The organism is Cruoricaptor ignavus, assembly GCF_900141665.1.
Classification (GTDB): Bacteria; Bacteroidota; Bacteroidia; order Flavobacteriales; family Weeksellaceae; genus Cruoricaptor; species Cruoricaptor ignavus.
Map to the genome: position 1 here is coordinate 1 of NZ_FQYI01000009.1, position 57,671 is coordinate 57,671.

At 44.3% G+C, this 57,671-nt stretch carries 51 protein-coding genes, 1 tRNA gene and 1 riboswitch (1 of these 53 running past the window's edge); of the genes, 22 read left to right on the plus strand and 30 right to left on the minus strand.

Going from position 1 to position 57,671, the window contains the following annotated elements; genetic code table 11:
• A partial coding sequence (locus BUB43_RS08980; RefSeq protein WP_143154085.1) for an IS982 family transposase occupies positions 1 to 522 on the plus strand: 522 nt, incomplete at its 5' end.
• Between the two features lie 263 nt (positions 523 to 785).
• Here BUB43_RS08980 and BUB43_RS08985 read toward each other — a convergent pair.
• From BUB43_RS08985 to holA, 4 genes are all read right to left on the minus strand, one after another.
• A tRNA-Ser gene (locus tag BUB43_RS08985) sits at positions 786 to 870 on the minus strand.
• Between the two features lie 103 nt (positions 871 to 973).
• On the minus strand, positions 974 to 1,339 hold the full coding sequence (gene crcB / locus BUB43_RS08990; protein WP_073180361.1) for a fluoride efflux transporter CrcB: 366 nt from the start codon (positions 1,337 to 1,339) through the stop codon (positions 974 to 976).
• A 127-nt stretch (positions 1,340 to 1,466) separates the two neighbouring features.
• Positions 1,467 to 2,411, minus strand: a complete 945-nt coding sequence (gene trxB, locus BUB43_RS08995) for a thioredoxin-disulfide reductase (protein WP_073180363.1) — start codon at positions 2,409 to 2,411, stop codon at positions 1,467 to 1,469.
• Positions 2,412 to 2,455: 44 nt separating this feature from the next.
• Positions 2,456 to 3,490 carry a DNA polymerase III subunit delta gene (holA, locus tag BUB43_RS09000; protein ID WP_073180365.1) on the minus strand — a complete coding sequence of 345 codons (1,035 nt, stop codon included), beginning with the start codon at positions 3,488 to 3,490 and terminating at the stop codon, positions 2,456 to 2,458.
• 3 nt (positions 3,491 to 3,493) lie between these two features.
• On the opposite strand from holA, the gene BUB43_RS09005 reads away from it, so the two are divergent.
• Both BUB43_RS09005 and BUB43_RS09010 read left to right on the plus strand, forming a co-directional pair.
• Positions 3,494 to 3,931 carry a type I restriction enzyme HsdR N-terminal domain-containing protein gene (locus BUB43_RS09005; RefSeq protein WP_073180367.1) on the plus strand — a complete coding sequence of 146 codons (438 nt, stop codon included), beginning with the start codon at positions 3,494 to 3,496 and terminating at the stop codon, positions 3,929 to 3,931.
• A gap of 103 nt (positions 3,932 to 4,034) precedes the next feature.
• Positions 4,035 to 4,703, plus strand: coding sequence for a porin family protein (locus BUB43_RS09010; protein WP_073180369.1), 669 nt, complete (start codon positions 4,035 to 4,037; stop codon positions 4,701 to 4,703).
• A gap of 56 nt (positions 4,704 to 4,759) precedes the next feature.
• On the opposite strand, the gene queG is transcribed toward BUB43_RS09010, so the two are convergent.
• The gene (queG, locus tag BUB43_RS09015; protein WP_073180371.1) at positions 4,760 to 5,686 is read right to left on the minus strand and encodes a tRNA epoxyqueuosine(34) reductase QueG; all 927 of its coding nucleotides are present in this window, start codon (positions 5,684 to 5,686) and stop codon (positions 4,760 to 4,762) included.
• Positions 5,687 to 5,740: 54 nt separating this feature from the next.
• Here queG and BUB43_RS09020 point away from each other — a divergent pair, with 54 nt between their 5' ends.
• Both BUB43_RS09020 and BUB43_RS09025 read left to right on the plus strand, forming a co-directional pair.
• Entirely contained in the window at positions 5,741 to 6,028 is a 288-nt protein-coding gene (locus tag BUB43_RS09020) for a rhodanese-like domain-containing protein (RefSeq protein ID WP_073180373.1), read from the plus strand.
• A 78-nt stretch (positions 6,029 to 6,106) separates the two neighbouring features.
• The gene (locus BUB43_RS09025; RefSeq protein WP_073180374.1) at positions 6,107 to 6,814 is read left to right on the plus strand and encodes an ABC transporter ATP-binding protein; all 708 of its coding nucleotides are present in this window, start codon (positions 6,107 to 6,109) and stop codon (positions 6,812 to 6,814) included.
• 64 nt (positions 6,815 to 6,878) lie between these two features.
• Here the strand turns inward: BUB43_RS09025 and BUB43_RS09030 are convergent, their stop codons facing one another.
• The 5 genes from BUB43_RS09030 to dnaE all read right to left on the minus strand — a co-directional run bounded on the left by BUB43_RS09030 (position 6,879) and on the right by dnaE (position 17,839).
• Positions 6,879 to 10,037, minus strand: a complete 3,159-nt coding sequence (locus BUB43_RS09030) for an efflux RND transporter permease subunit (RefSeq protein WP_073180376.1) — start codon at positions 10,035 to 10,037, stop codon at positions 6,879 to 6,881.
• Positions 10,038 to 10,054: 17 nt separating this feature from the next.
• Positions 10,055 to 11,110 (minus strand): efflux RND transporter periplasmic adaptor subunit, encoded by a 1,056-nt coding sequence (locus BUB43_RS09035; RefSeq protein WP_073180378.1) that lies wholly within the window; start codon positions 11,108 to 11,110, stop codon positions 10,055 to 10,057.
• Positions 11,111 to 11,114: 4 nt separating this feature from the next.
• Positions 11,115 to 12,446, minus strand: coding sequence for a TolC family protein (locus BUB43_RS09040; protein ID WP_073180380.1), 1,332 nt, complete (start codon positions 12,444 to 12,446; stop codon positions 11,115 to 11,117).
• Entirely contained in the window at positions 12,443 to 13,042 is a 600-nt protein-coding gene (locus BUB43_RS09045) for a TetR/AcrR family transcriptional regulator (protein WP_073180382.1), read from the minus strand. The genes BUB43_RS09040 and BUB43_RS09045 overlap by 4 nt, the downstream gene beginning before the upstream one ends.
• Before the next feature lie 162 nt (positions 13,043 to 13,204).
• Positions 13,205 to 17,839, minus strand: a complete 4,635-nt coding sequence (dnaE, locus tag BUB43_RS09050; protein WP_073180384.1) for a DNA polymerase III subunit alpha — start codon at positions 17,837 to 17,839, stop codon at positions 13,205 to 13,207.
• 206 nt (positions 17,840 to 18,045) lie between these two features.
• On the opposite strand from dnaE, the gene BUB43_RS09055 reads away from it, so the two are divergent.
• Together BUB43_RS09055 and ligA are read left to right on the plus strand one after the other, a co-directional pair.
• Positions 18,046 to 20,148, plus strand: coding sequence for a catalase (locus BUB43_RS09055; protein ID WP_073180386.1), 2,103 nt, complete (start codon positions 18,046 to 18,048; stop codon positions 20,146 to 20,148).
• Between the two features lie 153 nt (positions 20,149 to 20,301).
• Positions 20,302 to 22,302: an NAD-dependent DNA ligase LigA gene (gene ligA, locus BUB43_RS09060; RefSeq protein ID WP_073180388.1), complete on the plus strand. Its 2,001-nt coding sequence runs from the start codon at positions 20,302 to 20,304 to the stop codon at positions 22,300 to 22,302.
• Positions 22,303 to 22,340: 38 nt separating this feature from the next.
• On the opposite strand, the gene BUB43_RS09065 is transcribed toward ligA, so the two are convergent.
• Complete coding sequence (locus BUB43_RS09065) at positions 22,341 to 22,817, minus strand: hypothetical protein (RefSeq protein WP_073180390.1); 477 nt, start codon at positions 22,815 to 22,817, stop codon at positions 22,341 to 22,343.
• A gap of 13 nt (positions 22,818 to 22,830) precedes the next feature.
• Entirely contained in the window at positions 22,831 to 23,235 is a 405-nt protein-coding gene (locus BUB43_RS09070; RefSeq protein ID WP_073180392.1) for a hypothetical protein, read from the minus strand.
• A 72-nt stretch (positions 23,236 to 23,307) separates the two neighbouring features.
• Between BUB43_RS09070 and BUB43_RS09075 the strand changes: the two genes are divergently transcribed.
• Positions 23,308 to 25,431 carry a S46 family peptidase gene (locus BUB43_RS09075; protein WP_073180394.1) on the plus strand — a complete coding sequence of 708 codons (2,124 nt, stop codon included), beginning with the start codon at positions 23,308 to 23,310 and terminating at the stop codon, positions 25,429 to 25,431.
• Between the two features lie 59 nt (positions 25,432 to 25,490).
• Here the strand turns inward: BUB43_RS09075 and lipA are convergent, their stop codons facing one another.
• Positions 25,491 to 26,357, minus strand: coding sequence for a lipoyl synthase (gene lipA, locus BUB43_RS09080; RefSeq protein WP_073180396.1), 867 nt, complete (start codon positions 26,355 to 26,357; stop codon positions 25,491 to 25,493).
• A 162-nt stretch (positions 26,358 to 26,519) separates the two neighbouring features.
• Between lipA and BUB43_RS09085 the strand changes: the two genes are divergently transcribed.
• Positions 26,520 to 27,779: a CinA family nicotinamide mononucleotide deamidase-related protein gene (locus BUB43_RS09085; RefSeq protein WP_073180398.1), complete on the plus strand. Its 1,260-nt coding sequence runs from the start codon at positions 26,520 to 26,522 to the stop codon at positions 27,777 to 27,779.
• A gap of 268 nt (positions 27,780 to 28,047) precedes the next feature.
• Positions 28,048 to 30,129: a M13 family metallopeptidase gene (locus BUB43_RS09090; protein WP_073180400.1), complete on the plus strand. Its 2,082-nt coding sequence runs from the start codon at positions 28,048 to 28,050 to the stop codon at positions 30,127 to 30,129.
• Between the two features lie 41 nt (positions 30,130 to 30,170).
• On the opposite strand, the gene BUB43_RS09095 is transcribed toward BUB43_RS09090, so the two are convergent.
• The 5 genes from BUB43_RS09095 to cas9 all read right to left on the minus strand — a co-directional run bounded on the left by BUB43_RS09095 (position 30,171) and on the right by cas9 (position 36,981).
• Positions 30,171 to 30,728 (minus strand): RNA polymerase sigma factor, encoded by a 558-nt coding sequence (locus tag BUB43_RS09095; protein ID WP_073180402.1) that lies wholly within the window; start codon positions 30,726 to 30,728, stop codon positions 30,171 to 30,173.
• Complete coding sequence (locus tag BUB43_RS09100; RefSeq protein ID WP_073180403.1) at positions 30,728 to 31,672, minus strand: NAD(P)H-dependent flavin oxidoreductase; 945 nt, start codon at positions 31,670 to 31,672, stop codon at positions 30,728 to 30,730. The genes BUB43_RS09095 and BUB43_RS09100 overlap by 1 nt, the downstream gene beginning before the upstream one ends.
• A gap of 259 nt (positions 31,673 to 31,931) precedes the next feature.
• Positions 31,932 to 32,270 carry a CRISPR-associated endonuclease Cas2 gene (cas2, locus tag BUB43_RS09105; RefSeq protein ID WP_073180405.1) on the minus strand — a complete coding sequence of 113 codons (339 nt, stop codon included), beginning with the start codon at positions 32,268 to 32,270 and terminating at the stop codon, positions 31,932 to 31,934.
• The gene (gene cas1, locus BUB43_RS09110; protein ID WP_073180480.1) at positions 32,267 to 33,175 is read right to left on the minus strand and encodes a type II CRISPR-associated endonuclease Cas1; all 909 of its coding nucleotides are present in this window, start codon (positions 33,173 to 33,175) and stop codon (positions 32,267 to 32,269) included. The genes cas2 and cas1 overlap by 4 nt, the downstream gene beginning before the upstream one ends.
• A gap of 5 nt (positions 33,176 to 33,180) precedes the next feature.
• The gene (gene cas9 / locus BUB43_RS09115; protein ID WP_073180407.1) at positions 33,181 to 36,981 is read right to left on the minus strand and encodes a type II CRISPR RNA-guided endonuclease Cas9; all 3,801 of its coding nucleotides are present in this window, start codon (positions 36,979 to 36,981) and stop codon (positions 33,181 to 33,183) included.
• 190 nt (positions 36,982 to 37,171) lie between these two features.
• On the opposite strand from cas9, the gene hpt reads away from it, so the two are divergent.
• The 6 genes from hpt (at position 37,172) to BUB43_RS09145 (ending at position 40,651) form a co-directional block, all read left to right on the plus strand.
• Positions 37,172 to 37,726 carry a hypoxanthine phosphoribosyltransferase gene (gene hpt / locus BUB43_RS09120; protein WP_073180409.1) on the plus strand — a complete coding sequence of 185 codons (555 nt, stop codon included), beginning with the start codon at positions 37,172 to 37,174 and terminating at the stop codon, positions 37,724 to 37,726.
• Positions 37,727 to 37,751: 25 nt separating this feature from the next.
• Positions 37,752 to 38,333, plus strand: a complete 582-nt coding sequence (locus BUB43_RS09125) for an adenylate kinase (RefSeq protein ID WP_073180411.1) — start codon at positions 37,752 to 37,754, stop codon at positions 38,331 to 38,333.
• A 33-nt stretch (positions 38,334 to 38,366) separates the two neighbouring features.
• A complete protein-coding gene (locus BUB43_RS09130; RefSeq protein ID WP_073180413.1) occupies positions 38,367 to 38,588 on the plus strand; it encodes a hypothetical protein in 222 nt (73 codons plus the stop codon).
• Positions 38,588 to 38,971, plus strand: coding sequence for a type II toxin-antitoxin system death-on-curing family toxin (locus BUB43_RS09135; protein WP_073180415.1), 384 nt, complete (start codon positions 38,588 to 38,590; stop codon positions 38,969 to 38,971). The genes BUB43_RS09130 and BUB43_RS09135 overlap by 1 nt, the downstream gene beginning before the upstream one ends.
• 63 nt (positions 38,972 to 39,034) lie before the next feature.
• Entirely contained in the window at positions 39,035 to 40,024 is a 990-nt protein-coding gene (gene obgE, locus BUB43_RS09140) for a GTPase ObgE (protein ID WP_073180417.1), read from the plus strand.
• A gap of 78 nt (positions 40,025 to 40,102) precedes the next feature.
• The gene (locus BUB43_RS09145) at positions 40,103 to 40,651 is read left to right on the plus strand and encodes an L-threonylcarbamoyladenylate synthase (protein WP_073180419.1); all 549 of its coding nucleotides are present in this window, start codon (positions 40,103 to 40,105) and stop codon (positions 40,649 to 40,651) included.
• Between the two features lie 71 nt (positions 40,652 to 40,722).
• Here the strand turns inward: BUB43_RS09145 and BUB43_RS09150 are convergent, their stop codons facing one another.
• Positions 40,723 to 42,564 carry a hypothetical protein gene (locus BUB43_RS09150; protein WP_073180421.1) on the minus strand — a complete coding sequence of 614 codons (1,842 nt, stop codon included), beginning with the start codon at positions 42,562 to 42,564 and terminating at the stop codon, positions 40,723 to 40,725.
• 105 nt (positions 42,565 to 42,669) lie between these two features.
• Between BUB43_RS09150 and BUB43_RS09155 the strand changes: the two genes are divergently transcribed.
• Positions 42,670 to 44,094 (plus strand): CCA tRNA nucleotidyltransferase, encoded by a 1,425-nt coding sequence (locus BUB43_RS09155; protein WP_073180422.1) that lies wholly within the window; start codon positions 42,670 to 42,672, stop codon positions 44,092 to 44,094.
• A gap of 1 nt (position 44,095) precedes the next feature.
• Here BUB43_RS09155 and BUB43_RS09160 read toward each other — a convergent pair whose 3' ends face one another.
• From BUB43_RS09160 to BUB43_RS09175, 4 genes are all read right to left on the minus strand, one after another.
• Entirely contained in the window at positions 44,096 to 44,380 is a 285-nt protein-coding gene (locus BUB43_RS09160) for an addiction module antidote protein (RefSeq protein WP_073180424.1), read from the minus strand.
• Between the two features lies 1 nt (position 44,381).
• Entirely contained in the window at positions 44,382 to 44,681 is a 300-nt protein-coding gene (locus tag BUB43_RS09165; protein WP_073180426.1) for a type II toxin-antitoxin system RelE/ParE family toxin, read from the minus strand.
• Between the two features lie 86 nt (positions 44,682 to 44,767).
• Complete coding sequence (locus BUB43_RS09170) at positions 44,768 to 45,817, minus strand: YncE family protein (protein WP_073180428.1); 1,050 nt, start codon at positions 45,815 to 45,817, stop codon at positions 44,768 to 44,770.
• 13 nt (positions 45,818 to 45,830) lie between these two features.
• Positions 45,831 to 47,657 carry a TonB-dependent receptor plug domain-containing protein gene (locus BUB43_RS09175; RefSeq protein WP_083541261.1) on the minus strand — a complete coding sequence of 609 codons (1,827 nt, stop codon included), beginning with the start codon at positions 47,655 to 47,657 and terminating at the stop codon, positions 45,831 to 45,833.
• Positions 47,658 to 47,686: 29 nt separating this feature from the next.
• Positions 47,687 to 47,891: riboswitch (cobalamin riboswitch) on the minus strand.
• Positions 47,892 to 47,970: 79 nt separating this feature from the next.
• On the opposite strand from BUB43_RS09175, the gene BUB43_RS09180 reads away from it, so the two are divergent.
• Positions 47,971 to 49,230, plus strand: coding sequence for a hypothetical protein (locus tag BUB43_RS09180; RefSeq protein WP_143154087.1), 1,260 nt, complete (start codon positions 47,971 to 47,973; stop codon positions 49,228 to 49,230).
• A gap of 192 nt (positions 49,231 to 49,422) precedes the next feature.
• Positions 49,423 to 49,713, plus strand: coding sequence for a DUF2752 domain-containing protein (locus BUB43_RS09185; RefSeq protein WP_073180432.1), 291 nt, complete (start codon positions 49,423 to 49,425; stop codon positions 49,711 to 49,713).
• On the opposite strand, the gene hemL is transcribed toward BUB43_RS09185, so the two are convergent.
• From hemL to BUB43_RS09215, 6 genes are all read right to left on the minus strand, one after another.
• Positions 49,710 to 50,990 carry a glutamate-1-semialdehyde 2,1-aminomutase gene (gene hemL / locus BUB43_RS09190; protein ID WP_073180434.1) on the minus strand — a complete coding sequence of 427 codons (1,281 nt, stop codon included), beginning with the start codon at positions 50,988 to 50,990 and terminating at the stop codon, positions 49,710 to 49,712. The two genes, BUB43_RS09185 and hemL, sit on opposite strands and share 4 nt — an antisense overlap.
• Positions 50,991 to 51,004: 14 nt before the next feature.
• Complete coding sequence (locus BUB43_RS09195) at positions 51,005 to 52,054, minus strand: glucosaminidase domain-containing protein (protein WP_073180436.1); 1,050 nt, start codon at positions 52,052 to 52,054, stop codon at positions 51,005 to 51,007.
• Positions 52,051 to 52,977 carry a 1-aminocyclopropane-1-carboxylate deaminase/D-cysteine desulfhydrase gene (locus BUB43_RS09200; RefSeq protein WP_073180438.1) on the minus strand — a complete coding sequence of 309 codons (927 nt, stop codon included), beginning with the start codon at positions 52,975 to 52,977 and terminating at the stop codon, positions 52,051 to 52,053. Before BUB43_RS09200 ends, BUB43_RS09195 begins: the two co-directional genes overlap by 4 nt.
• A 2-nt stretch (positions 52,978 to 52,979) precedes the next feature.
• Positions 52,980 to 54,446, minus strand: coding sequence for an RNA polymerase factor sigma-54 (gene rpoN / locus BUB43_RS09205; protein ID WP_073180439.1), 1,467 nt, complete (start codon positions 54,444 to 54,446; stop codon positions 52,980 to 52,982).
• 42 nt (positions 54,447 to 54,488) lie between these two features.
• A complete protein-coding gene (asnS, locus tag BUB43_RS09210) occupies positions 54,489 to 55,937 on the minus strand; it encodes an asparagine--tRNA ligase (RefSeq protein WP_073180441.1) in 1,449 nt (482 codons plus the stop codon).
• A gap of 67 nt (positions 55,938 to 56,004) precedes the next feature.
• Positions 56,005 to 56,334, minus strand: coding sequence for a hypothetical protein (locus tag BUB43_RS09215; RefSeq protein ID WP_073180443.1), 330 nt, complete (start codon positions 56,332 to 56,334; stop codon positions 56,005 to 56,007).
• 36 nt (positions 56,335 to 56,370) lie between these two features.
• On the opposite strand from BUB43_RS09215, the gene BUB43_RS11280 reads away from it, so the two are divergent.
• Positions 56,371 to 56,541, plus strand: a complete 171-nt coding sequence (locus tag BUB43_RS11280) for a C1orf53 family protein (RefSeq protein ID WP_159430240.1) — start codon at positions 56,371 to 56,373, stop codon at positions 56,539 to 56,541.
• Positions 56,542 to 56,550: 9 nt separating this feature from the next.
• Positions 56,551 to 57,078, plus strand: a complete 528-nt coding sequence (locus tag BUB43_RS09220; protein ID WP_073180445.1) for a DUF4136 domain-containing protein — start codon at positions 56,551 to 56,553, stop codon at positions 57,076 to 57,078.
• 64 nt (positions 57,079 to 57,142) lie between these two features.
• On the opposite strand, the gene BUB43_RS09225 is transcribed toward BUB43_RS09220, so the two are convergent.
• Positions 57,143 to 57,379: a hypothetical protein gene (locus BUB43_RS09225; protein WP_073180447.1), complete on the minus strand. Its 237-nt coding sequence runs from the start codon at positions 57,377 to 57,379 to the stop codon at positions 57,143 to 57,145.
• Between the two features lie 133 nt (positions 57,380 to 57,512).
• Between BUB43_RS09225 and dnaG the strand changes: the two genes are divergently transcribed.
• Positions 57,513 to 57,671 carry the start of a DNA primase gene (gene dnaG / locus BUB43_RS09230; RefSeq protein WP_073180449.1) on the plus strand. 1,764 nt of this gene lie beyond the right edge of the window, so only the first 159 of its 1,923 coding nucleotides appear in the window; it begins with the start codon at positions 57,513 to 57,515; its stop codon lies off the right edge, out of view.

The following is a 57,671-nucleotide window of genomic DNA, read 5'->3' on the forward strand; positions in this document are numbered from 1 at the left end:
AGCAGGATTTGCAAGGATGTAGATTATGCTTATCCCAACAAAGGATTTTGTGCTTCGCAGAACCTGCATTTCTATGGGTATAAACTACATGCTGTATGTTCAATTTCTGGGGTTTTTCAGAGTTTTGATATTTCTCCCGCATCCGTTCACGACATCCACTACTTGCAAGATATAAAACTCCAAATGTCTGACTGTGTGTTACTTGGGGACAAAGGCTATTTGTCTCAAACCATCCAGTTAGACTTATTCAATGAGGTAAATATAGAATTAGAAACTCCTAAAAGGAGAAATCAAAAAGACTACAAGCCACAGTTTTATCAATTCAAAAAATATCGGAAAAGAATCGAAACGTTATTTTCCCAACTTTGTGACCAATTTATGATTAGAAGGAACTATGCCAAAACTTTTCAAGGTTTTAAAACCAGAATTTTGGCTAAAATTGCAACACTAACAACTATTCAATATCTGAATAAATTTCTTTTCGGCAGAAATATAAACAAGCTAAAAATAAATCTCGCGTGATAATGCACTACGGGTTAATTTACAATGTGGATACTATTTACTGTTTATATACGGAAAAAAATATTTCACCACACAAGTTTAAAAAATGGCATCCAAACTTAAAATTAATGATGTAATTCTGACTTTGATGAGCTATTTATGAATTAATCCCAAAAGTTCACTTAAAATCAATTGAATTAAGTCCAAAAAAATTACACCTACTTTAAAAGTGGGTGTATTTTTGGGTGTAACTACTGTAAACCATTAATTATCAGTGTTAAATGCGGAGAGAGAGGGATTCGAACCCCCGGAGGTGTTACCCTCAACGGTTTTCAAGACCGCCGCAATCGACCACTCTGCCATCTCTCCAAAACCTTCCGGTTTTTGGTGGTGCAAATATAAGGTGCTTTTGTATTTTGAGCAAATTATTTTAGCAAAATTCTTTTAAAGCCTTTGTTTTCAGGATAAAAAATTAGCTTTTCATTAAATGGGAACCCACAAAAACAGCTGCGAGCCCCACGAATACACTCAAAAGTACATAGGCAACAAGCACAAAGCTGTTGCCGCTTTGCCATAATGAATAATTTTCTGCAGAAAAAGTAGAAAATGTGGTAAAGCCGCCACAAAAACCTGCAATCATAAAGAACTTCAGCTGGCTGTCAGTTTTAAAAAAATACGCAGAGAATAATCCGATGAGGAAACAACCAATTATATTCACTACAAAAGTGCCCACCGGAAAACTGCTGATATTCCACAGTTTCTGGGTATGTTTTGAAATGAGGAAGCGCAGGACGCTCCCCAGTCCGCCACCAAGAAATATGTAGAGAATTTGTTTCAATTTTAGCTCAAGTTCTTCCGAGATAAACCCTTCGGCAGGCCCAAGATGACACTCTCTGATGTTTAGAGGTTAAAGTTTTAAATTGTAAATTAAAAATTTACCATTCACCATAATTAGTCCTTCACTCCTACTGCAATTCTGCCAGATATTTTTCCGCATCCATGGCTGCCATACAACCTGTTCCGGCAGCAGTAATGGCTTGCCTGTATACATGATCCTGAACATCTCCTGCCGCAAAAACGCCCGGAATATTAGTAACCGTAGTGCCAGGATTTGTAAGGATGTAGCCGTTTTCATCCAGATTTACCTGCCCTGCAAAAACTTCCGTATTCGGTTTGTGGCCTATCGCAATAAAAATTCCGTCCACATTTTGCGTGGAAATTTCCTTCGTTAAGTTATTGATAATCACCGCCCTTTCCACCAAATTATTCTCACCTTCAATGCCTATCAGCTCGTGGTTAAATTTCACTTCGATGTTCGGCGTGCTCATCACTTTATTCGCCATAAATTTGGACGCGCGAAACTCATCCCTGCGCACAAGCATCGTAACTTTCGACGCAAGGTTTGCCAGGTAGGTGGCCTCTTCGGCCGCCGTATCACCGGCACCCACCACTATCACCTCACGGCCTTTGTAGAAAAATCCATCGCAGGTTGCACACGCCGAAACACCGCCGCCAGAATATTTTTTCTCGTCTTCCAGCCCAAGATATTTCGCCGTAGCGCCGGTTGCAATTATCACCGTTTTTGCCAAAATTTCCTTCGTGCCGGCATACAGTTTATGCACGCCGCCATCTTTTGAAAATTCCACTTTGGTGATGAGCTCGTAATGAATTTTCGTGTCAAATCTTTCCGCCTGTTTCTGCAAATCCAGCATCATCTGTGGCCCGGTAATTCCATCGGGATATCCTGGGAAGTTCTCCACATCGCTTGTTGTGGTCAGTTGGCCGCCAGGCTCTAAACCTGTGTACAGTTCCGGCTTCAAATCGGCTCTTGCAGCGTAGATTGCCGCCGTAAAACCTGCAGGCCCGGAACCTACAATTACGCAGTTTAAAACATTATCGCTAATTTCCATATTCTCAAAAATTTCGTTTAATTATTATCGATTATTTAATTCGGTCAAACAGCAACCTTCACCTTGTCCACATTCAAGATTTTGTAAACCATTTCCACCAGAAGTTCTTCGTGCGGCGTTTGCTGTACGCCCAAGCCTTTGCTTTTCAAGTCATATTCCCGCAAAATGGAAATCACCCGCGTTGCCAATTTGAACGGATAAAAATTGGCGGCTTGCGCAAAATCTTTTACGAAATAAGGATTTACGCCCATTTCTGCAGCCACGGTTTTAGAATCCACGCCCTTCATCGTTTGGTAAATGATGATGTTGGAAAAAAAGTTGTACAGATTGCCCAGCATCATCGGAAACGGACTGCTTTTCGGGTTCTTCGCAATGTAGTGCGCAATTTTCATCGCCCTTGCTGAATCCCTTTGCCCAAGCGCTTTCTGCAGTTCAAACACATTGAATTCCTTACTTATCCCGATGTGTTTTTCCACCATTTTAGCATCCAGAATTTCGCCATCCTTCATCAGCATTTTCACCTTAGAAAGTTCGTTGGAAATTCTTGATAAATCGCTGCCCAGATATTCGGCGAGCATTAGCGAAATATTCGGCGCCATCTTGATTTGCAGCCGTGCCGCTTCCTCGCTAATCCATTGCGGTACTTGATAATCCTTTACTGCAGGGCTTTCGAACAAAAATCCTGCCGATTTTAAAACTTTGGCAGTCCTCGTATTTCCGGCCAATTTTTTGTGTTTGTGAGCGAAAGCGAGAACGCTGGTGGGCACAGGGTTTTGCGCAAAATTCTCGAGAATCTTTTTTTCCTCATCGCTGAATTTCAAATCCTGAGCTTCCTTTACGATAATCATATTCGTATCGCCAAACATCGGGAATTGCTGTGCCTGTGCCACAATTTCCGCAATGTTCGTGTCTTTTCCGTACACAACCGTCAGCCCGAAATCGCGCTCTTCTTCCGGCAAAATTTGCTCCAAAGCATCGGTAACTTGGTCGATGAAAAAAGGCTCTTCGCCGTGCAGAAAATACAGCGGCAGAAGTTCTTTATTTTTAATATTTTTGAGCAGTATTTCTAAATCCTTCATTGTTTGGAAATCCCAAGGCTAAATTTTCCGGATCCTTATGATTTTAAAATCCGTAAGTACAAAGATAAATTTTTTATTTATGATGTGTGCCGAAAGATCTGGCTGCTGCTTACGCCTGAGGAATGGGTGCGCCAGCATTGGATTCAGTACTTCATTACCGGCAGGGGCTATGCAACATCGGCGTTTTTAATAGAAAAAAAACTGACAATCAATACCTTGACGAAAAGAAGCGATATCATCCTCACAGAAAAGGCCAAACCTGTAATTCTAATCGAGTGCAAAGCTCCGCACATAAGGCTATCTGAGAAGACCTTTGACCAAACGGCACGCTACAACTCTGAAATCGGCTGCCGGATGATTGTCCTCAGCAATGGCCAATCCCACATTTTTGCAGAAAAAAAGGAAAATGGCTATCAATTTTTACCGAATCCATTTTTTTGATATAATAAATTTATGCATCAGCGCTAAAAAAATTGCTGAAGAAAAAGCACCATATTGTAAATGATTTTTTTATATTTGCTGCAAATTAAAAACTCATAGATTTATGAAAAAATTATTCATCTTCTCAGCTCTAGCTGCGAGTGCAACTGCATTTTCACAATATGTTGAAAAGCGTTCCCAATTTGGTATCACAGCCGGAGTACACGGCTCGCACATCCACGGCATCCACCAGGATTCCGAAGCGCGTGTAGCCCCATCTGTAGGTGTTTTTTTCGAGGCGCCTATCAGCCAGAGATCTACTTCGGAGCTCAGCCGTAGCGGCGGTTTGTTCTTTGCTCCTCAAGTGGAATATTCTATGCAGGGTGAATACAATAAATATCCTGGCGGCAAGCAAAAATTCTTCGCAGATTTCATAAATCTGCCTATTCTTTTGAAATATTATTTCGGTGCAAAAGCGAACAGCGGCTTAAATTCCAGCTGGTTTCTAACCGTAGGGCCTAAAGTAGGCTTCATCGTGAACCAGAAAGTCTCAGGAGACAGCATTAATGACCCAACAACCGGCATCAATTATATCGATCTCCATTTTAATGACAACGATGAGTTTAATAAGTTTGATTTCGGCGTAGTGGGCGGCTTAGGCTACGCGTTCGATAACCACTGGCAGCTGATGCTCCGCTACGATCATGGCTTTACAAAAATGTATGACAACACCCCGCACGATAAAACCACTTATAACTATAAACTTGGTTTGAGTGTTAATTATGGTTTCTAATCCCATAAAACTTTTTTCAAACAGGCTGCCGATTGGCAGCCTGTTTTGTTTAAAACTTAAGGAAGATTTTTAATGTTTTTCATTAGTCCGGAAAATTTAGCCCTCTTCACGGGAGACTTTCTGAAAATCTCGGCATAAACTTCCTCGGTAAGCTCCTTCCAATCCTCCTTCCGCATTGCTGTAAGTTTTTCATTCAGGTAGAATTTCGGCTGACTGTGCGGTTGGGAAAACCGGTTCCAGGGGCAAACATCTTGGCAAATATCGCAGCCGAACATCCAGTCTTCCATCTTATCCTGAAAAAAATCCGGGATCTGATCTTTAAGTTCGATGGTCGCATAGGAGATACACTTACTGCCGTCCACCACTTTTTCCGAAACAATGGCGCCCGTAGGGCAGGCATCAATGCAGCGACGGCAATTGCCGCAATGGTCAGTTGTCGGCGGGTCCGGTTCCAGTTCCAGATCGCAGATGATTTCCGCGAGAAAGTAAAACGAGCCGTGCTTTTTAGTGATGAGATTCGAATTTTTTCCTACCCAGCCAATGCCACCCCGCTTCGCCCAGGCACGCTCCAAAACCGGCGCAGAATCCGTAAAAATTCTGAAATGGAAATCCCCGATCTCCTCCAGCAAATGCTCACACATCTCCCGAAGGATGGCTTTTATTACCTCGTGATAATCCTCGCCATAGGCATACTTTGCAATTTTGTAATTCCCTTCCTCCGGCAAAATTTCTTCCGGAAAATAATTGTAAGATAATGAGATCACGGACCTGGCACCTTCCACCAGCAGCCTTGGATCCAGCCGCTTATCAAAATAATTCTCCATATATCGCATCTCCCCGTGCATGCCCTCGCGCAGCCACCTCTCCAGGCGCGGTGCCTCATCTTCCAGAAATTCTGCCCGGGAAATACCGCAACTCTGGAAGCCGAAACGCCGAGCAGTAGATTTGATTATTTGAGAAAAATATTGTGTTTTTGCGTGCATTGGCTTTGCAAAACTAATATTTTGATTATATTTGGAAGTGTAAATAATACAATTATGGATCTGAAAGAACTTTTGAGTGGTGACAATTATCACCTGATAGATGTGCGCGAGCCGATGGAGCTCGATGTGGACGGCTCCGTGGAGGGCGCAACAAACATTCCGCTAGACGAGATTGAGGTGCGCAAACAGGAAATCGAGAATCTGGCGGGCCCGAAGATTTTCTTCTGCAAAAGCGGGCAGCGCAGCCAGAAGGCGGCAGATTACTTCAAAGAGCAAGGCCTGACGGAAGTGTACAACGGGGGCGGGTATGAAGATGTGAAAGCCGCGCTGGAGGCGAGATAATCTTAAAAAATATTACAGAAATCATCGGAGTCTCCGGTGATTTTTTTGTTTAAATTTGCCCACCGAAAGCTGATTATTTTGTCTTTAAAAATATTAAACCTTACCAAAAAATACGGCAGCCAGACTGCGCTGAATGCCATCAGTCTGGAAATTGGCGCTAACGAGATCGTAGGATTGCTGGGACCGAACGGTGCAGGAAAATCCACCCTGATGAAATCTATCACCGGAGCGCTGACTCCGGATGACGGCGAGATATTTTTTAACGGGAAAAATATTGCAGAATTTCCCCTGGAAACCAAGGCGAAAATGGGATTTCTCCCCGAGAATAATCCGCTGTACAATGATATGTTCGTAAGGGAGTACCTGGATTTCGTGGCAGATGTGCGGAAGGTTTCAAGAAAAAGAATAAATGAGGTAATAGCGCTTACCGGGATCACGCCGGAAAAATCGAAAAAAACGGGACAGCTTTCCAAGGGCTATAGGCAGCGGGTGGGCTTGGCGGCGAGCATACTGCACGAGCCGGAACTCCTGATCCTGGACGAGCCTACCAACGGGCTGGATCCCAACCAGATCCTGGAGATACGGGAGGTGATCCGCAATGTGGGCAGCGAGAAATCCGTGATACTCTCCACACACATTATGCAGGAGGTGGAGGCGCTGTGCACACGCGTAATCCTCATAAACAAAGGGAGCATTGTGCAGGATTGTGCCGTGCAGGATTTCAAGGGAAGATTCCGCTCGCTGGAGGAAGCCTTTGCGGAATATACGATGGGAGGATATTCATAAGTCTCTCCTTAAAAATAAACGCGGCTCAGAAGTACTGCGCCGCGTTTTTATTTGAGCTAAAAAATTATATTTCGTACTCTTCCTTTATTTTGATGGGCTCATAGTCTTCCACCATTGCTTCTTCATAGTTTATCTTGTCGTGCTTACTGAAGCGGTTTTCCAGCTTCACAATGATGTAGTACACCACCGGCACTATGACGAGGGTAAGGAAGAGAGAGGAGAGCAACCCGCCAATAATTACAATCGCGAGGCCTTTGTTGGTCTCCGCCGCACCACCGGTAGCCGTTGCAATGGGTATCATCCCGAACACCATGGCGATGGTAGTCATAAGGATCGGCCGTAGCCGGGCGTGGTTCGCCTGTACGAGTGCAGTTTCGATATCTTCGCCGGCTTCCATACGGTGGTTTACGAAATCTACAAGAAGGATCGCGTTTTTCGCCACGAGACCGATGAGCATAATGATACCGAGGATGGTGAAAATATTAAGTGACTCGTTGGTGAGCGCCAGCGCCCAGAGTGCCCCGATGAAAGAGAGCGGGATGGAGAAGAGTACGATGAAGGGTTTTACGAAATCATCATACAGCACCACCATAATCATATAAACGAGCATAATAGCCGCCAGTAGCGCGTAGCCGAGCGTCCCGAAGCCTTCGCTCTGATTTTCCCTATTGCCTCCCCACCGCCATTCCACGCCGGATGGCTTCTGCACCGCGGATAGCTTTTCTTCCCATTCGGAGGCCAGCGTACCGGTAGTTTTACCCACGACTTGTGACTGTACGGTAACGGATGGCGCGCGGTCGTAGCGCTCCAGGAGCGTAGGTCCGGAGCCATAGGAAACATCGGCAAACTGGGAAAGGAAAACCTTCTGCCCCATGGGGTTAATGAAGGAGAGGTTCCGGATATCGTCTATGGTGGAGCGGTTGCCCTCATCCATAATGATATTTATGTCGTACTCAGTACTGCCGGTGCGGAATTTATTATCCGTATTTCCTGCGAAGGCGGTGCGCATAGTTTGCCCTACGGTAGCTATATTCAGCCCCAGCATAGACATTTTGTCTCTGTCAATGCTTACTTCAACCTCCGGGTTTCCTTCCTCCACAGTGGTTTTCACCTCGGTAGATCCATCGATGGATTGCAGGATTTTCATAGCTGTTTCGGCATATTCCATCGCATCCTTGGTTGTGGGACCGGTAATTGTCATCTGCAGGGGAGCTTCTTCCGCTCCCATAAAACCAATGGGTATCACGCTGATTTTCGGACCGATGAGTATCTTCTCCAGCTCTCGTTTCAGTTTTGCGCCGTATACTTTTGTAGGCTCGTTATTCCGTTCCGTTTTATCCGTGAGGAAAACGCTTATCTCCGATTTGTATGCGGTGGATTGAGATGCCCCGAAGCCCGTGCTGGACTGCCCCACCATCGTGATCTGCCGCACTACCTCCGGCCTTTTCGCCAGGTATTGCTCTGCGCGGCGGGTCATAAAGTTGGTCTCTTCGATGGAGGCATCTTTGGGCATTTCCAGCTGCAGGAGGAACTGGCTTCTGTCGTTACCCGGAAAGAAATCTGAACCGATGTACCCTAAGGCAGGAAGGGCTAAGGAGCTGATGAATAGTACTGTAACAACGGCAAAGGTGGCAATTTTATGGTGAAGGCTCCACTTCAGGATGTTTTCCATTTTTAAGGTAAACCACTTCAGCCCGTCCTCGAATTTGTAAATTATCTTACCAAAAATATTGTTTCTGCTGATGTGCTCCAGCTTACCGAATCTGGAGAAAAGCCACGGCACTACTGAGAAAGACACGATGAGGGAAAGCAGTGTCGCGATAACCACGGTGACGCAGAATTGCTTTATAATGTTCGAAACCATACCCGTGGAGAGCGCAATGGGGAGGAACACCACTACAATCACCATCGTGATGGCAACTACGGTAAAGCCAATTTCCGAGGCGCCGTCATAAGCGGCACGCACTTTATTTTTCCCCATCTCCATATGGCGGTGGATGTTTTCAATCACGACTATCGCGTCATCCACCAGGATCCCCACCACCAGGGAGAGGCCGAGCAAGCTCATCAGGTTTAATGAATAGCCGAAAAGCAGCATCCCGATAAATGTGGCGATGAGAGACGCCGGGATTGCCACCATCACTATCAGCGCATTGCGGAGGCTGTGCAGGAAGAAAAGCATCACGAAAGCTACAAGCGCGATGGCTATCATAAGGTCTTTCAACACATGGTCTGCAGCCTCCAGCGTAAATTCCGAAGTGTCGTTGGCTACCGTAAGCTGCACATTTTGAGCTTTGTACTGATTCTGGATCTGTACAATTTTTTCTTTCACCAGCCGGCTTACCTCTACGGCGTTGGCATCCGTCTGCTTCTGCACCTGCAGCAGCAGCGTATTCTGCTGGTCTATTCTCGCCAGTTTTTCCGTTTTCTTCTGGGTATCTTCCACCTCCCCTATGTCGGAAAGACGGATCACCTGCCCATTTACAGAGGAGATGACGAGGTGCCTCAGTTCATCCACGGTGGCAAGCTTTCCGGAAAGCCTAATGATAGTGGAGGTTTGGCGGGACTGTAGGTTCCCCGTCGGGAAATCCAGATTGGATGCGGCGATCATCTGCTGTACCTGCGGCACGGTGAGGCCGTATCCTTCCAGCTTCTCACGATTGAGGTTCACCCGTATTTCCCGCTCCTGCCCACCGATAATATTCACCTGCGCCACGCCCGATATCCGCGAAAGCTCCGGCTGGATGCGCTGATCCACAAGGTCATAGAGCTCTGCCTCGGTAAGGTTAGCAGTAATTCCCATCGTGATGATTGGAAGATCGGAGAGGGAAAATTTGCTGAGCGAAGGCTCTTCCGCATCCTCTGGGAGATCTGAACGAATGGCGTTTATCTTCCTCTGAGCGTCATTCAGCGCATAATCCACATCCACATCATCCGTGAACTGAATCATCACCACCGAAAGGCTCTCATACGATTTACTCTGAATTTTTTTAATGCCCTCCAACGAGGCTATCGCATCTTCCACCTTCCGCGTCACGGTGTTTTCCACCTCGGATGGTGCAGCGCCGGGGTAAATTGTAGCAATGGTAACTACCTTTACCTCAAATTTCGGAATGAGCTCGTAATTCAGCCTGGTATAGCTGAAAAGGCCGCCGATAAGCATCAGCGCGAGCACTACGATGACTATGCTTGGTCTTTTTATCGATATTTCTGCTAATTTCATTTTTCCTGTTTTCTAGATTACTTCAGCACTTGCACTTTTGTTTTGTCCTGAAGGTTTATCTGGCCGCTGGTCACCACTACATCGCCGGCAGAGAGGCCGCCGGCAACCTCTACCCTATCGCCTAGGTTGGCTCCTATCTGTATTTTTTTCAGGTACGCCACATTATCTTTTACAATGAACACCTGCCCGTCGCTCACGCTGCCTACGAAGGCACTCCTCGGTACGGTGAGCGCATCCGATGCGCCGGAGCGGTTGAAGTACGCGGTACCGTACATGCCGGCTTTTAGCGTGTTTCCGGAGTTGTTTACCGCGATTTCCACGGGGAACTGAAGCGCCCCGGAGGCAGTAGGCGCAATGAAGCTGATGCGGCCTTCCATCTCGGAATCCAGAACATCTGGTTTTATTTTCACGATATCCCCATTGTGCAGGTGGCTCACCACGGACTGATCTACATCTACCTTAAGCTTTACCACGGAGATATCCACTATTTCCACAAGTGGAGTGCCGGCTCCTACCACGCTGCCTACTTCAACAAACTTCTGGTTTACGATGCCGCTGACTTTGGAGATAATGTTGGTATCGCCGGAAGTTAGGTTTGCAGACTGCATCTGGGCTTTGGCATTTTTCACGGCAAGCCTTGCCTGATCCAGCTGCAGGGCCGTAACCCCACCTGTCTTGTATGCCATTTCGTAGCGGTTCAGCGCAGCCTGGGCATTGTCCAGATTGGCTTTTGCATTGCTCACATTCACATTGATTTTCTCTCCCCCGAGCCTGCCGATGCTCTGCCCTGCCCTTACATAGCTGCCTTCGCGTACATAGAGCGCAACCAGCTGCCCGCCGATTTCCGGGGAGATATTCGCCTGTTTATTGGGTTTGAAGGTACCGTTGGCGGAGAATTCCCTACTTAGGCTTTCGCGTTTTACGACTTCTGTGCGCACGGCTACATTGCTGTTCTTCTGTGCCACTACGGCTACATTTGCCTCGTTTTTTTCCTTATTTTTCTGAAGGATGAAGTAGATTCCTGCGCCGATAGCCAGCAGGATGAGGATGGTAATTATTGTATTCTTTTTCATGATTTTATTGGGTTAAAGTCCGGAGTCTGCCCTGAGATTTTAAAAGCTCTACCTCTGCCATTTTGTACTCTAGCAGTGCATTGGTATAGTTGTTCTTCGCTTCTGCCAGATCGCTTTCGGCATCTACGATATCGTTCATAGTGGCAAGGCCGTACTGATAGTTGCTGCGGGTGTTGTTCATCACATCCTCTGCCAGCTTTACATTGCCTTGTTGGATCTCAATTTGTGTCATATTATTCTGCAGTTTGGTAATTGCGTTTTGATATTGCATATCCAGTCCCATCTTGGTGTCCTTCAAATCCAGCTGGGCCTTTTCAATATCGATTTGGTTTTGCTCAATTCTTGATTTTACGGAAAACCCGCGGAAGACGGGGATATTGATATTGAGCCCTATCTGGGAAAAATCGTTCCAGTAAACCCCGTCCTTCTCGCCGTGCCACCAGGGGAATTTGGCACCCTGCCCCATCCAGCCGTAGTTTGCTGTAAGAGCCACCACCGGGTAGTATTCTGATTCTGAGGCTCTCTTTTGCCATTGCAGCAGCTCTATCTGCTTTTTTGCCAGTTTTATTTCCGATCTTTCATCGTACTGGGTTTGCTCTCCCGGGAGGTATTTTGGTTCAAAGGTATCCTGCGGCAGGCGAATGGGCTGGGCGATATCCATCCCCATGTAGAATTTCAGGGCGTTCTCTGCGAGTTGGGTTGCATTTTCCAGCGTTTTTACCGTGGAAGCGATGTTGTTTTCCGCCACTACGATCCGGTCATAATCGATCTTGCGTGCCAGCCCGGCATCCAGCAAACCTTTGATGACTTTGGAGGTCTGCTGCGTGAGGGAGAGGTTCTCCTGCATATTCTTCATCATCTGGTCGGTTTTGTACACCTGATAGTAGGCGTTTGCCACACGCTCTATGAGGTTTTCATCCGTAAGTTGGGCATTCAGCTGGTAAAATTCCCTAGTGGATCTTGCGGCTTTCAGCCCCGTGAAGACCTGCTCGTTGAAAATCAGCTGCTGCATCTGCGCCACATTGGTGGAGTTCCACTTCGTGCCAAAAGTTACCGGCACCTTCTGCCCCGGCATACCGGCAAGCTCGCCTGGCAGCAGCGACTCCTGCAGCAGGGGATTGTAGTTGGTAGCGCTATTCACCGAGATCTGTGGGAATACATTCCCCCGGACTTCGCGGATTTTAGCCTCCGCTCTTTCGATATCCTTGCGGGCTTTCAGCGCGTCTGCCTTGTTTTCCAAGGCATAATTGACGGCATCCTGCAGCGTGAGCAGCCGCGCCTCCTGGGCGTGCATCAGGCCTGCGGCAAGCAAGGTTGTTAATATTATTTTTTTCATAAATTTTGGGTGTATTTTTTCACAATATGTCTACCGGCATCCGTAGTAATGGCGTTCAGGTAAAAGTCAATCACTTTAAAATTAAAATCGTACCGCGACGCGAAGGTATCGCACTGATCGGGATTGAAATCATAGGAAATAAACAGACGAAAAACGAAATCTGCATATACTTCTTCATCAAAATCCTCCCTGTACAAGCCCATTTCCCTGCCTTTTTTCACATTTTCAACGGTAAATTTTATAAATTGATCTGAAAAATTGGCAATATATTTTTCAAAAATGGAAGGATAATATTTTATGAGCTGGCGCACGAAAACTGATTTGTTGCTCTTTACCTGCTGCTGGAAGTTTTCGTGCTTGTAGAAATATACTTCTAAAGGATTCTCAATTCTTTGATTGATTTCATGCATTTCTTTCAAGCCTTCATCAAGTTTATAAGCTATCACATCCTCCAGCAGGGCTTCCTTATTTTTATATTTTTGGTAAAGCGTGCGCTTGGATATGCCCATTTCCTTGGCTATATCGTCCATAGTAACGGTTTTTGCGCCGTTTTCTGCAAAAAGGTTTAGCACTTTATCTAGAAATTCCTTCTCCATATTTCTGAATACGGCGGCAAAGATAAAGCAATGGAAACTAAAAAACCAAAAAAGTTTTCAAGTTTTCAAAAAAATAACATTGAGGGGGCAAAGAAATTTATATTAGAACACAGAGACACTGGGTTATTTTTTTCCTAACTTTTATACACAAAGACACAGATTTCAATTCAAAAATATCTCATACCTTTTTTCTTCCGCAATTTCCGTCATCAGTGCTGCGTCCAGATCAACGAAGCCTTTCCGTGACGGCATTTCCAGCTGAGTTCCGTCGTCTGAGTTTTTTATGAGGATGCTCACCTTCTGTTTGCCATCCTTTTTCATCAGTGAATTGCGGAAGAATTCCAGGTCGGTTTTTCGGATTTCCTTCACATCCAGCACCACAGTTAGGCTTTTTGCAAACTGGTCGAAGGCTTCCTTCAGTTCCAACACATCGTTCACATTCAGGAAAATTCTGCCGTCGCTCCCTATAGTGAATTTTATTTTCAAAATCAGGAAGCGCTGCAGATCGATTTTTTCGCGAAGTCTCATATAATCCTTGTCGCCAAGCCTGAACTGGTAACTTCCGGTGTAATCTTCAAGCGTTACGAACGCCACCTTTTCGCCGCTGTTTCTGCCGTCCCGAACGAGAAATTCCGTCACCAGCCCAGCCACCGTATATTCCCGGAAGGTCGCCTTCATCTTCTGCTTTTCGCGGTAGTCCTTCGTTTCTTCAAACAGCTTTATTTGCTCAGCACCAAAGGCTTTCTCGCGGAAAACATCTATTTCATCCAGGTTCAGGAAATTGAAACTTCCCTTCGGTTCCACATCTTTTTTCACCGGCCCTTCGGAAATTTCGCCGTCTTCATTCAGCTCTATTTCCACGGCTTCTGCCGATATTTCTTCAGGTAAAATCTCATCGGAAAAATTTCCTGCTAAATTATCTTCCGTAACCTCCTGTTTTTCAAGCACTTGCTTTCTGCCGAAATTTCCCTGGATAAACTGATACTGGTACCGAAATTCGTCCAAAGGGTGCGCCGAAAGGTAGAAGCCGATGATTTCCTTTTCCCTGTTCAGCTTGTGCATATTTGGCCATTCCTGTGCAGGCTCTATTATTGGCTGTTCCACATCCAGTCCTTCCGCAAATTCTGCGAAGAGCGAATTTTCCAGCTGCGTTTTCCCGTTCTGAAAATTGAAGCCGTATTTCAAAAGCCTTTCCACATTGGTTCTGCCCTGAGAATCCACAGCGAAATACTGCGCGCGGTGATAATCGTCCACCTCATCGAAAGCGCCGGCAATTACCAGGCTTTCCACCACCCTTTTGTTGATTTGCGCCGAAGGAATCCGCTCGAAGAAATCGTAAATATTCTTGAATTTCCCATCCTTCCTTGCTTCCACGATGCTTTCGCTGGGCCCTTCACCAATGCCCTTTATCGCACCCAAACCGAAACGGATCTGCCCTTTTTCATTCACCGCAAAGCCGTACTGGCTCTCGTTCACATCAGGGCCAAGTACATCCACACCCATACTTTGGCAGTCCTCCATAAACATCGTGATTTGCTTGGTATTGTTAATGTTGTTGCTCATTACGCTGGCCATATATTCCGCCGGAAAATTGGCCTTCAGGTAAGCCGTGTGATAGGCAATCAAGGCATAGCAGGTGGAGTGCGATTTGTTGAAAGCGTACTCTGCAAAAGCTTCCCAGTCTTTCCAGATTTTGTTGAGTTTTTCTTCGTCCAGGTTGTTCGCTTTTCCACCCTCGATGAATTTCGGATACATCTTATCAAGCACATCTTTCTGCTTTTTACCCATCGCTTTGCGCAGCGTATCGGCTTCACCCCTGGTAAAATTCGCCAGTTTTTGCGAAAGCAGCATCACCTGTTCCTGATAAACCGTAATGCCGTAGGTTTCAGCCAGGTACTCTTCGTTTTCCGGCAAATCATACACGATTTCTTCCAGGCCGTGCTTCCGGTTAATAAAATTCGGGATGTACTTTATCGGGCCAGGCCTGTACAGCGCATTCATCGCAATCAGGTCGGCAAATACCGTGGGCTTCAGCTCACGCATATATTTCTGCATTCCTGGGCTTTCGTACTGGAAGATTCCAATCGTTCTTCCTTCCTGAAAAAGCCGGTAGGTATTGGCATCATCCAGCGGAATTTCATCTGGATTAATCTCGATGCCGTGCCTTTCCTTGATGAGCTGAATGGCGTGTTTAATGATAGTTAAAGTCCTGAGGCCCAGGAAGTCCATCTTCAGAAGCCCGGCACTTTCCGCCACGGAATTATCGAACTGGGAGACCAAAATTTCCGCATCCTTCGCTGCCGTAGTTATCGGCACCAGGTTGGAAATATCTTCCGGCGTGATGATGACACCGCAGGCGTGAATTCCGGTATTTCGCACCGCACCTTCCATCTTTTTCGCTGCGTCCAGCACAGGGTACCTCGCATCTTCAGGGTTATCCAGAATGGATTTCATTTCATCGGCAAGCACCTTGTCTTCCGGCGAAAGTTTTTCGTATTTTTTGAAGGCTTTGCCGATGTTCATACCTGGCACGGAAGGCACAAGTTTCGCGATGTTGTTCGTCTCGGGAATTGGCAGCTCCAGCACACGGCCTGCATCCTTTATCGCAGATTTTCCGCCGAGAACAGAGTAGGTGATGATTTGTGCCACATTCATTTTGCCGTACTTTTCCACCACCCATCTGATGATTTTATCGCGGCCTTCATCATCGAAATCAATGTCAATATCCGGCATCGAAATCCGCTCAGGATTAAGGAATCTCTCGAAAAGCAGGTCGTATTTTATCGGGTCCACATTCGTAATGCCGATGCAGTAGGCCACCGCAGAACCGGCTGCAGAGCCTCTGCCCGGACCAACCCACACACCCATTTTCCGCGCTTCGTTGCAGAAATCCTGCACGATAAGGAAGTAACCGGGATATCCGGTGTTCGCAATGACCTCCAGTTCAAAATCCAGTCGCTCGGAAATTTCGGGCGTTATTTCGCCGTACTTTTCCTGCGCACCCTTGTAGGTTAAATGCCTTAGGTAAGCGTTTTCGCCGCGTTTTCCGCCGTCCTTCAAATCTTCTTCGCTGTGGAATTCTACAGGAATTTCAAACTTCGGCAGCAGTACATCGCGCTTTAGTTTATAGGGTTTAAATTTGGCGAGAAACTCCGTGTAGGCTTCAAATGCATCGGGATAATTGCGGAACGCCTGCTTTATTTCCTCGGAATTTTTGATGTAAAATTCCTGAGACGGAAGCCCGCGCCTTTTCCCGAAACCCTTTCCAACAGGCGATGAAAGTTTCTCGCCATCCTTTATGCAGAACAGGATATCCTGAATCTGTGCATCATTTCTCTCGGTATAGAAAGTTTCATTCTGCGCCAGAATTTTCACGCCATATTTATCGGCGAAACTCAGCAGAACTTCGTTCACATATTCTTCCTCCTCAATTTGATGATTTTGCAACTGAACATAGAAATCATTGCCAAATTCATTTTTCCACCATTTGAAAATTTCTTCGCCTTTCTGCTCGCCAAATTCCAAAATTGTGTTCGGCACATCTCCTAAAGTTCCACCAGTAACAGCGACGAGGCCTTCCTTATGCTGCGCCACCATATCCCGTGAAATTCGCGGAACGCCGAAATAAAAGCCATGCAGAAAGCCAAGGCTTGAAAGTTTTGCCAGATTTTTATACCCAGTGAAATTCTTCGCCAGCAATACCATCAGCGTTCTTCTGTCCGGATCATCCTTCGTAAACTGCTTCTGTTCCGGCCTTTCGGAAATATAGAATTCACAGCCGATGATTGGGATTAAAGGCAGTTGCCGTGGTTCTGCTTCGTTGAAATCCGTGCCTTCGTTCTTGGCTTTTTCTTTTTGCTCGATGTAATTTTGGTAATTGCTGCTGATGTTTTTATTCGCTTCTTCCACTTCGGAAACGAATTTGAAAGCGCCCATCATATTGCCCAAATCTACTAGACCAACAGCCGGAAAATTATCAGCTAATGCTTTGGCTACCAAATCGTTAAGGTGCGTATTCGATTGCAAGGCAGAGTAAATGCTGTGGTTGTGAAAGTTGAAATAATCCCCGATTTCAATTTCCGCGGTGTCGCCAAAATCTACAGTTTTCCGCTTCTTAATTGCCGCTACCTGCCTTCTTATTTTGATTTCAAACGGCGAAATCGGTTTTACATTTTTCTCACGAAAATCCTGATAATTTTGAGAATCTGAAAAAACCTGCTCTACCGAAATTACACCTTGCCGCCACATTTCGAAAAACACCTGTGCTGTGGCGTTCACATCGGCAGCGGAATTGTGCGCCTCGTCAAACTTTTCGCCGTAAAGTTTCTCGTAAATTTCCTCAAGTTTGGGCGACTTGTATTTTCCTTTTCCCGAAGGAATCGCCGTGTATTCCGTGCCTAGAATCATCGTATCTGCCATCGGAATTTTCTGCAGATGGTCTTCCAGATTTTTCCGGAAAAATTCCGCGCCCACGATTTTGTAATCGAATTCCACATTGTGCCCTACCACAACTTTCGCGCGCTTCAGCACGGCGGAAAACTGGGCTAAAATCTCTGCCAAATCACGGCCTTCTTCGTTTGCAATTTTCGTGGTAATGCCATGGATCCTGGAAGCATTGTAAGGAATATCGTAGCCTTCCGGCTTTATTATAAAGTCCTGATTTTCAATGAGATTCCCAAGTTCATCGTGCAATTGCCAACTGATCTGCACCATTCTTGGCCAATTCGCAGAATCAGAAAGAGGCGCATTATAATTAATCGGCAATCCGGTAGTTTCCGTATCGAAAATCAAGTACATTCTATGAAAAATTTATCGAAGAAAAAGTTACCAAAATTACGGAAAAAAGATGGCACACATCTGCACGCAAAAACGCAGTGAAAATTTTCGAAAGCCGCACAGCCGAGACTTGCTATTTAGAACCCTTCCATATTTGAATAAATTTTCACCGATGGATTTTTGCGGCGGCGTTTCTCTTTATCTTTGGTTAAAATATTTTTACCCAAATGAAAAACCACGAGAAACCGACTGCAAAGACCGATGACCTGCAGCACGAAACCATTAATCAACAAGGGAAAACCTTTACCACAAACACCGGAGTTCCGGTAAATGACAGCCATAATACACTAAAACTTGGTGAGCGTGGTCCGTCTTTGATAGAGGATTTCATCTTCCGCGAAAAACTCGCACATTTCGACAGGGAGCGTATTCCAGAGCGCGTAGTGCACGCCAGAGCAAGCGGTGCGCACGGCGTTTTCAGGCTTACAAAGGATATGAGCCAATACTCCAGCGCAGATTTCTTAAACGGCGTTGGCAAGGAAACCCCAGTGTTCGTGCGGCTTTCCACGGTGGCGGGCTTCCGCGGCTCCACAGATCTTCCGAGGGATGTTCGGGGTTTTTCCGTAAAATTTTACACTCAGCAGGGGAATTTTGACCTTGTAGGAAACAACATCCCCGTGTTCTTCATTCAGGATGCGATGAAGTTTCCCGATGTGGTGCACGCCGTAAAGCCGGAGCAGGACAATCAGATGCCGCAGGCTGCCTCCGCACACGATACTTTCTGGGATTTCGTATCGCTTTCCCCCGAGACGGCACATATGATAATGTGGACTATGAGCGACCGCGCCATTCCGCGCAGCCTGCGGATGATGGAAGGCTTCGGGGTGCACACCTTTAAACTTGTAAATAAAGAAGGCAAGGCGCATTTCGTGAAATTCCACTGGAAGCCCGTGCTGGGCGTGCATTCCGTAGCCTGGGACGAGGCGCAGAAAATCAGCGGGAAGAACAGCGACTTCCACCGTGAAGACCTTTGGCAGGCGATAGAAGACGGCGATTTTCCAGAATGGGATTTCGGCGTGCAGATCATCCCGCAGGAGGATGAGCACAAATTTGATTTCGACATCCTCGACCCTACCAAGCTGATCCCTGAAGAACTGGTGCCGGTAGAGATCATCGGGAGAATGACTTTGACGAAAAACCCGACAAACTTCTTCGCGGAGGTAGAGCAATCGGCATTTCACCCAGGCAACATCGTACCAGGAATCGACTTCTCCGACGATCCGCTGCTGCAGGGAAGGCTGTTCTCCTACTCGGACACGCAGATGTACCGACTTGGCGTAAACCACCAACAGCTGCCTATCAATCGGCCCCTGGAGCAGGTACAAAATACGCTGCGCGAGGGTGCGTCTCAGCATTTTATCCACAAAGGGAAAGCATCCTACACCCCGAACTCCACGGGCGGGGGCTGCCCATTCCTAGCAATGGCGACTCAGGGCGGTTTCGTATCCCACGGAGAGAGAGTGGATGCGCACAAGGTCCGCGCAAGGAGCAAAAGCTTCCTGGATCACTACAGCCAGGCGAAACTTTTCTACAACAGCCAGGCAGAGTACGAGCAGCAGCACATTAAGGATGCACTTTCGTTTGAACTTTCCAAAGTGAAAACGCCGGAAATTCGGGAAAGAGTGGTGCAGATGCTTACCAACATCGATCTCGATCTTGCTCAATATGTGGCGAAAAAACTCGGCATCGATGAACCGAAAGAAGCCAAACCGGTAGAGAATTTTGTGCGGAATGCAGATGAAACCGCAGAGGATGCTGCAAGCGTTATTAAAGAACCATCTGTATCCAAGTCTGAAGCGCTGAGTATGGCGAATACTGCGAAAGACACGATGAAATCGCGGAAAATTGCCGTGTTCATCAGCGATGGTTTTGACAGAAAATCCTTCGACAAAGTGAAATCTGCCATTGAAAAAGAAGGCGGAAAATGTGCGACAGTTGCACCAATGCTTGGTATGATAAAAGCTGATGACGGCAGCGAAATCGAGAACAAGGAATTCACTTATTTCAATTCTGCATCGGTTTTGTTTGATGCGCTTTATGTGATTGGCGGCGAGAAAAATGTGAAGTTTTTGCTGAATGAAAAGAATGCCAGTGAATTTGCAAACGATGCGTTCAAGCATTGTAAAGCGATAGGCTATGATGCTGATGCTCAGAAATTTATAGACAAAACCATCATTAAAAATGATGAAGCGATTTTGAAAGATGACTTGGAGAACTTCCTGAATGCTGTGAAAAAACACCGCTATTGGGAACGCGAAAAAACGCTTTAAAATCTGCAAAAAGCCGGACGAAAGTTCCGGTTTTTTATTTTGAATTATTATATAATTATATTTTTGTATCAATCTATATTTATACGATTATATTCTGCCGCCGATGATTTATTGCTTGGCTAAAAACCTTATTTTTGTTCAAAACAAAATCGGATGTCCGCGGAAATTCAGCAGAAAATCGAAAGCCTAAGGGAAGAACTGCAGCAGCACAACTACAGTTATTATGTGTTGGATGAGCCCACGATTTCGGATTTTGAGTTCGACGCCAAACTGAAGGAGCTGCAAACGCTGGAACAGCAGCACCCAGAATTTTACGATGCCAATTCGCCTACGTTTCGTGTTGGCGGCGAAATCACGAAAAACTTCCCGACCGTTCGGCATCAATATAGAATGTATTCGCTGGATAACTCCTACGATTTCAACGACTTAGAAGATTGGGAACGCCGCATAATGCGCACTTTGGATGAGCCTGTGGAATTTGTGGCAGAGCTGAAATATGACGGCGCTTCCATTTCGCTGCTGTACGAAAACGGAATCCTGAGCGAAGCTGTGACAAGAGGTGACGGTTTCCAAGGCGATGAAATTACCGGAAATGTGCGCACAATTCAAGATGTGCCGCTGAAACTTACCGGCGATTTTCCGCAGCGGTTTTTTATGCGTGGCGAAATTTTCCTGAGCCGAAAAAACTTTGACCGCATCAATGCTCAGCGCGCTGAAGATGGCCTTGACCTTTATATGAATCCGCGGAACACAGCGTCCGGAAGCCTGAAACTTCAGGATTCTTCGGAAGTACGGAAACGCCGGCTATCAGCGGTTTTTTATCAATTTATTGGCGAAGATTTTCCTGCGGAAACGCATTGGGAAATTCTGCAGAAAGCAAAATCCTGGGGTGTTTCGATTTCGGAAAATTCCAGGCTTTGCAGAACGCTGCAGGATGTGAAAGATTTCATCAATTTTTGGGATGAAGAACGCCATAAATTACCCTTTGAAATTGATGGTATCGTATTGAAAGTCAATTCGTTAAAGCAACAGCAACAGTTGGGCTACACCGCAAAATCACCACGATGGGCAATGGCGTACAAATTCAAGGCGGAAAAAGCAGAAACCGAACTGCTGAGCGTTTCCTACCAAGTTGGGCGAACCGGCGCCATAACACCGGTGGCCAACCTGAAGCCGGTTTTGCTGGCAGGAACCGTGGTAAAGCGGGCTTCATTGCACAACGAAGACATCATCAAAAAACTTGGCTTGCACGCAAATGATTTTGTGTTCGTGGAAAAAGGCGGCGAAATTATCCCAAAAATCACTGGCATAAATTTAGAAAAAAGAGATACGCAAAGTTCTGAAATTCAATACATTACGCATTGTCCAGAATGTGGAACGGAACTTGTAAAAATTGAAGAACAGGCAATACACTTCTGCCCGAACGAAGCGCATTGTCCGCCACAAGTCGTCGGGAAAATGATCCACTTTGTTTCGCGGAAAGCGATGAACATTGAAAGTTTGGGACAGGAAACCATCCAACAGCTGAACCGCGAAAAGCTGATAGAGAATCCGGCGGATTTCTACGCATTAACGAAAGAGCAACTTTTGCCGCTGGAAAGAATGGCGGAAAAATCAGCGCAGAATATCATTAACGGCATCGAGAAATCGAAAGAAATTCCTTATGAAAAAGTGCTTTTTGCACTGGGAATCAGGCATATCGGTGAAACGGTGGCAAAAAAACTGGCGAAGAATTTCCCATCAATCGATGAGCTGAAAAGTGCTTCACTTGATGAATTAACCCAGGTAGATGACATCGGCGAAAAAATTGCGCTGAGCATCATTGCCTGGTTTGAACAGCCGGAAAATTTACTGATGGTTGAACGGCTGAAACAATACGGCGTTCAATTACAAAAAACTGAAAATCAAACAGATACGATAAGCGATGTTTTAGCCGGGAAAACTTTTCTATTCACCGGAAAGCTTTCGCTTTTCACGAGAGAGCAGGCGGAAGAAATGGTGGAAAGGCACGGCGGCAAGAATATTTCCGCGGTTTCCAAAAACCTGAATTATTTAGTGGCCGGCGAAAAAGCGGGCAGCAAACTGAAAAAGGCGCAGGAAATAGGGACAGTGGAAATTCTGGATGAACAGCAATTCCTGGATTTGCTGAAGTAAAAACTGCCGGAAAGCCCGGCAGTTTCAACGGTTTTGCGTTATTCGCTAAGTTCAGGATCGTTCACCTTCACCGCAAGTTCGTAAAGATCGCCACGCATCAAAAACTTAATTCTTTCACGCGTGGTAATCGTATTGATTTCGCCGTCTTTGAAAATCATAATTCTGTCGCCAGTTGCAATGTTCTGGTCGGCAAGCCAATCTTCCGGCGCCACATCGTTTTCCAATTTTTTCATATCTTCCAACAAGTCCTGCGCCCTTTCCTGGAAGCCTTCTTCGTCGGAATATATCACATCGTACTCAGGGTCCAGCGCTACACGGAAAACCTTGCGGTTTTCGATAAGTTTAGCGTGGTCGTTCGGCATAGGATTGTCCGAACCATCAGTGAAGCCCACCTCAATCAGCTCGCCGTTTTTCTCTCTGGCATAATTTTCAGCTTCTTCAAAATTTGCGAAATTCGTTACGATTTTATAATCATCGTAGCCGTATTCTTGCAATTTCCTTTCTTCGTTTTCCATTTTATTATAAATTTTAATCGTTAATTTCTTCCTTTACTTCGCGCCATTCATTATCTTTCAGGTTGCCTTCCAGTCTTTCCACCTTCAGCATTTGCCGTAAAATGGCATATACCGTGATGTAAAAATTTGCCACGAAAACCACTGCAAAGCCTGAAATCAGGTATCCCGTCCAATTTTCGGTGAGCATTTTAAACTTCGTTAAAATTAAGAAAAAAATCGCAACATAATGGCTGAAACAATAATGGCAGGTAGGCAAATAATAAAAAAGTTTGCCGGGCAGGTTGTCACAGTTTTCCGAGCGGTATTGGCATTTCTCGCGAAACTCTTGGAAAATCCGTTCATTAGTTACCGTCCAGGAAACGCAGGCTACCGGAATCGCGAGCAAAAGCAGGTAGAGAATCTGATGGTGAAGTTCCAATTTTTTGGGTAAAATTTTTGTGGGAATTATGCTTCAAAAATTATTCCGTATTTTTATGCAAAATTGAATTTTATGACGAAAATGAAATGGTTTTCCGCACCGGCCATTTTTGCGGCGGCGCTTGCTTTCGCGCAGCAATACGGCGGGATGTGGATTCCCACCGAACTGAATGAAAAGGAAATGAAGCAGCTTGGCATGAAAATTTCGGCGAAGGACATCTTCAGCCGGGACAAGCCTTCGATAAAGGATGCAGTGGTGCAGTTCAACGGTGGATGCACGGCGGAAATTGTATCGCCGAAGGGCCTTCTGCTCACCAATCATCACTGCGGTTACGGCCAAATTCAGTCGCATTCATCCGTTCAGAATGATTATTTGCGAAACGGTTTCTGGGCGAAAAATATGGCGGGCGAATTGCCAAACCCTGGCGTAATAGTGGATTTCATCGTGGATATCATTGATGTGACAGCGCAAATTCTGCCGACTACAAATTTGACGGAAAATGAAATTAACGCTAATATCCAGCGCGTTTCGCAATCTTTCAGAACCGAGCCGTACCAAAAGGTTTCCGTGAAGCCGATGTACTACGGCAATAAATATTACGCCTACATCATAGAAACTTTCAAGGATGTAAGGCTCGTAGGTGCACCACCGGAAAGCATCGGAAAGTTCGGCAGTGATACGGATAACTGGGTTTGGCCAAGGCATACCGGCGATTTTGCATTCTTCCGAATCTACGCCGATAAGAACAACAAGCCTGCGGAATTCAGCAAGGATAATGTGCCATATGTGCCGAAGCATTTTCTGCCGGTTTCCATCAAGGATAAAAACGAGGACGACTTCACCTTCGTTTTCGGCTTCCCAGGAAGAACGCAGGAATACCTGCCGGCAATTGCGGTGCAGAAGATAATGACGGAAATAAACCCTGCGATGATTTCCGTACGGGATGTGGCGCTGAAAACGCTGAACGAAAAAATGCGGGCGGACGATGCCACGAGAATTAAATACGCTTCGAAATATGCATCCGTAGCCAACTACTGGAAAAAGTGGATTGGCGAAGCAGAAGGCCTGAAGAAATCAAACGCAGTTGGGAAGAAATTGGTTTACGAGCAGAAATTGATTTCCAAAAATCCGGCAATGAAAACCACGATTGACGGGCTGAACAAGGCATACAACGAACAGGCACCCTACGCCTTGCACCGCGCCTATTACGGTGAGCTTTTGCGCAATGCCGAAACTTTGGCGATTGCTGATCTTTACAGCACTTATCTCAATCTTTCGCAAAGCGGAAAGTTGGATGCAGAAACGCTGAACAACCTGAAGAGCCGGCTTAAAAGAATCTACCGAAACTACGATGCAGAGCTGGATGCCAAGGTTACGGCGAAACTTCTGGCGCTGTATGCCAACCAAATTCCGCAGCAGTTCTTGCCGCAAAATTTTGCACAGTACAAGGATGAAAACCGCAATCTTCAGGCGATTGAAGAAATGTCTAAAAACTCGCTAATTACCGGAAGAACTTCGCTGAACGGCATTTCTGCAACGGCAGATTTGGATAAATTTTTAGCGAACCCTTCCCTGCTGCAAAATCTGCAAAACGACCCGCTGATTAAGCTTTCGGCAGAAATTAAGAATAATTATTTACAAACCACCGAGCTGAAATTTGCCGCACTGCAAAACGAGATAGATGCACTTCAGAAAAAATTTATGGCTGAGCAAATGGCGACAGATAAAGAGCGGCAGTTCTTCCCGGATGCTAATTCCACTTTGCGCGTTACCTATGGTCAGGTGAAGGGTTCAAATCCGCGCGATGCCGTGCATTACAACTACCAAACGCATTTGTCTGGTGTGATGGAAAAGTACATCCCGGGCGATTATGAATTTGATGTGCCGGCAAAACTTATCGACCTTTACAACCGTAAGGATTTCGGAATCTATAAGGATAAAACCGGCGATGTTCCGCTGGCATTTACCGCTACCAACCATACAACCGGCGGAAATTCCGGAAGCCCGGCACTTGATGCCTACGGAAATTTGATTGGTTTAAATTTCGACAGACAGTGGGAAGGCACGATGAGTGACATCAACTATGATCCGAAATTTAGCCGGAACATAATGGTGGATACCAAGTACATTCTCTTCATCGTGGATAAATTTGCTGATTCGAAATGGCTTCTCGATGAGATGAAAATTGTAAAATAAAAACGCCGCGCTGAAATTCTCAGCGCGGTTTTTTAAAACTTTAAACCTAAAACATTGAACTAATGTATATGTTTCTCAGCGTGGTAAGAACTTCTCACCAAAGGTGAACTTTCCACGTGTCTGAAGCCAAGGCTTCTCGCGAAATCTCCGTATTCATCGAACTCTTCAGGCGTTATGAACTTCTTCACCGGTAGATGTTTCTTCGTAGGTTGCAGGTATTGCCCCAGCGTTATCACATCCACATCAGCACTGCGGATGTCCTCTATCGTTTGGAAAACCTCGTGTTTTTCTTCGCCAAGACCCAGCATCACGCCGGTTTTCGTGCGGCGTTGCCCTGCGCTTTTCAGGTACTTCAGCACTTCCAGGCTTCGCTCATATTTTGCCTGAATCCGCACTTCACGCGTCAGTCTCTTCACGGTTTCCATATTGTGCGAAATCACTTCCGGTGCCACTTCCACCACTCTATCCAGATGCTTATGTATGCCCTGGAAATCCGGTATCAGCGTTTCCATCGTAGTTCCCGGCGAAATTCTCCGCACGGCATTTACAGTTTCCGCCCAAAGAATCGAGCCCATATCCTTCAGGTCATCCCTGTCCACGGAAGTCAGCACCGCGTGCTTTATCTTCATCAGCTTTATCGAGCGGGCTACTTTCTCCGGCTCATCCCAGTTCACATCCAACGGCCTTCCAGTTTTCACGCCGCAGAAACCGCAGCTCCTGGTGCAGATGTTCCCCAGAATCATAAATGTAGCCGTGCCTTCGCCCCAGCATTCCCCCATATTTGGGCAGCTTCCGCTTTGGCAAATCGTGTTCAGCTTGTATTTATCCACCAGGCTTCGCAGTTCGCGGTAATTTTTTCCCGTGGGAAGTTTCACGCGAATCCACTTCGGTTTCTGCACCGCATTTTCCGTCACATTCTCCGTCATCAGAAATTCCGAACAGTTTTTTAATTGATTTTTTTCGCTGAGGTTAATGGGTTAAAATTGACAGTAAAATTAACCGAAGAATTAATTGCCACCTCAAAACTTCATAACCTTCTAAATACAAAATTATAAATTTTCGCTAACTTAGTCCTACATTCCAAAAATATGATGAAGGCTTGCATCCTAAGCATCGGCGATGAGATTCTCTCCGGAAGCACCGTGGATACCAACTCGAATTTTATAGCGCAGAAGCTGAAATCCATCGGCATCGCAGTTTCTGAAATCCGCACGATTTCCGATGATATGGAAGTCATCAAAAATGCTTTGCAGCAAGGCTTTCAAAAGAATGACCTCATCATCACAACCGGTGGACTTGGCCCTACAAGAGACGACAAAACCAAGATGGCTTTTGTCGAATTTTTCGGTGATGAACTAGTTTTCGATGAAGCCACTTTCGAAAATCTCCGCCAAATTTTCAAGCAAAGAAACCGCGAACATTTGCTCGAACTGAACAGACCGCAAGCCGAAATTCCGAAATCTGCGCACATTTTTCTAAATGACTACGGCACAGCGCCTTCCCTGCTGATGCAGAAAGATGGTAAAACTGCGATTTGCCTTCCGGGAATTCCTTCTGAAATGAAGGCTTTGATGCGCACCAAAATTATTCCACACCTGAAAAACGAGCATCAGCTGAACTTCATCATTTCCCGAACGCTTACACTTGTGAACATTCCCGAAAGTTTGCTGGCAGAAAAAATCGAAGCTTGGGAATTGGCTTTGCCCAAAAATCTCAGCCTTTCTTACTTACCGATTGGCAATCGCATCAAGCTGAAAATCACAGGCTTAGGAGAAAATGGACGCGAAGTAAAAACGCAAATAAGCGATGAAGTGGAAAAACTTCACCCGCTGATTTCTGAAAATGTAATTTCCTGGAATGGCGAAAGCATCACGGAAATTTTTGCGACGGCAGTTTTCAATTCAGGGCTCACGCTTTCCACGGCGGAAAGCTGCACAGGCGGCGAAATTGCGAAATTAATCACAAGTATTCCTGGGATTTCACCATTTTTCAAGGGCGGAATTGTGGCGTACGAAACCGCGAAAAAAGTTGAGATTTTAAAAGTCAGTCAGCAAACGATTGACACCTACAGCGTTGTTTCTCAGCAGGTTGCGCAGGAAATGAGCGAAGGCTGCCGCCAAATTTTTGACACCGATATTGCGATTTCAACAACAGGTGTTGCAGGCCCGATGAGCGATGAGGACGGCAACGAAATCGGGACGGTTTTTTATTCCATCAGGGTGAAGGATTTTGAAATCACTAAAAAACTTTTCCTGCCGCACTATGAACGGAAAGATTTTATGGCATTCGTAGCGCAAAAAACCCTGCAGGATTTAGTGGAAATTTTGACGCTTGGTAAAAATCGGTAAGATTTTATTTAAACACAACGGCACGGCATATTTTTAGTTTAATCTGTTAAAAACACTGAGAATCAGTGAGTTACAAAAGGATTTTCTGCGAAAAATAAAACACAGCGGCACGGTGATTATTTTTTATTAAAACACTGAAATACAGAGCGTTGCGTTTTAAAAACTGTGACGCTTGGACTAGCCCAGCGTGACAACATTTACTTTTCTTTTGCCTTTTACTTGGCTCTTGTCTCTTTTTACTAACTTTGGAAGTTAAAATGATTTTGAGATGAAAAAACTTTCGATGGCTGCACTGGCTTTTTCCGGAATGCTGGCGCTGAATTCCTGCGCTACCAACCAAAATACTAAAATTTCAAAAGCGGAACACGCTGAAAATCAATCAAATGAAAACATTCAGGATGTTGGGCTGAACTTGGAATATATGGACAGAAGCGTTCGTCCGCAGGATGATTTCTTTTCGTTTGTAAACGGCGGTTGGTATAAGCAGGCGGAAATTCCGGCAGATAAATCAAGTTGGGGTTCCTTCAACGAACTTAGGGAAAATACTGACAATCAATCACTTAAGATTTTGGAAGACATCAATTCCAAAACTTATGCGAAGGGTAGCGAAGGCCAAAAAATTCAAGATCTGTATGCCACCTATATGGATTTGAATAAGCGCAACGCTCTTGGAATTTCTCCGCTGAGAAATCAGTTAGCGGAAATCGACAACATCAAGAATCTTGCTGAATTTCAATCATATATCAACAAAGCGACATTGACTGGCGATAATCCGTTCTACAATTGGTACGCTTCGGCGGATATGAAAGATTCCAATATGAACGCCGTTTATCTTGGTGGGCCGAGCCTTGGTTTAGGTAAAGATTATTACCAAAAAGAGAATGAGGCTAATGCTAAAACGCTGGCCGAATATCAGAAATTTGTAGGGCAAATGCTTGATATTCTGCAGATTAGCGATGCCAATGCTGCAAAGCAAATCGTAGATTTTGAAAAAAGAATGGCGAAAAGCCTGCTTACTTTGGAAGAAGGCCGTGATGCCAACAGGCGCTACAATCCGAAAACTGTGGCAGAGCTTGGGACTTTGGCTAAAAATGTCAATCTGCCAAAATATCTGAAAACAGTGGGCGTTCAAACGGACAGGGTGATAATCGGTGAGCTGAAATATTACCAAAACCTTGACCAGTTCATCAATCAGCAGAATCTGCCATTGATGAAAAACTATATGAAATACAGGCTTTTGGCGAGCAATGCAAGTTACCTGGACAAGAGAACGGACGATGTGAATTTTAATTTCTACGCGAAATATCTACAGGGCCAGAAAGAGCAACGGGCGATGAATAAGCGGGCGCTTTCGATGGTGAACGGCTCTTTGGGCGAAGCTTTCGGGAAACTTTATGTGGAACAGTACTTCCCTGCGGAAGCCAAGGAAAAAATGGAAGAACTGATAAGCTACCTGATGAAGAGCTACGAAATGCACATAAAGGAACTGGACTGGATGTCGCCCGAAACGAAAACTAAGGCGCTGGAAAAGCTCTCGAAATTTACGGTGAAAGTGGCATATCCAGACAAATGGAAGGATTATTCTGCGCTTACCATCAATTCGCCGAAAGACGGTGCAAGCCTTTATGACAATATGGAAAATATTTCGCGCTGGCATTATCAGCGCAAGCTGGACAAGGTAGGAAAACCAGTGGACAAAACCGAATGGGGTATGACGCCGCAAACTGTAAACGCTTACTACTCAAGCAGTTATAATGAAATTGTTTTCCCTGCCGCTATTCTTCAGCCGCCGTTCTTCAATTTCAAGGCAGATCCTGCCGTGAATTTCGGTGGAATTGGCGCGGTAATTGGGCACGAAATTTCGCACGGCTTTGATGACGGCGGTTCACGGTTTGATGGCGACGGAAATTTGAATAACTGGTGGACAGATACCGACCGGAAAAACTTTGATGCCAAGGTAGAAGCACTGGCAGAGCAGTTCAGCAAATATGAGCCGGTGAAAGGCAGCTTCATCAACGGGAAATTTACGAGTGGCGAAAACATTGGCGATTTGGGTGGTGCAAGCGTTGCGTACGATGCCCTGCAGCTTTACCTGAAGGACCACGGCAACCCTGGGAAAATCAATGGCTTTACCCAGGATCAGAGATTTTTTATGAGCTGGGCTACGGTTTGGCGCACCAAATCTACCGACCAATATGTGGTAAATCAGGTGAAGACGGATCCGCATTCACCAGGCTATTACAGGGCTTTTGCGCCGCTTACCAACATCGATGCTTTTTACAAAGCTTTCGACATTAAGCCTGGCGACAAGCTCTACCGGAAACCTGAAGACCGCGTGAAAATCTGGTAAAAATGAAAAATAAACCGCCGAAGACTGGCGGTTTTTTTATGCTAAATTTCCTCGGAACTTCTCAGCAAATCGCTCAGGATTTTTTTCCCGCGCATTATCCGAACTTTCGTGTTGGAAACGGAGATGCCCAATTCTTCAGCGATTTCCTTGATGCTTTTCTCATCATAAAACCGTAACCTAATGATTTCCTGGTAATTAGCATCCAAACTTTCCACGGCACGCAAAATTCTTTCCTGCTCTTCATCGGAAATTAAAAGCTCTTCCGGTGAGCGCGCAAAATCGTTTTTGATGCCGTTCAAATCACTGAAGCTCTCTTCATTCTGATTGCGGTTTTGCTTTCGCCAAAAATCAATTACGGAATTTTGCGCAATCGTAAGAATCCAGGTTTTAAAATGAAAATTTGGATCATAAAGATCCAGTTTGTTGAGAACTTTTGAAAAAACCGCTACGGTAATTTCATCTGCCAAGGTTTCATCCTGCACCTTGTTCAGCACAAAAGAAAAAACCGGTAGCCAATACTGGTTGATGAGTTTCGTCTGCGCTTTGCGATCTTTATTCTTCGCCGCTTCAATCAAATCCAGCAATGCGCGGTCTTCCATCAGATGGAAATATCTTCGGTTTCTCGAAATTCTCTCAGCAGATTTTCGAATACTTTTTCCACAGGCAAAATTTCATCTATCAATGCTGAAACCTGCCCTATTTCAAGCTCGCCGTTTTCCAAATCGCCCTCGAACATTCCGCGCTTTGCCCTTGCCCTTCCCAGTTTTTCGCGAAGGATTTCCGCATTTCTTCCGCTGTTGTAAATTTCTTCCAGCTCACTGAAAAACTGATTTTTTACCAGCCGAACTGGTGCTAATTCCTTCAGTGTGAGGAATGTATCGCCTTCACCAATCTCGGTAATTTTCTGCTTCCAATTATCGTGCGCGCTCGCTTCATCAGTCGCCGCAAAACGCGAACCGATTTGCACGGCATCAGCACCCAGCATCATCACCGCTTTCATCTGTGCACCAGTTGCAATTCCGCCTGCTGCAATCAGCGGTGTGGAAACATTGCGCCGCACATTCGGTATCAGGCAAAGCGTGGTGGTTTCATCCCTGCCATTGTGCCCGCCCGCTTCAAAGCCTTCGGCAACAATCGCATCTACACCGGCTTCTTCGCACTTCAGCGCAAATTTTGTGGATGAAACTGCGTGGGCTACTTTCAGCCCTTCCTTCTTCAATGTTTCCGTGTAAGTTTTCGGGTTTCCTGCAGAAGTGAACACGATTTTCACGCCTTCTTCCAAAATAATCTGGATGATTTCCTCAAGGTTTGGGTAAAGCATCGGCACATTCACGCCGAAAGGCTTATCCGTAGCCTTCTTGCATTTCTGAATATTTTCCCGCAAAATATCGGGATACATACTTCCAGCGCCAAGCAAACCGAGACCGCCGCAGTTTGAAACCGCGGAAGCCAAACGCCATCCGGAATGCCAAATCATCCCCCCCTGAATGATGGGATAGCGAATCCCGAAGAGCTGGGTGATTGGATTTTTCGGGTTATTCATTTGCTTAAAATTAATGCTTTTTCCCGGCTAAAGTAGAAAAAATGTTCCTAATAATTTTTTTCTGAGTTACGGATTATATTGTTAGTAATGCTTTCAGATTTTTTATTTTTGTGATTATTCACAACTGGAGAACACTCCGGAACTAAGTAAAAACAGTTGTGAATTGCTTTCAGATTTTTTATTTTTGTGATTATTCACAACCTCAAAAGATAACCCGCTAAAAATCAGCGGGTTGCTTTTGTTTTTAGAATTGAAATTTTCAGAATAATTCCAGCTGCTGATATGTGGGCGGCGGAAGTTCTTCCTTCCTGGATTCAAAAATTTCAATGTCGCCAAACTGCTTGTCCGTAATGCAGAGTATCGCCACCTTCCCTGCTTTCGGCAGAATGGATTTTACCCTCCTGATGTGCACCTCCGCATTTTCCCTGCTTGGGCAATGCCGTATGTACATCGAGAACTGAAACAGCGCAAAGCCATCGTCCACAAGCCTTTTCCGGAAAAGGTTCGCCGCCTTCATATTGGCCTTCGTATCCACGGGCAAATCATATAACACGAGCACCCACATAATGCGGTAGGCATTGAATCTGTCGGAATTCATCGGCAGTCATTTGCACAAAATTCAGGATAGGAAATCAGCCGCTTTTCGGCGGTGAAACATTTGTAAACAGAAGTTGCGGTGGATTTCACTGCCACAATCAGTGGCCTTCTTAAACCTTCTATACTTACATCCTTGGTTGCGATGTTCAAGATGTGTGCCTTGAATTCCTTCGTTAGCTCCTCTCCTTCTGGATTTTTCGTGAGCCAGTCCATCACCAATGCATCGGCGAAAGGCCTGTAAGGCTCCATCAAATCATCGGCAAGGCAATAGGGATTGTACTTGTTTCGGTGGAAAATTCCGAGCACCGGCAAAAGCCCCGTTTCCACGATAGCCCTTGCCACGATGCTGCGTAATACCGAGTAGGCGAAATTGAAAAACTGGTTGGGCGAACTGCCAAAACGATGGCGCAGAAAATTATACGAGATGAGGTGCTTCCAGTAATGCTGCGCCGCAATGCCTTCCATATTGGTAGCATCGCCGCTCTTTACGCTGCTGCGGTAGGCAAGCATCGGCTCGTAATAATTTCCCAGCCTTTTCAGAAGCTCTGCCTGATTCTGAATCTTGGCTTCCACGGTTTGTTTCCACAGCTGTTTTTTCAAAGGCTCGCTTGCTTCCAGCTGGTATTTTACTCTTTCGGAATGTTCTGTATGGCCGTACATCGGCAGCATAATGCCGTGCGGAAGGTGGGATGCATCGCAGGAAATGACCACCACATTATTGCCCATCAAATGCTGGATGAGCTGGTGAGATATGGTGATTTGCCAATGATCAAGCATTAGCAAACCGAGGTCTTCAATTGGCACGCTTCCTTTTTCCGCCTTCGTTTCGGGGCAAATAATCTTCATCTGAAAATCTTTCAGCTTCAGGTAAGCTGGATTGCCGATATAGATAGAGCGGTAGAGCATTCGCATTAATTTTCACCAATTTTTATAATCTCTCCTAAATGATTAACTTTAACCTTTTTTGGATTTAGTTTTAGGAAAGAGCCAACACTTGTCAACCGATAAAATCTTTTGGATTCTTTAGCACCTTCTATTTTTTTCAGGTCAGAATTTTTAGTTTCTAAATGATGTCTGAACCAGTAGTCATTATCGGCAATACTCCAAGTTAAGTATAAATGCTCACTAATTAACTCATTGTCATTATTCCTTATAGCATATTCAAAATCTTCATCTTCTAGACCTAAAATGAACATTTCATTTTGCTGTAATGAAAATTTTAATGTGAGATTGTTATCAGGTAATTGTTTTAAAAAATCTTCTGGATATGCACCTTCTAAAACAGTATTCCACAGCTCCGCAGAATTCTTAATAATTACAGGAAATTTATATTTTTTCCTTTCAACGGCATGCCAAAAGCTGCATATATGCTGATGAATATTCTGCTCATTATCGTAATACAATGCGATATGATGATTGTTGCCTGTTTTTGCAAAGCCAATATTTTTACCGTTTCCATCCTGCTTCACTGGTTGCACTGCTGAAAGACCTGTCCTGCACCGTACTGTCTTTATCGGGATTCCTTTTTCCTTGTTGAACCACACTGTTTCTTTGAAAGCTTCTTTTTCATTTCCATTATGTTCACCAATCTTAGCAGAAAGAATTGCCCTTATTTTATCATCGACAATAAACTGTAAGTCTTTTTTCTTTAAATCCTGGATTTTATATTTGATAACATATTCGTCCTTATAGCAGTCCGCTTTGTCAAGTGTTTTTTTTGTCTCAATGTCTACATAAATAGGCGACTTTTTTACAGAAGCTAAGGCTTTTTTCCCATCGCCATTGTATTTTGCTATTCTCGCTTCAATCAAAGTCTTTATTTTTTCATCTTTTATGAGATCTACATTTTCGAAAAGAAATTTTAATGGCTTGTCTGAATCTATAGTCTTAATTTTTCCATAAACAAACTGTTCGTGTAAAGCTCCCCGCGGCGTTAAGACACCAATAGACTTATTTTTGCCCTGCGCTTTGTATTTGCTGATCGTTGCGACTTTTTTCCCGGTCTTGAAAGATACAAGAATTTGACTTGCAGCTTCTTCAACATCCCTAGTTGTAAAGGGCTTTTGAGCAATCAAATAGTTTTCAAGTAATGTCAACCTTTCATTATACTTAACTGCAGCGTCAGAAATTTCTCTTAGCATTTTATTTCGTGTATCACTAGCATTCAAAGTGTTAAGCCTTTGAATATATCCCTGTTTTGTACAAGCAACAACAAGTGCATCGATAGCGTGATGCCTATGATCATCTCTTTTTGTCCAATTTTTTATTCTTTCTTCTTTGTGCTGCTCTTTTCCGAAATTGCTTGTCCATTCTACAATTTCAGTTTGGCCAAGTTTCCTATACTTTTCAATATTTAAATTCATCAAAACATTATCCCATCCCCAAAGTTTTCGTAATTTTGCAGTTACACCGCCTTCTGTTGTGCTCACATTTCTGCACACATTTTTTAAAATTTCTGTTGCTTTTCTTGATATATAGGAAGATTCTCTAAGCTGTCTATCGATGAAATTTTCCCAAAGTCTTTTATCGGCTTCTGTTTGCTTGTTTTTACTTTTCCTTTCTAAGTATTCTTTGTGCGATACTTTTAACCTCAGCATTTTCCCATAAGAAATTATATTTTGGTTATACCAAGTGTCAACTCTGTCCAAATATTTCTTCAATTCATCTTCGCCTTTTGATGCAATATAATCATAAGCGGTAAGCTTGCCCTTATTATCATTGCATTCTCTGTGCACTAAAACTTTATTCATCTGAGAATCATCAAACAGCAATGCTTTAGGAACAATATGGTCTATATCAAAATTATCACCACGCATCGCATCAGAAAGACTGAAACTTTTTCCGCAATAAATACACTGATTAAATACCTTGCCTTCGGTTATTTTTTTATCCCTTACAGGAAATATGAATTTGTATTTCTGTATGTTCTTTTTAGTGCTCGGCAATCCTAATTCCTGTAACCTCTTCGCAATTTCCTGATTAAGTTTATTATTTTTCGAGATTTGAATGTCTGCATCATTTCTTTCATCTTTGCTTTGCTTCAGCTCCCTTGCCAATTCTACTCTGATCTCTGCAGGCCTTCCGTATTTTTCAATTATAGCATTTACAATGTGTATCGTCTGATTAAGAATTTTTTCAACAACCGGCTGCCGAAGTTCGTTCTTTTTAAGAAGTTTAAGCTTGTCCTTTAAAAACCTTTCGGAATTTTCAACTCTTGTTAAACTGTTAGAATGGTTGTAACCGGCAAGACTGCAAGCCTGTGAATAATTGTATCCTTTCAAAAGATAGGGCAGAATTTTCCGCATTGCTTTGTGCGATTTGTTTGCATATCCGGAACTAGTGAAGTCTAATTTTGAAAGTTTTTCTGCCTTTTCCTCCTCAATATAATGTCCAAATTTTTTTATCAGCGCGTTTTTGCATTCTTCAGAATCTTTGATTGAATAGATTGTATGCCACAGTCTATATAATGGCTCTTTTTCAATATTTTCATCGACTATATAAGAAGCGTGCTCTTCTAAAATTTCACCGGTTTTCCTATCTACTAAAAATGCTTGTTTTTCTTGTGGCTTTATATCTATTTCAAAATTCAAAAGCGGATGCTTTTCTCCTAAAATTTTTGCAATTGCTGAGAATGTTTTATTTCCTTGAAGCCCTTTTAGTATTTGCTTGTTGGTATAAACTTCTTCCTTCTTTAAATTTACTATTTTTAAAAGTTCTGAAAATGTTAAAGAATCGTGAGTATTTAGATAGTTAGCAATTTCAATTTTATTTTCCAATGTGGGAGTCCAGTCACTCCATTTATATTTTGAGCCCTCCGGATTTTTAATTTTCAAGGAAATATTATTTACAGTTTCCCAAATTTTACAAAGTTGATTTAATGGTGATGATTTTGGCGCAATCTTAGGTCCAAGTATCTTAGTTATTATTTTTCCGTTTTCATTTATCACTTCTTTTTTTACAAGTTCAAAATCACAAAAACTCACCAAACCCTTTTGTGATTTCAGATGCCTTTGATAAAAAATAATTTTATTTCTAATTTCATCAACTACATCGTCTGTTAGAAATTTGTGCTTCTCCTTCTGTACTTCAATTATTTTGTCAAATTCTTCTATGTAGGCTTCTCTCGGATATACTTTCTTTTTTACTTGGAAATATTCAGAATTTTCTTTAGCTCTCAAAAGTTCCCCGTAAAAATATTGCCCTATAGTTTGATTACTTTCTTTCAGTTGAGCGTGCCTGGACTTTACATCTGCTACATATTCAGTGTCTTTTTTATCCATATTAGCTTCGCTTCTTGCCGACTTATACCCCCTTTTTTGATTCATCATATAGAACACTCTTCCGAGTTCTTCATCAGTAAGAATTTTGTCGCTGCTTGCAGCATCACTTCTCAGCTTCCAAAGCTCGAGAGAAGGCAGTTTCATTAAATTTTCTGAAGGAAAGATGTCTAGGTTTTCTAAAATTTTTTTCAGATTTTCTTTTCTGTCTTGTTTCCTATCATATCCTTTACGCTGTGTTCGGTTAGTCGTCCTATTTTGATTTTTGCTGATGGACTGCCCTCTCTGAAATTCTGTTTTTTCATCAGTTGTTAAAGGAATAATTCGGGAGCCCATTGCGGTAATCCGTATTGGAAACTTTTCTTCACAAACTTCTATTAAAGCCCACCCAATTGAAGTTACCCCCAAATCCAGTCCAAGTATAGTTTTGCTCATATTAAAATTTTTCTCTAATTTAATAAAATTGTCAATATGAAAAAAATGTTATAAATTTGCTACAGAAAAATCTGATTTGCAATTCACAATAAGGATTATTCCGTTGTGAAAACATTTAAGGCGGGGCAACTCGCCTTTTTTTATTACAACATTTTTTATTTCCCTAAATTTGCTTCCTAATCTTCAGAAGATGGCTGCGATACAAGTTCACGACAAGCATTTTGTGCCCTTCATCAGTTCCGCCGAAATCCAGGATATCGTGAAGGATGTGGCATTGAGAATTTTTGAAGATTTTAAAGATGAAACGCCCGTATTCATCGGCGTTCTGAACGGCGTAGTGATGTTTTTCTCAGATTTGATACGGCATTATCCTGGGCCTTGCGAAATCGCCTTCCTACAGATGAGTTCGTACATCGGCACACAGTCCACCGGCATCGTTTACCAAAAAATGGAACTCACGAAAGACATCAGGGACAGGCACATCATCATCGTGGAAGACATCGTGGATACGGGCAATACCGTGGAAAACCTGTTCAAATATTTCGAGCAGACACAGCGGCCAAAATCCGTGAAGCTCGCCACATTTTTGCTGAAGCCGGAAGTTTATAAAAAGGATTTCAAACTGGACTATGTAGGCTGGGAAATCCCGAATAAATTTGTGGTAGGCTACGGTCTGGATTATGATGAACTCGGCAGAAACCTACCAGAGCTTTACCAACTTTCCGAAGGGAAAATAAATGACTAATTTACAATAAACCATTGATTATCAGATGATTAATATCGTACTTTTCGGCCCTCCTGGAAGCGGCAAAGGAACGCAGGCGAAGAACCTGGTGCAGAAATTTAACCTGAAGCAAATCTCAACGGGCGAACTTTTCCGCGAGAATATGAGCAACGAAACGGAGCTTGGGCTTTTGGCGAAATCCTTCATCGATGTCGGTCAGCTTGTGCCGGACCACATCACCATTGATATGCTGATTGATGAACTGAAGAAACCTACTGATACACAGGGCTTTATTTTTGATGGCTTTCCGAGGACAAGGCAGCAGGCCATTGCGCTAGATGACATCGTGCGGCAGCACCTGGCTGCGGAAATTTCCGTGTGCCTATCGCTCATCGTGGAAGATGAAGTACTGGTGGAAAGGCTGATAGAGCGTGGCGCAACAAGCGGGAGAACAGACGACAGCGATGAGCTGATCATCCGCAACAGAATCAAGGAATATTATGCGAAAACTGCGGAGGTTGCCGATATTTACAAAGAGCAGAACAAATATGTGGAAGTAAACGGCGTGGGCGAAATTGATGCGATTGCGGAAAACCTTTACAGGGCGGTGGAAAGCATTGAAGGTTAAGGTTTGATACTCAAGGTTTAAGGCTTCAAAGCAATGAAAATGGAAGAGGTAGGGAATAAACCTGAAAGAAAGATTCCGACTTTCCGTGAGTTTCTTGAAACTTACGATGGGGAAAAGCGCGCCTTTCCGCCGGAACCTGTGGTGCCTATGAACCTTGATCCGAAAAATCCTGGAACGCAGAGGCTGATACTGAATACCGCAAAAAGGATTCTTCGAGATCACCGCACTGAAATTGAAGCACTGAAAGACAGATAATGACTTTCGTTGAACTTGAATCCATCATTCTTATCCACGATAATATAATTGCTGAAACAGGTGGGGCTGTCGGTATTGACAGAAACAAATTGGCCGGTGCTTTATCGCGTATTGAGCAGAACATTTATTACGAGAATGTAACCGATGTTTTTGAAATCGCAGCGTGGTATGCGGTTGCCATTTCTAAAAGTCACGCTTTTGTTGACGGAAACAAAAGAACTGCCGTTTCCACAATGTTGACTTTTTTAGCTTTACAGGGGGTGGAACTTTTGCCAAATCTTGGTTTGGATGATTTAATTGTCGAAATTGTAGTTTCGGATTTGGAACATAAAATCCTTGTAAGAAAAGTTGCAGATTATGTTCAATATTTGCGAAAAGTTTAAAATCAGAATAAAAATTTGTTGCTGTTTTCCTATCTAAATCTCTAAATCTTTCAATTTTACTCCGTGAACAACTTTGTAGATCATGTGAAAATCCATTGTGCGGCAGGCCACGGCGGCGCAGGCTCGGCGCATCTCCGCAGGGAAAAGTACATCCCGAAAGGCGGGCCAGATGGTGGTGATGGCGGCAGAGGAGGCAACATCATTATGAAGGGAAATTCGCACGAATGGACGCTGCTGCCGCTGCGCTATACGAGGCACCTGAAGGCTGGCAGAGGTGAGAACGGTGGCAAAAATCAGCTGACCGGTGCTGCCGGACAGGATGTTTTCATCGAGGTGCCGATTGGGACGATTGCGAAGGATGAGGAGGGCGAAATCATCGGTGAAATTCTGGAGCACGGGCAGGAAATTGTGGTAAAGAAAGGTGGTTTGGGCGGTCTTGGAAACGAGCACTTCAAATCGGCTACAAACCAGACACCGCGCTACGCACAGCCTGGAACACCAGGTGAAGAGGGCTATGTAACCTTCGAGCTGAAAGTGCTTGCAGATGTGGGTTTGGTGGGCTTTCCGAACGCAGGGAAATCTACACTTCTGGCGGCAGTTTCTGCGGCAAAACCGAAGATTGCAGATTATGCTTTCACTACGCTCACGCCAAATCTCGGCATTGTGAATTACCGCAACTACCGCTCCTTCGTAATGGCAGATATTCCCGGAATCATCGAGGGTGCGGCGGAAGGCAAAGGCCTGGGACACCGATTTTTGCGGCATATTGAGCGGAACTCGATTTTGCTTTTCCTCATTCCTGCGGATTCCGATAATCATTGGAACGAATTTAAAATTCTGGAAAACGAGCTGAGAAAGTACAATCCCGAACTTCTGGACAAGGAATTTATCCTTTCGGTTTCCAAAGCTGATCTGCTGGACGACGATTTGAAAATTGAAATCGCTAGGGAATTTCCCGAAAACCAAAAGCCGCTGTTCTTTTCCGCAGTTACAGGCGAAGGCATCGAAGCGCTGAAGGATGAGGTGTGGAGACGGCTGAGTATGGAAATTTAGCGAGTAATTTTGCAACAAAATAGGCTTTAACTGATTGAGCCGCTCTATCAATTATCAATATCATCAATCCTAAAAAAAGTGGACGAAAGCATCAGCGTATTAAAGTCCGGCGGCACGATCCTCTACCCTACCGATACGGTGTGGGGCATTGGCTGCGATGCCACGAATCCTGAAGCGATTGCGAAAATTTTCGACATAAAAAAGCGCGAGCAAAGCAAGGCGATGATTATCCTTGTGGAAAGCGAAAGACGCCTGCAGGATTTGGTGGATGTGCCTGAAATGGCGTGGCAGATTATCGACCTTTCCGAAAAACCTGTAACCTTCGTTTACGAAGCGGCACGAAATTTACCCAAGGAAATCCTTGCGGAAGACGGCAGCATCGGCATACGATTAACGAAGGATGATTTATGTAAAAAACTGATTTCCAAACTGAACAGACCCTTGGTTTCCACATCGGCAAACCTTAGCGGACAAAAATCGCCAATGAAGTTTGCGGATATTTCCGATGAAATAAAAAACGCGGTGGACTATATTGTGCCGGAGCATCACGACAAGATTTCGCAATACAGCGGCTCATCCGTTATACAGATTTGGCAGGATGGCAAAGTGAAGGTGCTGAGGGAGTAAAGATTTGTGATGGAAAATAGGTAATAACCTAAGAGAAAATCAATTATCCATTATCGTTTACCAATTATCAATCAGTACCCGTACGGCATATCGCTGTAGCGCACGATGCTTGGCGCATTGATTTCAAATGTGTTCAGCGGGATGTAATAATTCCGGTAGCCGTTGAACCTGAAATCCCCTTTTTCCTCAAACGGCCTGCGAGGATAATACGCCAGCGATAGCTGGAAGCGGTTGAAGGCAAGATATGGGTTGTACAGCAATATCCCCACCGCAAATTTATAGTTAGGCGGGTTTTTGAATAGATTTTTATCTGTGCCAAGGAATCCCAGAGTCGCGTTGAAGTAAGGATTCAGGTAAAAATTTTTCCAAGGTTTATTGATAAATACCTGCGCCTGGTAGCGCAGCAGCAGCTTATCCAGCCCCACCACGGCTTCATCGAAGTTGGGAAATTCCTCCCGGTTGTTGATGTTCAGGCGGTCGGCAAGCGTGGCGCTGCGCCTATCCCCCATCACGAGGGTATGCGAGAAAAAGTGCCGCAGGTTGAGCTTACCGTAATCCCTGAGTGGCGTGAAGAATGTGCCGTCCCAGCGGAAGGTGGATCGGTGCATTTCGCCATCTCGCAGAAAGGTGCCATACTGCAGCCTCTGATTCAGCATCCCCCAGTCCAGCAGCGCGCCGTAGCCTAGATCTCCGCCGAAATAGGGCAATAGCTTACCGCCCTTTACATTCATCGCGCCTGCTGTCACAGAATATTTCAATCCGTATGGCAAATCTTCCGGAAGATTAAAATTAAAAATATTCTTAGACACCTGATATTTCCTGCGCGTATAGCCTACCGACGCAAGGTATAGCTGGTGCGAACTGAAATACGCCTCCGGATCCAGCCACTCTTCGGGCGTATCTACATAGGCCATATTGCGGAAGCGCGCCGCCAGCGTGATGTTGCTGCGCACGGTATTGGAATTCTGGGCAAAAAGGCGGAACTGATAACCGGCCCAGACTTCCTGCGCGTGGAATTTTATGGGCTCCAGCGGCATATTTTCCGGCGCCGTTTGGTAGTCTGGAGGGATGCGTTTAAAGTAATTGTAAAAATAAAGCCCGCCCCCGCCAGCCCAGCGCATCAGCGGGGAGATAAAATTTCTCCCAGCATAGAGGTAGGCATACTCATTTTCATCCATATCCCTCTCCCAGAAAGCTGTTGAATTCACAAAAGTACCGAAGAGATTATTAGCCTTATAATATGTCCTTGTGAAATCTTCTTTTTCCTTAAAATTCCTGCGGTAGTAGACAGATAGCTCGTGCCCGAGACCGAGGAAATTCATCTCCTCCAGCCCGAACCCGATTTTGCTTCCGGACGCGCTGCCCATCGGGCGGAGGCTCCAGCTGTCGCGCAGGCTGATATTTACATCCACCGAATCGCGCGTCGCAGTGCTGTCCACAGCGCGGATGGATACCCGGTGTACAAAACGGGTGGCACGGAGCAAGCGCTCCGATTCGTAGAGTGCCTGCTGGCTGTACTCGTCACCAGGGCGGAAGAGCAGATAGTTGCGTACCGTACCCGGACGGGTTTTCACATGCAGGCGGTTTCCCAATCGGTCGTACCAGCGCTGATTTTCATCGGGAATGCCGAAGCCGAGCGGGTCGTTTGTTTCTATGTTAATCTTCCGGATGTGCTTCCCTCGGAACAATTCAGGATTTTCCGGAATAAGGTCCTTTGCTCCTTTCTTATCGGATACATTCCGGAATAGTAATTTATAAAAGAATCTGGAAGTTTTGTTCCTTTCTGAAAAATCCTCAATCTTCTGATAGAGGGAATCACGCACAGGTACGCTCAGGGTATCCCGTGGAATTTCCTGAGAAAAAAAGCAGGCTGGTATAAATGCCGCAATTGCTAATACTGCTGATTTTCGCATAAATCGAGTATGCAAAGATAAAAACTCTGCAGTGTTTATCCATACCTGAAAAATTTTTCGTGCCTACCGTAATGCGTATCTTTGCAGATTAAACGAAGATTTTTAATGAAAATCAGCCTTGCGCAGAATAAAAACTTCCGGCTTTTCAAGCAGATTTCCCAGGTGGCAGCGGAAGAAGGGATGTCCGTTTTCATCGTGGGCGGTTTCGTGCGGGATTTGCTGATGAAGCGCAAAGCGCCCACTGATATTGATTTCGTAACGGAGCAGAGCGGCATAGCTTTGGCAAACGCCGTGGCGAAAGGCATTAACCCAAATGCCAAAGTTGCCGTATTCAAAACCTACGGCACCGCGATGTTTCGCCACCAGAATTTGGAGCTGGAATTTGTGGGCGCCAGGAAGGAAAGCTATTCCGAAGATTCCAGAAATCCCAGCGTGCAGGCAGGCACTTTGGAAGACGACCAAAAACGCCGCGATTTCACCGTGAATGCGATGGCGATTTCCTTAAACCAAAATGATTTCGGCGAGCTGATTGACCCTTTTGGCGGACTTCAGGATCTGGAGCGGAAAATCATCCGAACGCCTTTGGAGCCGAAGCAAACCTACAGCGATGACCCGCTGAGAATGATGCGTGCCATCCGCTTTGCCAGCACTTTGGATTTTGAAATTGAGGAAAATTCTCTTCGGGCAATTTCCGAAGAAGCCGAGCGCATCAGGATTGTTTCGATGGAAAGAATTATGGTGGAATTTCACAAAATTCTGATGAGCGAAAAACCATCAAAAGGCCTGAAACTGATGGAAGAAACCGGGCTTCTGCAAATCATCCTGCCAGAACTTACCGCTCTGAAAGGCGTGGAATATGTGGAAGGCCATTCGCACAAAGATAATTTCTACCACACTTTGGAAGTGGTGGATAACATTTCGCAACACACTGAAAATCTGTGGCTTAGGTGGGCTGCCTTGCTTCACGACATCGGTAAAGCCTGGACGAAAAAATTTGTGGAAGGCACCGGCTGGACCTTTCACGGCCACGAATTTCAGGGCTCAAAGTATGTCAAGAAAATTTTCCGCCGACTGAAATTACCGATGGGAAACGAGCTGAAGTTCGTGGAAAAAATGGTAAAAATGCACGCCAGGCCTATTGCCCTGGTGGATGACGGCGTTACGGATTCTGCGGTGCGCAGGCTTGTTTTCGATGCCGGCGAAGATTTGGAGAGCCTGTTCACCCTTTGTAAAAGCGACATCACTACGAAAAATGCGGCGAAGCAGAAACGCTACCGAAAAAATTTCGACTATGTGCTGGAAAAAATCCGCGAGGTGGAAGAGCGCGACCAAATCCGGAATTTTCAGCCGCCAGTTTCCGGCGAAGAAATTATGGCAATGTTCGGCATACCGCCATCAAAGGAAATTGGCATCCTGAAAGAGAAGGTGAAGGAAGCCATACTTGAAGGCGAGATTCCCAACGAAAAACCCGCCGCCACAAAATTCGTCGTCGAAGAAGCGGAGAAAATCGGGCTGGTTTTGAAACAATAAATCAAGCGGTAATCGGTTCCACTTTTATCTGTCCGCCAACTGCTTTCAGCACTTTCATCACGGTAGAAAACTGCGGTTTTGCACCGTCAGAAAAAGCCTTGTATAAACTCGGTCTGCTCATACCGGTTTCTTCCGCAATCTTCGTCATTCCGATAGCTTTCGCCACATTTCCAATAGCGATTACAACATCGGAATCCTCACCTTCTTCCAGAACTACATTCAGATATTCAGCAATCATTTCATTGCTGTCCAGATAATCCGCAATGTCAAATCTTGAAACTTCCATACTATTTTTTAATTTTTTCCCAAATTTTCTTGGCTTTCTCAACATCTTTTTGCTGACTTGATTTATCACCACCAATTAGCAAAATAATAATCTTTCCACTGGTTTCTCTGAAATAAACCCTATAGCCTTTTGCAAAATTGATGCGCATTTCACTAATTCCGTTGCCCACAGGTTTGCAGTCACCGAAATGTCCTTCATTCTCCAGCTTCTGTATTCTGAACAAAATTTTTGCTTTTGCAGTTAAATCCTTCAGCTTCCGAAACCAGCGGTCAAACTCAGCTGTTTTCTCAATTATGAACATTTCGTATTCATTTGGATACAAAGTTAAAAAATCCCTGCAAACTAAATATAGCGGCAGGGAAATTTTAAGCCTAAGTTTATCAGCTTTTAATTCTTATAAAAGCCATTAGCACCCATTCCAGCCTTGGTTTGAAGAATTTCCTTTCCAGCCAAATCATACACATACACCGTGGAATTTTCCGTGAAGGTGGACGATGCAATGTAGATTTTCCCGTCAATCACATTGAAACCGTACACCGACTGTGCAGGGATGCTCACGCTTGAAGAAGGCGCCGTATTCGATTGCAGCGGCATATTGTAAACTTTTTCGCTCGCACGGATGTAGAGTTTTCCGCCGTCAGCAGCCAAATCCTGGGCGTTCGGAATTCCCAGCGAAATTTTCTCAAACGCCGCACTTTGCCCGTTGATGCGGTACACGAAACTTCCCGAACTATCGGAGCTCAGCACATACAGTGCACCGCTCGCAGAAATCATATCCCGGATAATCCCAGTGTCAGTCAGCTCAATCGTCTTGTCCACCGCATTGCTATTGGCATTGATGCGCGAAATCGTGTGCCCTGTAGCTACAGGCTGCCAGGTTGTCGGCGAATAAGCGATGCCATCGGTCTGCACGAAAATATTTCCACCGGCTTCCGCAATTTTTTCTGCATACCTTGGAAATTCAATTTTCTTCAAAAAAGCGTGGTCATTTTTATTATATATGTAAACGAAACTCGTGGAATTATAGCCATTGCTTGTTACATACAAATTCTTATTAGAAAAGGCCGCATACCTCGGCTGTTTCATCTCATTTTTAATTTCCGTTTTCTTCTTTAAAGTGTAGCGGTTCACCACATTAATCTTGTTGGAATTATTCACCACAAAATAAGCATCATCGCCGCTAAAGCTGATGGATTGGAGGATATCACCGATTTTCTCGCCATTATTTTCCGCGGAGTAAATGTCGTTGGAAATTTTTCCGTTGCTATCCAGAAACGAAACGGAAGAATTTCCTTTGCCGAAATTCCCTTCATTCACCACCAGAATTCCGTTTTCGTAAGCGCCTTTCGGAACGATTGGATCATTGTCATCGGAACAGGAAACCGTCACTGCCAAACTTGCAGCAAATACCCACTTCAGAATTTTGTTTGTGTTCATAATTTATTGATTTTTAAAAAGTTAAGTTAAGATTAATACTGTAATTTCTTTTTGGTAAATAATATTCGCTTACGGACTGATAAACTTGATTTGTTAAATTATGGATTTTAAAACAAAACTGGTATTTTTTTATCAATTTCACAAAGCCACCTAAATTCATCACAAAGTAAGGATTAATCGCTTCTTCCCTGCTTTCATCGGTGGTTGTAAAAGTTAATCCATTAAACATTCCCTGTAGAAACATCCCGAAATTTTTGTAGGAATAATCCAGATTTCCGGTAGCCTTATGCTTGGGAACATAGGTCAGTTGCCTTCCCGTTTCCTTATTTTTCGAATTGGTGTAAGAATAAATCACCGAGGTTTTAAAGTAATGATTATCAATACTTTGGTGATAAAAAACTTGAGATTCCAAGCCGAAAGATTTTACCCGGAAAACATTTTGCGGCGACCAATATCCCACCGAAGTTGGCACCCATTGTATCAAATTCCGGATGTCCATATAATATGGCGTTGCCGAAATTTCAAAATTTCCGAACCGGAATTCATTGGGTATCTCAGCCTGATGAGCAATTTCGGATTTCAGGTCTAAATTTCCGCCGGGCTGCCAATACAGATCATTGAAAGTTGGGTAGCGAAAGTTTTTTGAAGCATTAATTTTCACCGTATAGAAATCTGCAGCTTTCCATCGCAATCCCGATGAATAAAGCAACGGTGTTTCAAGTTGCTGCACCCATTCTTTCTTTACGCCTGCTTCCCAATAAAGATTTTGCAGAGAATTCCATTTTATCAAAAACGCAATATTTCCCGAATTTCTTTGCGGATTTGAAATTCCAGAACTAAAACCTTCACCCTCGGTTTTCCGGAATTCGCCCAAAAAACTTAATGCCATTTTTTTTGTCAAAAGAAAATTAAAATCATCTTTTATCAGATAAGTTTTCCCTTTTCCGCCGCTGGTTTTCGGTTGAGTAGAATCCGAAAAATAATCGAAGTTTTCTTCCAGAAAGGCCGTTGCTAACTGATTTGTGAATTTTCTGTTTCTAAAATTCCAGCCCAGCATTGTGCGGAAATTATAGGTTTCATATTTCGTCGGCGTCGATGTTTCCGAAGGCAACGGGAAATTCTGCTCACCATCAAAAAAATGAGTCTGCCAGAAGACCTCATTAAAGCCTCCCAATTTTTTCCCAGCACCAAAGTCAAAACTTGTATTACGATACGCTGCATTCCGCATCACGAAACGCTTTTCCGGCACCTCATAGTCATTCGCACTTTCATTGTACGCCGCCGAAAAATTCACGCTGAAATCTTCATCACCGAAACTGATTTTCGCCAGAGAATTCAATGTAGAAAATGAGCCGTATTCCAGGAAAAGCTTGCCCACCCAGCCTTCATCGTACTTCAAAACATTGTTGAGATGAACGGTGCCGCCAATTGCACCGCTACCGTAAATCACGCTGCCGCCACCAGGTTTCACCGCCAGATTATCAAAACTCAAAAGCCCGAGATTGTTAATATCGCCCTGCCCAAGAAAAATGGAATTGATGCTGATGCCGTTCCACAGAAATGCCGTTTGTTGCGCTGTAGTCCCACGAAATGACGGCGAAGAACTCATCCCTCTGCCATTTTCTTTGATGTAAATCGGCGACTGAAATCTTAAAACTTCCGAAAGATTGGAAGCGTTCCTAGAAATTTCTTCATCGGAAATCCTGAAAAGCCGCTGAGTTTTTTCAGAGCTAAATAATTGACGGTCAATGATTTGCACCGTATCAATAATGCGTTCCTGCGCAGCAGAAACACAAGGCAACAAAGCCGCAGCGAAAAAATGCAGTTTCCCGATGTTCATAATCACAGGCTTTCCACCGAAACCTTTTTTTATTAGAGCACTTTCAGCAAGGTCTCCTGGCTTTCACTTTGCCGCGCCTTCCCATTTTACAACAGTGGCAAAAAATTGCGGCAAACTTTGAGAAATCCTCAATCGTGATTTACAGTTGCGGGGACAGCTCGCGATTTCCACGCGATTCCCTTTTCCGAAAGTCCTGCAAAGATAGAAATTTATTGCAAAAAAGAGCTAATAAATTTGACTTGGCTATGATAATTTCAGTTAATTTAGCAATTGACTATTTTTATAAAAACCGAGAAATTAAAAATACTGCCTTATGCCCTACTTCCATTCTCTCAGCGAATCTGAAATTATCTCAATAATATACGGAACCGAAAGGCAACTCCTACTTTCGTTACCGTCTTTTCATCAGGAAATCAGTACAGCAATACTAAATTTAAGATTTGAGAATTCAGACGAATTGCAAATATCTCTTCTTATGGATTTCGATCCCGAAACTTTTAGAAACGGTTACGGCGATAAGGATTCCGTGGAAAGGTTAATGAAAGAAGGTCTCGAAATAAAGAATCTCCACAATAACCGTATTTCTTTCATCATTTCTGATGATGTCGGCTACTATCTATTTATTGAATCAAGAACTCTCATTGATGCAGAAAAAAAAACTATAAATGCAGTACAGATTGATCCTGTGAGCGTAGTGCGACTAAAAAAATACTTTTTTGCAGAAAGCCATTTAAATTTAGATATTGAAAATGAGCTTGCCAATGCAATTATTGAAGAGAGTAAAAATCTCGAAGATGCCAAGGAGTTGTTAAACGAAAATACGGCAGGAGTTATGGAAATTACAGAAGAGGAAAAAGATTTTGTGTTTAAGGATCTTCACGAAAACCCACCGCTTCATCCCGATTTCAAAAGAATTGTAGAATACTACAACAACCAGTTCCAGTATGTGAGGCTGCGTTTTGAAGGCGCAAACATTGAAAATCGTAAAATTACTATACCTTCCAGCATTTTGCCTGTGAATAGTATCGAATTGAAAGAGCGCCTTACTACAAAATTGGAAATTTTCAGCGAGGGGAACAACATTGATATTTTGAGAAAAATCGATGCTTTGAAATTAGATATAGAAAAGCTTCGCGAGCAGTTGCTGAAAAAAGTAAAATCAAGAGAGGAAAGTATCCTGAAGAAAACCGATAAACTTAAATTCAATCAGAAAGTTGATGAGTTAAGGAGGAAGCTTGAAATAATCAAGTTTGAATCCCTGCAAGAAATAACCGACAATATTAATAAAGCAAAAATTATAGTTGAGGATGAACTGAGGGCATTTGTAATAAATTCCGGGAGGCTTACGAATGGCAATGAAGTGAGGTGGGAGGTAAGCAGATTACTTGATAAAGTGAGGTTTCCAAAGGCAGATAAGTTGTTCGAAGATATGAAAATCTCTGTGCAATACAGTGATATTACTTTTGAAGATTTAAAAAATAAACAATTTCTTGATGAACTGATTTCAGCAGGTATAATAGAGGATAGCGAGCAGCTCACTAATTTTTCCAGAGGTATTGCATTGCTGAATTAGATAATTAGACAAAAAAAGATTGTGGAAGAGCGCACCTACCCAAAACGCTACTGCTGCATTTTCCCTTTTTCCAACAACCAGTTCCAGAAAGTTTGTAATCGATGTTAATTCGAAAAAATTATCAAAAATCAGTTGCTAATAAACAGTAAATTTTCAGGCAAAAAGTCATAAAATTGCATCAAGAAAAACGCAATGACCGCAGAAGAGTTTATGATTCCCTGCCTTATCAAAGCCATCACCGGTTTTGATTGCCCTGGTTGTGGCGCACAGCGCTCATTTTGGCTTTTGCTGAACGGCGAATTTTCCGAAGCCTTCCAAGCCTGGCCTGCAATTTATACAATGTTGATTTTCAGCATTTTAGCAGTCATCGCTTACTTTGATGGGAAGCATACCTATAAATTACCGCTCACCGTTTTAACGGTGCTAAATGTGGTGATTATTTTGGCGACATATTTCCTTAAATTGTTTTCTAGCGCCTTTTAATACTCGAATTTCTGCACAGCTTCCAGCGTTTTCTCGATTTCAACTTCCCTGATGGCATCGGAAATGAACCAGGTTTCAAAACCGCTTGGCGGAAGGTAGATGCCCTGCTCCAGAAGCTGATGGAAAAAGTTGTTGAACAGCGGATGATTGGCTGCCGCAGCTTCCGCAAAATTCGCCACAGATTTGATGTGGAAGAAAATGCTCATCATCGAGCCTTTACGATTAATGCGGTGCTGTATCCCTTTGGAATTCAGTATTTTACCGATTTCAAAGTCCAGCGTTTCAGTCGTTTTATTGATTCGGCTGTAAATTTTTTCATCCGATTTTATCAGCTCCAAAGTTGAAAGTCCGGCACGCATCGCCAAAGGATTTCCGCTGAGCGTACCTGCCTGATACACACCACCATTCGGCGCAAGATGCTCCATAATTTCACGGCGGCCAGCAAACGCACCCACAGGCAAACCGCCGCCAATCACTTTGCCGTAAGTTACCAAATCTGCACCCACGCCGAAAACTTCCTGAGCGCCGCCAAAAGCCAGACGAAAGCCGGTCATCACCTCATCGAAAATTAAAAGTGCGCCGTTTTCATCGCAGATTTTCCGAAGGTGTTTCAGGAAATCATTTTCCGGCAAAACGCAGCCCATATTTCCTGCCACAGGCTCCACGATCACGGCAGCAATTTCACCTTCGTTCAGGCGGAATAAATCCCTAACTTGCTCAATATCATTGAATTGCGCCAGCAGAGTATCCATTGCCGTTCCCTGAGTAACACCGGGCGAACTTGGATTTCCGAAAGTTGCAGCACCGCTTCCAGCCTTTATAAGAAATGCGTCAGAATGCCCGTGATAACAGCCTTCAAACTTGATGATTTTATCCCTACCGGTAAAACCTCTCGCCAAACGAACCGCACTCATACAAGCTTCTGTGCCGGAATTTACCATCCGGATTTCATCGATGTTCGGAACATTTTCCACGATAAGTTTCGCGATTTCCGTTTCCAGTTCGGTAGGCGTTCCGAAGGAAAATCCGTTCTCCGCCTGCTTCTGAACATCCTCCAAAACTTTCGGGTGGGTATGCCCTAAAATCGCTGGCCCCCAGGAATTGATGTAGTCGATGTATTGCCGTCCGTCAGCATCTGTCAGATACGCACCCTTTGCCGATTGCATAAAAACTGGGACACCGCCCACCGATTTGAACGCACGAACTGGCGAATTCACGCCGCCTGGAATATACTTTTGAGCCTCGCTAAACAAGGCAGAACTTCTTTGGTAAAGCATTGATTTTGTTTAAGTTAAGAACGCGGTTTGCGGTTCTGAAGATAAATGATTTGTCCAATTTTCGGCTGATCACCAGGTTTCATTCTGTTCAGCGAGTAAAGGTTCGAAACTTTCACGCCAAATTTCTGCGAAATGCTGTGCATCGTATCGCCATTTTTCGCCTGATAAGTTGGCACAGTGCCTTTAACTGATTTTCCTTCGAGGAAAAGTATCTCATTTTCAGCAAGTTCCGTTGAAGTAATTTCGTTCCACTTCATCAACTGAGCTTCCCGAATTCCAAATTTTTGGGCAATGAATCCCACATCGGTTTTTGCCGGAATGATGATGAATTTTTTGCCGCCGTTCGGATGAGATTTCACCAGGATAGAATTCAGCAAAGCCTTATCATCACGCATTTCTTTCACGGTTTGCTGATGCTTGGCATAGGAAGTCTGCTGGTATGGCACCTTCAGCGTTACGGCTTCCTGCTTTGGTTTCGGCGGCTCATTTTGTGCGATGAAAGCCTGATCGTTTTTTAATTCTGGATAGCGTTGAACGAGCGCTGCAAAAACTTCCTCCGCCGAATAATTGTCAAACTCGTAAAGCCTGTATTTCTCAATTTTGTCAATCAGCATCTGTGGATACCGCGGATTTGTGGCGTAGCCAGCCTTTTTCAGTCCGTATGCCCAGGCTTTGTAATCCTTCATATTCAGCAGAAAAAGCCCTTTGTAATAAGGCCTTTCGGCAAGAAATTTGGAATGGTCTTCGTAAGATTGCCTCGCACTGTCATACACACGGAAGCATTCATTCGGCGCATCATCATTGTGCGAAATCGTTCTGCCCGTCCATTCCGTTTTGCATTTTATCCCGAAATGATTGTTGGCCTGCTGTGCCAGCCTGCTTTGTCCGCCGCCCGTTTCTATGAGGCCTTGCGCCAGTTTTATGGATGCCGGGATTTTGTATTTTTCCATTTCTTCCACGGCAAACTGCGCGAATTTTTGGATGTACTGGTCTTCGGTTTTCCAGGTTTGCGCCGAAAGCTGCGCCATAAAAAAAATCGCTGACGCCAAACAGAATTTTTTCATTGACAAAATTTTATCTGCGGTCGGTTTTTCCTTTGCAGAAAGGCATTGGCACCGGAAATTCCCTGCAAACCGCCGGTATGAAACGCCAGAATTTCCGAGCCTTTCGGGAAATAATTTTCTTCCGCAAGTTGGAAAATTTTCAGCAGCATTTTTCCAGTGTAAACCGGTTCCAGCGGAATTTTCGTTCTTTGGTAAAAATCGTTAATAAAGTTCACCACCTCATCGCTGATTTTACCGTAACCGCCGAAATCTGCAGGAATCATTTTAAAGTTTTCCCTGCCCGAAAGTTCTGCTATTTTTCGTTTCAAGGAATCGTCCTTCACCACGGGAAAACCCAGCACCTTCTGATGCGTTTCCGCAAACCGTGAAATGCCGGCTAAAGTTCCGCCGGTTCCTACCGCACAGCAAAGATAATCAAAATGTTTCGTCCGCTCATCCAGCATCATTTTCACGCCCAAAACTGCGGCTTCGTTCGTTCCGCCTTCCGGAATTATCAGTGCATCTGGAAATTCACGCTGAAGTTTTTCGGATAAAATATCTTTGCGGCGGTAAATTTCCCGTGAGGCAAATCTGAGCTGCATTCCGTTTTCTTCCGCAAATTTCAGTGTTGGATTTTCCTGAAATTTTGCTGACAATTCTTCACCACGAATTAATCCTAAACTTTTGATACTCAAATTCTTCGCTGCAAAACTGAGCGCAGAAATATGGTTGGAAAAAGCACCTCCAAAGGAAATCACCATTGGATTTTCCGGTTTTGTTTCAAGGTAGTTTTTCAGGTTGAAATAAAGTTTCCAAAATTTGTTCCCAGAAATCTGAGGATGAACCTGGTCTTCCCTTTTAATAAAAATTCTGACACCGTTCAGTGCCAGAACTTCCTGAAATTGAATTTCGCAATTTTTTCGCTCAAATATTGAAAAATCCATAATTACAATTCCTTCCGCAATCTTGCCACAGGAATGTTCATTTGCTCGCGGTATTTTGCGATGGTGCGCCGTGCGATATTGAAACCTTTCTCCTTCAGAATTGCCACCAAAGCATCGTCTGTATAAGGCTTTCGCTTGTTTTCATTGTCTATGGCTTCCTGAAGGTGCGTCTTGATTTCCTTCGTGGAAACTTCCTCACCGTCATCATTCGTCAAACTATCGGAAAATAAATCTTTTAGATAAAGGATTCCGTTCGGCGTATCGGCATATTTACTTTTCACAACACGGGAAATCGTAGAGATATCAAAACCCGTAATATCCGCTACATCCTTCAGAATCATCGGTTTCAGCGTTTTTTCATCGCCGGTCAGAAAGTATTCCTTCTGTAGTTTCACGATGGCAGTTATCGTCTGCATCAGCGTATTTTGCCGCTGATTTATGGCATCTATGTACCATTTCGCAGCGTCCAGCTTTTGCTTGATGAATAGTGCGGCCTGCTTGTGTTCTGGCGATTTCTTGTCGTGAGAATAGGTTTGCAGCACTTCCTTATACTCTTCAGAAACTCGCAAGGTAGGTGCGTTTTTACTGTTCAGCAGCGGAATTACCTCGCCGTCTTTCACCTGAATCACGAAGTCCGGAATAATTTCCTGGTTGATCGTAATCGTCTGAGTATCAAAATTTCCGCCCACTTTCGGCGATAGTTTGGAAATCTCATCCAGCGCATCACGAAGGTCATCCTCGTCCACATCGTACTTCTGCATTATCTTGTTGTAATGCTTGTTGGTCAGCGCATCAAATTGGTTGCGAAGAATGTTGGCAGCCAGCGTTACAGCCTTATCTGCGCTCACTTTTTTCTCGATTTGCAGCAGCAAGCATTCCTGCAGATTTCTTGCGCCTACACCAGGCGGATCCAGTTTTTGGACATAATTTTCCAGAATATCCTGCACCTTTTCCTTCGTGGTGTAGATGCCCTGCGAAAACGCCAAATCGTCCGTCACAGCCTTGATGTCCCGCCTTAAATAGCCATCGTTATCCAGGTTCCCGATGAGATATTCCGCGATTTGCAAATCCTCGTCCTCAATGTTTACCAAGCGGATTTGCTCTATCAGGTAATCGTACATCGTTTGGCCCTCCGTCAGAAAGCTCTCATTATCGTATTCCTCATCGTCCGGCGAATAATTGCTTGATGCGGTTTTGTAGCTTGGCTCATCATCGAAAAGGTACTCATCCACATCGAAATCTGTCTCGATGCTTTCCGAGCCTTCGTCCTCGTATTCATCGCCCAGTTCATCGTAGTTCTCTTCCTTCCCTTCGTCCTCGCTCACTTTTTCCAGCGCAGGATTTTCCTCCAGCTCTCTTTCGAGTTCTTCCTCAAATTCCAGGGTGTGCAGCTGTATCAGCTTCATCAGCTGTATTTGCTGCGGCGCTAATTTCTGCCCGAGTTTGAGTTGTAAATTTTGTTTCAGCATCAGTATTATCGCCCGGAAGATTTCCGGTAAATTTTTCTTCTGTTAAAATTCCGCACTTTTTGGTGTTCTTGGGAAAGGAATTACATCACGGATGTTGCTCATCCCCGTTACGAATAGCACCAGCCTTTCCAGCCCAAGACCGAAGCCGGAATGCGGTACAGAGCCGAACTTTCTGGTATCCAAGTACCACCACAGCTCCTCCTCGTCCACCTGCATTTCGTGCATTTTCTTTTGCAAAATTTCCAGCCGCTCTTCCCTTTGGGAACCTCCGATGATTTCGCCGATTCCTGGGAACAGCACATCCATAGCAGCCACGGTTTTTCCGTCCTCGTTCAGGCGCATATAAAATGCCTTGATTTCTTTCGGGTAATCGAACAGAACCACCGGGCTTTCGAAGTGCTTTTCCACCAAAAATCTTTCGTGCTCGCTCTGCAAATCTGCACCCCAGCTTTCAATCGGGAATTGGAATTTTCCTTTCTTATTCTCCTTAGAATTCAGCAAAATATCGATGGCTTCCGTATAAGAAACCCTGCGGAAACGCTTGCTGGTTACACTTTCCAGCTTTTCTATCAGGCCTTGCTTCGCCCTGTCCTTTTCCGGTTTCTGCTTTTGTTCATCGGCAAACCTCTTGTCCAAAAATTCCAAATCCGCACGGCAATTTTCCAGAACATACCTGATGACGAATTTCAGGAAATCCTCCGCCAAATCAATATTATCCTCCAGATTATTGAACGCAACTTCCGGCTCTACCATCCAGAATTCCGCAAGGTGCCTTGCCGTGTTAGAATTTTCCGCACGGAAAGTAGGCCCAAAAGTATAAACCCTGCCAAGGCCCATCATTGCGGTTTCCACATTCAGTTGACCGCTCACTGTAAGCGAAGTTTTCTTCCCGAAAAAATCTTCGGAAAAATCGATCTCGCCGTTTTCAGTCCGCGGAATATTTTCCAAATCAAAATTGGTAACGCGGAACATTTCCCCCGCACCTTCCGCATCTGCACCTGTAATCAAAGGGGTATGGATGTAGAAGAAATGGTTCTGGTGGAAGAACTGATGAATGGCAAAGCTGATGGCGCTTCTCACGCGGAAAACTGCGCCGAAAAGATTGGTGCGGAAGCGAAGATGAGCCTGCTCCCGCAGAATTTCCAGCGAGTGCTTTTTCGGCTGGAGCACGGTTTTCTCCATCTCTTCCGAAAAATTATCTCCCAGGATTTTAATTTTTTTCGCCAGGATTTCCACGCTTTGCCCAGCACCCTGGCTTTCTACCAGTTCGCCGGAAATTTCCAGCGAAGATGCGGTTTTGATGTTCTTAATCAGCTCTTCGCCGAAGACTTCAAAATCCACCACGATTTGGATATTCTCCATCGTAGAGCCGTCGTTCAGCGCAATAAAGCGGTTCGAGCGGAAAGTGCGCACCCATCCACTCACAGAAACTTCGTGGTGCAGCTGCTTTTTGTAATCCTGCAGCAGATCCTTTATCGTCCTTCTTTTCATAGCCTAAAACTTTGCAAATATAGCGTTTTTCGCTTGCCGAAAGCCATCCCTTCCGCAAAAAGCTGCGCTAAAGCCGGTATTTCCAGAAGGAAAAAACTTTGCGTTTATTCAGGTAGTTCAAATCATCTTCCTTGGCGAAAGCCTCCCTTTCAAAGCTGATGCTTTTGTAGGCTAAGTAGTTGTCTTTCAGCTTGTAGCAGAGATAGTAATACTCCAGAACATACCAGATGTAGAACGGGACGATGAGCAATTCTGCCTGCTGTCTCAGGTGAATTTTTTCGTGGTTGATGAGCACGGCGTTTCTCAAATCTGCACGGTTTTTGATGAAAATGAACGGGAACAGCGTAATCCCGTTGATCCGGGAGTTTTTGAGAATTTTGGTAAGCACGATGATCATCAGGCAAATTTAAATTTTCTTTGCTAATTTTAACCTATGAAACAATTGCCAATCAAAGAAGGTGAAGATTTTTACTATAATGAGCAGGGCTACAAGGTTTTCACGGAAGCCTACCACCTGAAACGCGGCTACTGCTGCAAAAGCGGCTGCAAGCACTGCCCTTATGGATATGACAAAAAAACGGACAGTTTTCGGAAAAATCAATAATTTAAACTTATGAAAAAATACTTGCTCTTCATCATTGCTGCGGCCACGCTTTTGCTGGCTTCCTGCAGCCCTTTCCAGGTGCGTTCAGATTATGCGCAAACTGCGAATTTCAACCAGTACAAATCCTACAAACTACGGATAGACGACCTGAACATCAATGACATAGATAAGGACCGGGTGCTGAACGAGCTTTCGCGCCAGCTGCAATCCAAAGGGTTTATGCCGGCGGAAAACCCTGATGTGATTATCAACATTAAGGCGAGCCACAAACTGGTGAACGATGTGCAATCTGCACCGTACTACGGTGTGTATGGCTACGGCTACCCGTACGGTTTTGGCGTGGGCTTCGGCAGAACCTGGACGAATTCTTATAACCGTGGTGCCCTGGTGATTGATATGATTGATGCGCAAACTCAGAAGCTGGTTTGGCAGGGCATTGGCTCGGGAATTAATGTGGATTCGCCAAAATCCAAGCAGAAGGAAATTCCACAAATTGTAGCGGAAATTATGGCGAATTATCCGCCGAAAAAGAATTAAGGAATTAAGAAATTCAGAGATTTAGCAATTAATCAAAATACTATCAAAAAATATGAAAAATCGCTCAGTTCTGCTGGGCGATTTTTTGTGCGAATTCTTCAGCGAAAAGTTTTCGGTCCGCTTCTAATTTTTCGGGATTGTTTGGCAGTATGTAGGTGAAGAGAATCTTCTCATCATTATCCAAAAACATGATTTCAACTTCTTCATTTTCAATCATTTGTGAAAATATTTCCCACATTGATGCGTCTTTCTGTTTCAGTAAATCGAAAAACGGCTCGGCCTTTATCTGAATGGATTTCATTCCGCAAAGTTAGAATTTAGATTTTAGATTTAGGATTGCCCTTCGGCAAGCTTCCTAACATCATAACCTTCATCAGCACAATAACTTCCTAACCACAAAACCAAATCTCAGCCTTAATTCCTAAATTTATCCCGTGATTTCCAAGCAGACGATTGATAAGATTTTCAGCGCGATTCGTGTGGAAGAAATCGTGGGTGAATATGTGCAGCTGAAAAGGGCGGGCTCCAACCTGAAAGGCCTGAGCCCTTTTCAGGACGAGAAAACGCCAAGCTTCGTGGTCTCGCCAAGCAAG

Bases quoted from the DNA above. Each gene is read 5' to 3' on its own strand.
- trxB (WP_073180363.1), bottom strand. From the start codon at position 2,411: ATGGAAATTAGCGATAATGTTTTAAACTGCGTAATTGTAGGTTCCGGG.
- holA (WP_073180365.1), bottom strand. From the start codon at position 3,490: ATGAAGGATTTAGAAATACTGCTCAAAAATATTAAAAATAAAGAACTT.
- BUB43_RS09010 (WP_073180369.1), top strand. From the start codon at position 4,035: ATGAAAAAATTATTCATCTTCTCAGCTCTAGCTGCGAGTGCAACTGCA.
- queG (WP_073180371.1), bottom strand. From the start codon at position 5,686: ATGCACGCAAAAACACAATATTTTTCTCAAATAATCAAATCTACTGCT.
- BUB43_RS09020 (WP_073180373.1), top strand. From the start codon at position 5,741: ATGGATCTGAAAGAACTTTTGAGTGGTGACAATTATCACCTGATAGAT.
- BUB43_RS09030 (WP_073180376.1), bottom strand. From the start codon at position 10,037: ATGAAATTAGCAGAAATATCGATAAAAAGACCAAGCATAGTCATCGTA.
- BUB43_RS09035 (WP_073180378.1), bottom strand. From the start codon at position 11,110: ATGAAAAAGAATACAATAATTACCATCCTCATCCTGCTGGCTATCGGC.
- BUB43_RS09040 (WP_073180380.1), bottom strand. From the start codon at position 12,446: ATGAAAAAAATAATATTAACAACCTTGCTTGCCGCAGGCCTGATGCAC.
- BUB43_RS09045 (WP_073180382.1), bottom strand. From the start codon at position 13,042: ATGGAGAAGGAATTTCTAGATAAAGTGCTAAACCTTTTTGCAGAAAAC.
- dnaE (WP_073180384.1), bottom strand. From the start codon at position 17,839: ATGTACTTGATTTTCGATACGGAAACTACCGGATTGCCGATTAATTAT.
- BUB43_RS09055 (WP_073180386.1), top strand. From the start codon at position 18,046: ATGAAAAACCACGAGAAACCGACTGCAAAGACCGATGACCTGCAGCAC.
- ligA (WP_073180388.1), top strand. From the start codon at position 20,302: ATGTCCGCGGAAATTCAGCAGAAAATCGAAAGCCTAAGGGAAGAACTG.
- BUB43_RS09065 (WP_073180390.1), bottom strand. From the start codon at position 22,817: ATGGAAAACGAAGAAAGGAAATTGCAAGAATACGGCTACGATGATTAT.
- BUB43_RS09075 (WP_073180394.1), top strand. From the start codon at position 23,308: ATGACGAAAATGAAATGGTTTTCCGCACCGGCCATTTTTGCGGCGGCG.
- lipA (WP_073180396.1), bottom strand. From the start codon at position 26,357: ATGACGGAGAATGTGACGGAAAATGCGGTGCAGAAACCGAAGTGGATT.
- BUB43_RS09085 (WP_073180398.1), top strand. From the start codon at position 26,520: ATGATGAAGGCTTGCATCCTAAGCATCGGCGATGAGATTCTCTCCGGA.
- BUB43_RS09090 (WP_073180400.1), top strand. From the start codon at position 28,048: ATGAAAAAACTTTCGATGGCTGCACTGGCTTTTTCCGGAATGCTGGCG.
- BUB43_RS09095 (WP_073180402.1), bottom strand. From the start codon at position 30,728: ATGGAAGACCGCGCATTGCTGGATTTGATTGAAGCGGCGAAGAATAAA.
- BUB43_RS09100 (WP_073180403.1), bottom strand. From the start codon at position 31,672: ATGAATAACCCGAAAAATCCAATCACCCAGCTCTTCGGGATTCGCTAT.
- cas2 (WP_073180405.1), bottom strand. From the start codon at position 32,270: ATGAATTCCGACAGATTCAATGCCTACCGCATTATGTGGGTGCTCGTG.
- cas1 (WP_073180480.1), bottom strand. From the start codon at position 33,175: ATGCTCTACCGCTCTATCTATATCGGCAATCCAGCTTACCTGAAGCTG.
- cas9 (WP_073180407.1), bottom strand. From the start codon at position 36,981: ATGAGCAAAACTATACTTGGACTGGATTTGGGGGTAACTTCAATTGGG.
- hpt (WP_073180409.1), top strand. From the start codon at position 37,172: ATGGCTGCGATACAAGTTCACGACAAGCATTTTGTGCCCTTCATCAGT.
- BUB43_RS09125 (WP_073180411.1), top strand. From the start codon at position 37,752: ATGATTAATATCGTACTTTTCGGCCCTCCTGGAAGCGGCAAAGGAACG.
- BUB43_RS09130 (WP_073180413.1), top strand. From the start codon at position 38,367: ATGAAAATGGAAGAGGTAGGGAATAAACCTGAAAGAAAGATTCCGACT.
- BUB43_RS09135 (WP_073180415.1), top strand. From the start codon at position 38,588: ATGACTTTCGTTGAACTTGAATCCATCATTCTTATCCACGATAATATA.
- BUB43_RS09150 (WP_073180421.1), bottom strand. From the start codon at position 42,564: ATGCGAAAATCAGCAGTATTAGCAATTGCGGCATTTATACCAGCCTGC.
- BUB43_RS09155 (WP_073180422.1), top strand. From the start codon at position 42,670: ATGAAAATCAGCCTTGCGCAGAATAAAAACTTCCGGCTTTTCAAGCAG.
- BUB43_RS09160 (WP_073180424.1), bottom strand. From the start codon at position 44,380: ATGGAAGTTTCAAGATTTGACATTGCGGATTATCTGGACAGCAATGAA.
- BUB43_RS09165 (WP_073180426.1), bottom strand. From the start codon at position 44,681: ATGTTCATAATTGAGAAAACAGCTGAGTTTGACCGCTGGTTTCGGAAG.
- BUB43_RS09170 (WP_073180428.1), bottom strand. From the start codon at position 45,817: ATGAACACAAACAAAATTCTGAAGTGGGTATTTGCTGCAAGTTTGGCA.
- BUB43_RS09175 (WP_083541261.1), bottom strand. From the start codon at position 47,657: ATGAACATCGGGAAACTGCATTTTTTCGCTGCGGCTTTGTTGCCTTGT.
- BUB43_RS09180 (WP_143154087.1), top strand. From the start codon at position 47,971: ATGCCCTACTTCCATTCTCTCAGCGAATCTGAAATTATCTCAATAATA.
- BUB43_RS09185 (WP_073180432.1), top strand. From the start codon at position 49,423: ATGACCGCAGAAGAGTTTATGATTCCCTGCCTTATCAAAGCCATCACC.
- hemL (WP_073180434.1), bottom strand. From the start codon at position 50,990: ATGCTTTACCAAAGAAGTTCTGCCTTGTTTAGCGAGGCTCAAAAGTAT.
- BUB43_RS09195 (WP_073180436.1), bottom strand. From the start codon at position 52,054: ATGAAAAAATTCTGTTTGGCGTCAGCGATTTTTTTTATGGCGCAGCTT.
- BUB43_RS09200 (WP_073180438.1), bottom strand. From the start codon at position 52,977: ATGGATTTTTCAATATTTGAGCGAAAAAATTGCGAAATTCAATTTCAG.
- rpoN (WP_073180439.1), bottom strand. From the start codon at position 54,446: ATGCTGAAACAAAATTTACAACTCAAACTCGGGCAGAAATTAGCGCCG.
- asnS (WP_073180441.1), bottom strand. From the start codon at position 55,937: ATGAAAAGAAGGACGATAAAGGATCTGCTGCAGGATTACAAAAAGCAG.
- BUB43_RS09215 (WP_073180443.1), bottom strand. From the start codon at position 56,334: ATGATCATCGTGCTTACCAAAATTCTCAAAAACTCCCGGATCAACGGG.
- BUB43_RS11280 (WP_159430240.1), top strand. From the start codon at position 56,371: ATGAAACAATTGCCAATCAAAGAAGGTGAAGATTTTTACTATAATGAG.
- BUB43_RS09220 (WP_073180445.1), top strand. From the start codon at position 56,551: ATGAAAAAATACTTGCTCTTCATCATTGCTGCGGCCACGCTTTTGCTG.
- BUB43_RS09225 (WP_073180447.1), bottom strand. From the start codon at position 57,379: ATGAAATCCATTCAGATAAAGGCCGAGCCGTTTTTCGATTTACTGAAA.